Origin of the sequence: Candidatus Enterococcus moelleringii (genome assembly GCF_017377575.1) — a bacterium.
Taxonomy (GTDB): Bacteria; Bacillota; Bacilli; order Lactobacillales; family Enterococcaceae; genus Enterococcus_A; species Enterococcus_A moelleringii.
On sequence record NZ_JAFREM010000001.1, the window covers coordinates 56,621 to 104,528 of the forward strand.

The following is a 47,908-nucleotide window of genomic DNA, read 5'->3' on the forward strand; positions in this document are numbered from 1 at the left end:
CGGCCAAGGAGTTGAATAGGCCAAATCCGGCCCCCAACAAAAAGCGGCTGACTAAAATAATCGGATAATTCGTTAGCACTAATGGCGCTGCTCCACCGATACCAACTAGGATCAAACCTAGTTGGATGGTTTTTTTCACGCCAATTTTTTGGGCAATAAAGCTGGACAGAACAACGAACAAGACAACCGCCAGTGCCGGAACGGTAGCTACCAACTCGCCTTGAGTGGTGGTCATTCCCAGGCTTTGACGCATTTGCGGCAACGCCCCGTTAATCGCAGTAGCACTCGTCAGCAGCAGTGAAATGGACAAAATCGCTAAGGGGGTAAGGATCGAATTCTTTTTCATTTTAGTTAGTCTCCTTTTATTGTTTCTTCAAATGGATCAGCTTCGTTTGGAAATCGCCGTAGAAATCTGGGAAGTATACGCCTAGGTTCATAAGTTCATCGCCGGCATAGGTTTCGCCAGTTTCCATATCGGTATAAATGGTTTCCGGCTCTAATCCTGCCAAGCGAACTTCATGGAACAACGGCTGAGCTTCACCTAATACGCGGGTGATAAATACCATCGCTTCAGATTTTGCTTCATCGACAAACATCCAAGCGGCGGTATTGCCTTCAAAAGGACTTGCCAGGCGGATAAAAGTACCGAATTGTACTAATGGCCGAACCGCTTGATAGAAAGTAATTTGTTCCTTGATCTCCACTTTTTCTTCTTCACTTAACAAGGTTAAGTCCAACTCGTAGCCGAACACGCCGCACATTGCCACATCTCCCCGAGTCTTCAACGAGGTTACCCGCCCTGTTTGGTGATTTGGCACCGCTGAAACATGGGCGGTACTGTTGGAAATGGGATAGGCAATACTTGTGCCGTACTGAATTTTCAAACGTTCCACGGCATCCGTGTTATCGCTAGCCCAAGATTGCGGCATATAATGTAAGAAACCCGCGTCAAAGCGCCCGCCGCCACCTGAGCAGCCTTCCCATAAAATATTGCTGTATTTGGTAGTTAAGTTTTCCAGTAATTCGTACACACCCAACATGTAACGATGGGCTGTCTCCCCTTGATTTTCTGGTGCCAAGGCGATGGAATAAGCGTCAGACATGCTGCGATTCATATCCCATTTAATGTAGTCAATCGGCACACTGTCTAAAATGCTTTCGATTTGCTGCTGAATATTTTCCCGCACTTCTTTGCGTCCCATATCTAGTAAATGCTGATCACGAGAAGAAGATGGCGTTCGACCTGGTTCTTGCATCAAATAATCCGGATGTTCCTGGTAAAGCTTGGAATCTATCGAAATCATTTCCGGCTCAAACCACAATCCGAACTTTAAGCCTTTGCCGTGAACATAATCAGCGATGCCCTTTAAACCATTAGCCAATTTCCCTTCAAATTCAAACCAATCCCCTAAAGAGGAGTTGTCGGATGTTCGAGCGCCGAACCAGCCGTCATCTAAGACAAACATTTCGATTCCCAGGTCAGCAGCTTCATCGACAATCTGTTCGATTTTTTTACTAGTGAAGTCAAAATAAGTCGCTTCCCAGTTGTTCACTAAGATCGGACGCTCTTGATCCCGATGTTCGCCGCGAGCGACCCGTTCTCTCAACAAACAATGATACGTATCGCTCATTTTGTTCAAGCCTTGATCAGAATAAACTAGTAATACTTCTGGCGTTTGGAAAGCTTCCCCTTGCGTCAATTCCCAAGAAAAATTGTAAGGATTAATCCCGACTAACACCCGTAATTGATCAATTTGATCTTTTTCAATTTCAAAGCGATGATTGCCGGAGTAAACAAATTGCATCCCCATCACCTCGCCGCTGAATTCGTTGGCATCCTGTCCCATTAATGCGACAAAGCTGTTCATGTGATGACTTGAGGCGCCGCGGCGGCTTTCAAAGACCTTCGTGCCATTCGTTAAGGTTTCACGAGCGACATGCCTTTCTCTTACGTGGGCACCTGGTAAGGATAAAACATCCGTGAAGCGGCCTGAATTGGTTAAGTCCAGCTGCATCGAAGCAATTTTTTCGATCGAAATTTTCCCGCCGGTTTCGTTTCGCACCTTCGTTGAACGAGCAACCACCCCACGATCGCGATAGATGGTATACAGTAAATCCAAATAAATCGCTTGATCCCGATCCTTCAAGGTTACGATCAAGGTGCTGGCTTCGTCCTCAGCTTCAATGTAGGCTGCCGGAAGTCCTTCTAAGGCTGGTTTTCCTGCAACCACTTGATACGAATCATAACGAAAATCATGCAGATTTGAGCCGTTTTCCCGTTTGATGATGGAAGCTGGAATGCGGTAATCCATCGATCCATGACTGGAAAATTCCTGTGGCAAGGTATCTTTGGAATACTCTCTCAACGCTTGTCCGGGAACATTGCCAGAAAAGCCGCGATCACGGCGCAGGTATTGTTTGTGGTTGCTGTAGCGGCTGATTCGTTTTCCAAAATAAATATGGCTCAAAACATTTTCATCTTCCACTTGCAGGATGTAAGAGATTTCATTGTTGTGTAAATGGAATACTCCGGTTTCTTTTTCGACAGTAATTAATGATTTGCTCACTTTAATTTCCTCCTATAAGTCTAGTAAACACTAAACCGTTTTCTTCTACTTGTTTACGTTATAGTGTTTACTAAACATATAAGTCAAGCATTTTTGTAAAAAAAGTTTTTTATCCTGCAATTTTATTGAGTTTCACCCCATAATTCCCATTTTTATAGGCTGCTTTTAGTGTATACTTAAAGAAGCAAAGAGAAATAAAGGGGTGAGCCGATGCTATTAGAAATCAACCACATTGCCAAAATTAAACGGGCAACCGTTGAAATAAATGATATTACTGTGATTACCGGCCAAAACAACTCTGGAAAAAGTACGTTTGGCAAGCTAATCCACGCCATTTACGCGGCGATTGATTTATATCAAAATAATTACTTATTCGCTTTAAAATACACGTCGATTCTGGAAGAATTGGAGAATTTGAACCGCTGGGTGGACGGCAAACGGGCTTCAGAAGTGAAGCTGCTGTATAAAGATTTGCAGTCAGCCCTTTATCAGCAAAAGCGGAAAGAGGATTCGGCACAAGAGGAAGCTTTGCTGCAAGATGCTTATCTGACTGAAGAGATTGACGTATTGTTGAACAATATCCAGCAGGAAATGACTTTAAAACCCTACTTTCCTAATCGTAAAACAATTGCTAAAATGGTGGAAAATATTAGCGAGCTGCAGAAACAGCCGATTGCTGATCATGCTGTTTTTGCTAAGCTGCTTGAGCGTCTGTTGAACCTAGAATTTCCAGCATCGCTGATTTCTAAGTTTTCGCTGACTAAATCAGCCAGGGTTACCCTTAAGGAAGACAATGGTGATCTCGTTCAGCTGAGCTTCAAGAACAATCACTTGGACACAGCGGGCTGCACGACTGATTTGACAAAAAAATACAAAAAAGCAATTTACTTAGATGATCCTTTTTTATTGGATGCTTTGCCTGATACCAGCGAACGTCGGACATACGGCGGTGCCCCTTCAGAACAAATGAAGCAAGCCAACGAGTCAAACTATCGCCTGAGGCTGATCGAACAGATGAAAAAAGGAGAGGTCTCTCGTCAGGTTCGAGGTGAACGGATTGCAAACTTTCTATCTGAAGTGCTTGTCGGCGAACTGGTTCACAAACAAGCGGGCTATTATTACTTTAGCAAGGAATTCCCTAACGGCATCCCCTTCAGCGCGATGTCTTCTGGGATGAAGCCTTTTGCTATGCTGCAAATTTTACTGCAAAATGGTCTATTGGCCAGCTGTGAGTATTTGATTTTTGATGAACCAGAGACGCATCTGCATCCTCAATGGCAAATCAAGTTCGCAGAATTGATCGTCCTATTGGCTGAGGCGTACTCCCTAAAAATTTTGGTTACTTCCCATAGCCCCTACTTTATTGAGGCTTTGGATATTTTTTCTGCCAAATTAGACACTAAATTTTATTGTGCTGAGCCCGATAGGCATGATGCACGGTTAAGTGTGTTGCGGGAGGTTACTGGGAATTTGGAACCTATTTATAAGGAGCTTTATCAGCCGCTTTGTGAGTTAGAGGAGTTAAGAATTAAACAGAAAAAAACGCGAGGATAACTTTTTCCTTCTATTATATAGGTAAAACCGAGGGAGGTCCCTCGGTTTTTTTGTCGGCTGTTTGGACCGTTGCTTTTTATGAGAAACTTGCGGCTAAAAATGGTCTGTCAAGAAACTGGCTATCTATCCTTAAAAAATGTACTTTTCCTCAACTTATCAAAACAATTCCTTTAAATTTACAAATTCACAACGATATCTCCTCACTTTTTTCTTGATTGCTCACTAATTTGTCTTATTGAGAGCAGCTTCACTTTAAAATACTTGTCAAACGAGCATTTTATAGCTAAAATTGTTTAATAAAGGATAGCAAAAGAATTACATTATTGTTCTTAACACCGTCTTTATCATCGGAATATACTTATTTTTGTCGCAACTTTCGATTTTAGTGAATGTCCGGCTTTTTCTCATATTTTTTGCGAATTTTTGATGAAATTTAGATTAAAAAAAGGTAAAATATGAATGAGTACTCTCGCCTTTAAAGAAAGGAGAAGCCCGTGAAAGCCTTATTAAGTACAGCGATTTATCGCAAGATTACCTTATTGGAATTTTTGGACAATTTTTCCACCTGGTGTCCAACAAAAGATGTGACAAGTTTTTTGAACTGCTCGGCAAAGACCTTACTGAGCGATATTGATTACATAAATGAATTTTGGGGCGAGTATGTCTACGTTGAATATTCCAAGTTCCAAGGGGTTCGTTTAAACAATTTAGCTTCTAACAAAATGGCCAATGTCTACAGTACCATCTTTCAGGAGTGTGACGAATTTCAATTTATTGAAAAGCTGCTCCACACCCCCAACGAAGATGCCGATTATTGGATCAATGAATTGTTTATGAGTGAAGCTTCTTTTTACCGTATGGTGAATGCGGTTGAAGCTTTTCTGGAAAAACGGGGATTGGTCTTAGAGCGGGGACCTTTTCGAATCACTGCACCCGATGAACGCTGGGTTCGCTTTTTCTATCAACAATACTATACCGAAGCCTATGGGATCAATGATTGGCCTTTTGACATTGATCAGCGGGGGACCTTCTGCTACGTCATGCGAGCCTCCACAGATTTTGATGTTTCCTTGGATGATCGCGAAATTCAGAATGCCTCTTTTTTACTGATGGTCACCTTGATTCGCATGAACCAGGGATTCACTTTATCAGACCAGCTTTACCAGGAAAGTGATGACACGATTGACAAGGTGATTGAATACAGCGAAGAAATTGTAGCTGATTTGCTAGATGGCAGTCCCTATTCCCTCCCTAGAAAATGGTACAAAGAAGTTGCTCGCACGGTTTTTCACGAGTTTTACAGCTGGGACAACGAACAGCAGGTCATTCGGATCCACAAAAAGGTCAACAATTTTCTAGATAAGTTAACACGAGCGGTAGAGTTTCCGCTGCTGGAGGAAGATCGCAATAAGATCACTCAGCAAATGATGTCCTGGTATGTCCAGTATAATTTTTATCCCTTCAAGCGAATTATTCTGTACGATAAGCAGCGGAAGTTTGCCCACGAGGTTCATCATATGTACCCGGTATTTTCCACGTTGGTGACTTTGTACCTGGAAGATATAGACAAACGCAATCCTACCTTATGGATTAATGTGCGCTTGTACGACATAATGGCTCTTTTAATGAAGGAATGGACGCAGTTGCCGATCCAATTGGAGAAGATGCGCAAGCAGGTTTCAGTGATTTTAGTCAGCAATTTAGGCAAAAAGCATGCGGAAATGATGCGGGACTTCTTGTACGCTCAATATGGCGACAAGCTGAAGCTGGATGTTTTTGAATCCACGGTGCTATTTTCCGGTCCAGAGGATTTTGAAATCCTAAACGACTATGACCTGGTCATTAGCAACAATCCAATTGACAGCTATCAAAAGGATAACTGTTTGATCGTAAATAATTTCATCTCGGCCTCTGATTGCGACACGTTAGAGGACTATATTTCTCAGATCCAGCAAAAGTCGTCCTTAGACTTTATTCGCGACATCGGGTATTCCTATTTAAGACGGGCAAAACAAATTTACTCTTATCCTTACATGCCTGCCCAAAAGGTGTCGAATTAAATCAGAAAAGCTTTTTAGTTTTGAATACCTCGTGCTATCCTTAATAGGCAAAAAAGCGCGAAACCCGCTTCTTTTTTACAAAGTGGTTTTCGCGTTTTTATTATGCGGCAAAGACAATTAGATTTAGGTCATCATTAATACAAGTTTGCAAGGTAATGCGTTCGCCACCGCCTGTACCAGTAACTTGATCCCAGTAATCGGCGCCATCTAATCCGTAGGCACTATCGTCTACTGTTACAATATTTTGGACTGTGTAGGCTGTGACCTGACCGGATGCATCCGATACTTCAATCACTGAACCGATACCTAATGAGAATAATACGTTAAAGGCTCCAGGGTTGTGACCGATAATATGGCTGTTCATTCCGTCATTTCCGGATTGTACCGGTGCGCCACCCCAAGTTGCGGCCACTCCGTGATTGGCATCAATAACGGCTTGTCCTGATCCTTGTCCAGCATTGCTGTAAGGAATGAAAGAGCCGGCAATTTGCAGCATGTTCGGTTGCCACTGGGAAACCGGTGCTGGTGCGGGTGTTTCTTCTACTACTGCTGGCGCTTCGACAACCGTTTCTTCTACTACTGGTGCGGGCGCAGGTTCTTCAACAATTGGCTCAGTTACTTGGCTGTTAACTACTTCTGCACTTTCCGGTGTAGTTGCTTCGGGAGCTTCATTACTTGGCGCAGCTTCCTCAGCTGCTTCATTTTCATCAGATGATGCTGTTGCTTCTTTAGTTTCTGTAATTTCAGATGAAAGAGTTGTTTCCTCTGCTTTTTCAGACTGTTCTGTCTTGGCAGCTGTCGATGAAGTGCTTGTTTGAGCTGCAGTATCTGTAAACACTTCTGGTAACATAACCAGATTTCCGAACAAAGTCAGTGACGTGATCGCCGCGATAACGGCTATAATTTTTTGGATGGTCATTTTATACCCCTCCTATTAGTTTGCAAGGTCTTCTTCCTTGTGCTTTAATCATAAGGGGTATTGCTGTTTTTGTGAAAATTGCTGTTCCATCAATAACGCTTAAAACGACCGAATAAGTTAATTATGATTGATTTAACAACATTTTTAATTCTCTTGCATAATTTTAGTTAGAACAGAAAAAAGTGATCGAGCATTTATTATTTTTAATCAATTTCCAGATACTTGTTTTTTTATAAAAATCTTTCGATCCAAGTCGAATCTCTTGTGTTTTTTTAAATCAGTGAATTTAAAGCAGCTATTCTGATCCGCTTGCGAAAAATAACGTTTGTTCTTTTAAAGATCAAAACCGGCCATGTAAGCTTTATTTGGCTTACATGGCCGGCTTGATTAAGCATTGATGACTCGCAGCATTTTGGCTATTTCCTCTGCTGACATCGTACTTTTCGATTTTTCGATCTTTAAGTTTTTGCCCGTTAGAATGTAGGCTGGCAAAATACGAATTCCCTGATAATACCATTCTTGATGTCGGAGCTTGTAAGTCGAACCGCTGGGCAGTGCATTCCTTTTAGTAGCTTCCTTAGCAATCTTATTGAATGCCTTACGAGCAACATCACCCATCAGCATGATCACTTCTACATTGGGAAACAAGTCCAGTTCAGCTTTTAACAATGGCAGGAAATGTTCGATGGTTTCATTAGGAATCGTGCTGGTTGTTTTAGGCAGCTTCACAGCATTGGTAATATAGATTCCTAAGTCTAATATGTCATCAACGGTTTGTACCTTAGCTCCAGCTTGCTGAAAAATTGCCAAAGTCGATTGTAAATACTCCGGTTTATCCGCTAAACTGTAAAAATCCTCCAGCGGATGATCCGCTACTACCTCACTGATCATGACTGCTTTGATTTTCTGTGGATCAATTACTTGGGTAGGAAAATAGTCGAAAAGTTGGGCAGCTTCCTCCGGGTAGTGTTCTTCGACAAAGTTTTTCAGTTGATCCATCATTTTTGATTCCTCCTTAATTGTTGGTAAGCTTGCTGATGAGCGGCGGCAACCTGATCCTGCAACTTCGCAGGCTTCACTTTTTTTAACGCCGGACCTAATGATAAACAAAATGAAATTAACCAGTCATCGATGGGCAGCTGCACACTTACTCGAACCAGCTCTCCTATTTGTTTGACGACTTCGGCTCCAAAAATATCAACTAATCGATGTTTAACTGTTTGATCAGCTGTCAGTTCCACGGTAACTTTTTGGCTATAGCTTTCACTAGCCTGAGAAAAGTACTCTTCTATAGAAGAAACACGTTCGAAGTTCTCGTCCACTGCCTGGAATTGCAGGATACGAGACAGCCGAAACAGCCGCAGATCGGACTTATTGCGGCAAAAGCCAAATAAATACCACTGATTTTGCTGGAAAACCAATTTCATCGGTTCGATGCTGCGCCAACCTTCTTCTCCCCTGCCATTAATATAGTAGATTTTCAACACTTACTTGTTTAGGATCGCTTGTTTAAACTGCTTGAAAACGTTATTGGCTTGCGTTTGATCCGCTCCCCAGCGAGTGAAATTCACCCACAAAGGATCAGCCGATTCATCTTTCCGCAAGCTAGCCAGCTTTGCCTGAACTGACTTGGTTTCCGCAAATCCTGTGGCTGCTAAGCTGGTCAGTGCCATCATCAATTCTGTTTGTTCTTGTTGGGTAATAAATGTCCGGTCCAGCAGAAAATCTTCCATTAAAGAAACGCCGCCATTTCGTCCTATGGTAGTATATATTGGCATCCCCGCTTGACTTAACTGATCCAAGTCGCGATAAATCGTCCGCAAAGAAACCCCAAACTCTTCAGCTAAATGAACAGCGGTGGTTTTGCGATGTCTTAGTAGATAAAATAGTAATTGGATGGTTCGATTTGTTTTCATGAATGATCACCTACATTTATTGTATCAAAAAACCCTGACAGATTCCGTCAGGGTTTGTGCTTTTTAGGCGTTTAATTCAAAATGATGATGCCGTAGTTCAATGCCATAGCGAAGGTTACCCATAAAAAGTAAGGTCCCATCAGCCACATGGCTACTGGTTTGTGACGCAGATAGTACAATTGCTGGATGACTAGTAAAATCCAAAGGGCCGTAATATCAATCACTGAAAGCAGGTTGCTTTGCAGTCCGAAAAATAGCGGCGACCAGATAAAGTTCAAAATAAATTGTACTACGAACAATGGAATCATGGTACGGCGTTCTTCTCTGACTGGATGTGTCCAAATTAGATAGAAAGTAATCCCCATCAAGATGTATAAAATAGTCCAGACCGGGCCAAACAACCAACCTGGAGGAGCAAATGATGGCAATTCCAATTGTTGGTAATAGCTTTGGGCATTTCCCGCGGAAAGTCCTGAAAGCATACCTAATAGCGTGACACCGATTGTACACAGCCAAAAACGAAAGTCTTTCAAAATGTTCATCATAATCTCTTCCCTCCTTCCATGAATTTACTCTACCACGATTTATTTTATCAGGCGATAAATACGCTCAAAGCTTGATTTTCCTAAGTTTTGAGAGGTCTGAGGCAGCCTTTTAGATAACCTGTGTTATAATTATAGGTATATCAAAGAAAGCGGGTGTCTGCATGTTTTACTTAGACGAAACCGAAGAAAACGAAAAGAAAACCAATGAAATTCCTGATATTTACCGTAAAAAACTGTTGGATCAACGGACGGTTCTTATTTATGGAGAAATTACCCAAGAATTAGCTAAAGACATTACGTCACAATTATTGCTGCTGTCAGCTTTAAGCGACGATCCGATTACCATTTATGTCAACAGCCCTGGCGGCCACGTAGAATCTGGTGACACCATTCATGATGTGATCAAATTTATCAAACCAACGGTTAACATGATCGGAACTGGCTGGGTAGCAAGTGCTGGGATTACCATTTTCTTAGCAGCTGAAAAAGAACATCGCTACAGTCTGCCAAATACTCGCTACATGATTCACCAACCAGCTGGCGGCGTCAGCGGACAAACCACGGAAATTCAAATCGAGGCCAAAGAAATCATCCGCATGAGAAAACGCATCAATCAATTGATTGCAGATGCAACTGGTCAAACCGTGGAAAAAGTCGAACAAGATACCGATCGCAACTTCTGGATGTCGGTAGATGAAGCCAAAGATTACGGGATTGTCGGCAAAATCATCGCTACTTCAGATGAAATCGGCAAATAATGACTTGTTTCGCTAAACTTTTTAGTATATTCTTTAATTAAGCTGCACTTTGTGTCGCTTTGACGATGAATTGAATATTTTTTGCGGGGGGACGCGTAGCGTTGAGAAGGTAAAACCTGACCCTTAGAACCTGTTGGTTAACACCGTCGGAGGGAAGCAAGTCTAGCATAAAATGGATGGGCGTCCTCTAATTTTGAGGACGTCCTTTTTGCGTATAAAAAAGGAGGAGTTTTTAATGATGAAAAAAGCATTAACGATCGCCGGCTCTGATTGCAGCGGCGGCGCAGGGATTCAAGCCGATTTGAAAACCTTTTCGGCCCATGGCGTTTTTGGTATGTCGGTAGTTACTTCAGTGGTGGCTGAAAATACCGTGCGAGTGCTTTCTTATCAGGATATGACCCCGCAAATTATTCAGGAGCAAGTTGACGCCGTGTTCGAGGACATCAAACCCGATGCGGTGAAAATTGGGATGCTTTCTACGGTGGAAACGATGCGGGCGGTTGCCGAAAGCTTGAAAAAATGGCAGCCGGAAAAAGTCGTGCTAGATCCGGTGATGTATGCCAAAAACGGCTGCGCCTTGATGGACCCCACCTCCATCGATACTTTGATTGAAGAAGTTCTGCCGCTGGCCAGCTTGATTACCCCGAACGTACCTGAAGCCGAAAAAATCAGCGGGCTGACGATTCAGTCATTAGAGGATATGAAAGCTGCTGCGGTAAAAATTTACGAACTTTGCGGAGCTGCGACTTTAGTTAAGGGTGGACATAAAGTTGGGAAAGCGACTGATGTGTTGTATGATGGCAAGGATTTTTCTGAATACAGCAGCGAACGAATCGATACTAAAAATACTCACGGTACCGGTTGTACCTTCTCTTCGGCTATTGCTTCCCAGCTGGCCTTGGGCAAAGATATGGATCAAGCCGTAGCCGAAGCGAAAGATTATGTGACCACTGCCATTCGTCATTCGCTGCCATTAGGGAATGGACACGGCCCGACAAATCATTTTTATGACTTGTATCAATCTGGTTTAAAAGAATAGTCACTCCACAGCACGAGAGGAAACTTTCGTGCTGTTTTGGGTTCATTATAATAGAAGAAAAAGTTGCGGGATGAATGGAACGTTCGCTGTGAAGTTATTCGAAGCTTTGTTGAAGCGACCAACCAACAAAATGTAGCTGGAATTATCGAAATGATGGCGGAAATTTGCGAATTTCGTAGCTGATAAAACCAGCATCCGAATTCGTGCTCTCGATTACGAGATTCGCTTCTGCCAAGAATTGATCGAAATTGGCTTGTTCAGTTAAATCTGGCAAATAAATTTTCAGCTTACTCATTTCACAAGCCAGCAGCAATTTGCCCTCCGGTTTGAGAATTCTTTCGATTTCGACGAAGGATTCTTTCAACTTTTGCCAGTGGAAGTGAGTTTGAAAAGCACAAACAAGATCAAAATTCTCGTTAGAAAAATCGGTGTTTTCGATATTTTGGACTTGAAAGCTGGCGGATTCATCCACGAATCTTTTACGTGATTGCTTGATCGCCTCTTCAGAAATATCAATACCCTGCAATTTCGCAGCTGGAAAACGATTGAGTAAATATTGCGAAGACAGCCCGTTGCCTATCCCAATGTCTAAAATGTCTAGATTCGCTTTGACTGGAATGCCGTTAAGCGCCCATTTGACCATAGGAAAGTAAGCATTATTCCAGGTTTTCATCATCAGCTTACCGATTATGCCTTGAGGATTTTTCGATTGGCTGATTAAATGCTTAAATATGAAGTACAGAACACCGATGGTTATAACCGCGATTATCAGTATGGTCATTGCTCACCTTTTTCTAGTTCATTTTTGACTTGAGCGGTCAACAATTTTAGAACGTCCTCTCCAGTTAACTCTTGAAGAGTGTTTTTTTCTTTACCAAAAATACCGTATAAAAACAACTGGACGAGATCCTGACTCAAGTTGTGATGAGCTAAGTCGGAATCAATGGCTAATCCACTAGAATTTAGCGCCCTCAGCAAAAATAAGACCGAACGTTTATCAATACTTTTAGGTAATTCTCCTAATTGATAACCTAAATCGATAAATTCTTCATATATTTTTTCCTTATAATCATTCATCGCCTGGTTAATTAAACCTGCTAGTTTTGGATCTGCCAACGACTCAGAACTGAAATATTTATCGATAGATTTCAGTTTATCTTTATTACATGCTCTAAATATTTCAGTTAGCTTTTCCTTATAAGATAGATTCGACGAATAAATCTCCTCAGCCGCTTTGGAAACATCTTCCATTAATACCGCAATCACTTCTTTTACTAACTCTTCTTTATTGGCAAAATTATTATAGATCGTCACCTGGGAAACTTCGGCCAGTTTAGCAATTTCCTTGATACTCACCTTAGAAAAACCTTTTTCGCCAAAAAGTTCCAATGCAGCTAGAATAATTACTGTCTTATTTTCCTTCATAAAGCATCGCTCCTTCTCCTCACTAATACTATACTATCTATATGCCTATTTCAACTATAAATGAAATATCACCTGTAATATTTCATTTTTTGAAACATGATATACTAATAGAAAAACATGGAGGTTTGCTATGGAGAATATCAAAGGGACTTGTTTATGTGGAAAAAATCAGGTAATTATCAAACGTTACGGGAATTTTGTTTACAGCTGTCACTGCGATATGTGCCGCAAAATGACTGCCGGCCCCGTCATGGCAGTCGATCCGGAAAAAAGTGACAACGTAGAACTGCAGCTAGACACTGAATCCGTTACTTATTATCAATCTAGCGAAGCAGTCGAACGGGCATTCTGCTCAACTTGTGGGACCTATCTATTCTGGCATCATTTAGAACGGGATCATTATTGTTTCAATGCCCAGCTGTTTCCAGACATCATTGCCGATGCCCAATTTGGACTTCAGGTCTTTTATGATCGAAAACCAGCCTATTATGACTTCGCCAACGAAACCAAGAAATTAGATAGCCAGTGGCAGGAAGTGGAATAAATTTCCACATCGAAAAACAGAGTCATCCGCGTAATATGCAGATGACTCTGTTTTTATCTGTTATTGGTACCTTTAACTCTTATTCCTTACTATACAACTCACGAAATTGCTGCACATGTTCTCTGATTTCATTGAAAGCTTCCTCTTTAGTGATACTTCCCCGCTCATAGCTTGTCAGCAGCAACATCATTGGCGCGTAAAAGTGCAGGGCTGCTGTTTTAGCATTTCCTTCTTTAATCAGCCCCGAGTCCATCATCGTCTGAAAAAGTTTTGTTTGAAAAGCAATCGGTTCCGCATAATAGCGCTGATAAAGCAGCTGGGCGATCTGTGGATTTTGAAATTGTTCGATGATTAGCAAGTGACGAAACCTGACCTCAATCTCATCTTCCAGATAAAAAAGGAACAGTTCTTCACTAATGAGGTCTAGATGGGAAAGGTTGATATGGCGAAAAAAATCGTCCACTTGCTCAGGATTTTTGGGAATCTTCAAGTAGTGCTCCCGCTCTAAATAGCGTTCCTTCATCATCACAAAAATCGCATCCAAAATACTTTGTTTATTATCATAATGGTTATAAATGGAACCTGCATTGATCCCAACCGCGTTGGCAATCATCTCCACCGAAACCCCTTGAAATCCATGAATAGAAAATAAGGTTAATGATTCTTCTAAAATCTTATCAGATGTATGCAGAAAAATTCTCCTTTCCGGTAAAAATGAATTTTAGCTACATTATGTCTAAGCTTGATCTTCTTGTCAATAAATATGAAAACGATTCTCAAATTATTTCGTTGCTTCAAATTTTTTATTCCTTTAGACTGAAGTTAAGGACGTCGACATCCTAATAAAAATTAGGAGGCACAACTTATGCAACATCTGCACTTTCGCGGCGATCACTATTCGATCGGCTACACCTGGGGCAGCACGCTAAAGAAAAATAATATCCGATTGTTGGACTTAATCCCTTTTGCGAGTTCCCAAGAACGAAATCAATTTGCGGCAAAATGTCTGCCAATTTACCAGCAGTACTTTCCTGAGATTCTAACTGAAATTAAGGGAATCGCTGACGGGCAAGGGATTTTTGAACGGCCTTTGCAAGCTGTTTTATTTGGCATGTACTGCTTAATGCCAGGTGCACATTGCTCCAGCTTTATTGTTAGAAATAAAAAGGGCAGTATCCTCGGCCGCAATAGCGACTTTTTGACGGCCACGGAGGACCTTTGCCTGAATACCTATTACCAACTTGAAGCTGATGATCACTATAATTTCCTCGGCAATACCACCGCGTTTGTCGAAATGGAAGATGGGATTAATGAACATGGCCTGGCGTTAGCCCTCACTTCAGTGGCACCATGCAGAGTTCAACCTGGTCTGAATGTTGGCATGCTGCTGCGGCTGATTTTAGAACGCTGCAAAACAATAGGCGAGGCGGTCCAACTAATTCAAGAAATACCGATTGCAGGATCTGGAACTTTAGTCGTTGGCGATGCCAAAAAACAAGGGATTTTGGTTGAATTAAGTCCTGATAAAACAATCGTAAAGTATTTAAGTCAATCAACTGACTATTTGATCGCTACTAATATGTTTCATACACCGGAAATGTTGGAGTTGAATCGCTTGCCGGAGGATACTTGGCATGCTGAAGAAAGGTATGACACGATCCAGATTTGTTTAAGTAAGCATGCCCCGGAAATGAATGTCGAGCTAGCACAAAATTTACTCTCGCAAGTAAGTAATTATAATCGCAACTTAGGAAGAGATACTGTTTGGTCCTGTGTTTACGATTTAGGCTCCTCCGATGTTTATCGAGCAGCAGGTAATCCAGCTCGAAATAAATTCCAGAAAGAACCGGATTACTTTTAAAATAAAACTGCCTCTTCACGTTTATCTTGTGAAGAGGCAGTTTTTGATTGATCAAAGAATTAGTCGTTTAAGTTGTAGCGCAGTTTCATATGATTAGAACCAAAAGTCACCATATTTCCCAGTAATTTGGTGGCTTTCTCCAGCGAAACCTTCGCCAGTTCTTCGTTGACTTCTTCTAAATAAGCCTGCAGATTTTCCTGGTTCATTGCCGCAAAATCAGCCTTGGCTTGGATTCCGCGAAACGCAGACATTACTTCCAGTTCAAAGGAATTACGAAAATCAGCATACATATTGTAGTTGCTGTCACCAATCAAAGCCGTGGTACAGCTTAACCAGTACATTTTCGTCATATCAAAGGTACCGTCTGCATCCCGGTAGCTGGCAGGCGTATCATTGACATTCGCATAAAACGGCACCACCGCGTTAAAGGTATTGGCCCCGTAAGCCAGCCAGTGAACACCGGCTACCTCATCAGGAACATGATTGCGTAATTCTAGAATATGAACGTTGTGATTGCGGTTAATTCCGATTGGCCGGAATAATTTTTTTTGATCCTCTGTGCCATTGCCGTAAGGATCATAAACCGTGTTCTCAAAATGAGAACTCAGCACCCATTTGACATCTTCGACAGAAATTTTACGATTTGCGTAACAAATAAACGGCAACTCTTGGTCCATCGGATCTTTTTCCACATCCGGTGTGAAATACTTTTGACCATACCAAGCCCTTGGATTATTGTAAACAGTATCTTTGATCGTTGCGCTGCCAAAGATATGACGCAAGTTAAACCCATTAAAATCTGGATTCAATTGATGCTCCTCGATCATGTCTGGCAGATCTGCAGAACACAAGGTATCGTCAGAATTAAAATTGTAGTCATCGATATTCATGCGGTTCGGCGCTACTACATAGGCATCATCCGGAATGCGAATCGCTGCCCAGTGATGTCCGCCGATAGTTTCCAGCCACCACACTTCCTTTTTATCGGAAAAAGCAATTCCATTTGATTCATAAGTTCCAAATTCCTCAAGCAAAGCCCCTAGCCGTTCTACCCCTTCACGAGCGCTATAAATATAAGGCAAGACCAAAGTTACAAAATCTTCTTCGCCAATACCGCCCTCAACATAAGGATCAATCCCAAGAATCCGCGCGTTAGTAGTAATTGTTTCAGTAGCTGACATAGCGACATTTTCACTGTTGATTCCTGCGGCAGGCCAAATTCCATCCGTCAAAATTGCATTGGGCATCGAGGTGTAACGCAGCGGATTGTCAGGTAAATCGATCTTAACTTTACTGATAACCGATTGGTAGTTTCGCGGCTGTTTATCCGGCGTAACTACCACAAACCGTTGCGGATCTAGTGCTTCATGACCATCGTCATTGCGGGCGATAATCGTGGAGCCGTCAATCGAAGCATCCTTTCCAACTAAAATAGTCGTACAAGAACCTGTTCTTCTTTGCATGTGAAACACTCTCCCCTTATTCATCTACCTCTACTATAGCACCAAGAAACTAAAGTTCAACCTGATATTTAGTGATATATTACCTGTTTGTAAAATAATTATTTTGATAAAAATTTTTTTCTTCGATAAAATGAAGTTGCATTCCTATCTAAGACGCTTAATTCAAAAAACAGCAAACGATTCTTGATGCGTTACCATCCATTTTTGACGTAACTCCGGCGTATTCGTTTGCGATACTAGGATTTACAATAATAAAAAAACGCTTGAAGCCTCTGACCGAAGTCAAAGATTCCAAACGTTCATTTTGTCAGCTGGCGTTGGCCTTTTCTAAAGGCTGTGTTAACGAACCAACTAACTGGCTGGTTTCTTCCAGACCTTTTTCTTTTAGCGTTTGAACAATTTTCGAACCAACTACTACTCCATCGCAGCACTCATTAAAACGTTCAACATGTGCTCGTTCCGAAACACCAAAGCCGGCTAAAACGGGAATTTTGCTTTCTTTCGTAATAGCTGCTAAATGCTCATCCAAATTGTCGCGATAATCCTTACCGGTTCCTGTTGTTCCGTTAATCGTTACCGCGTACACAAATCCTTCTGCTGCTTCTAACAACGTTTTGATCCGTTCCTGTGGACTAGTTAAAGAAATCAACTGCAGCAAAGCCAAATCTGACGCATCAAAGGTTGGCAAAACCAAATCGCGATGTTCATAAGGTAAATCCGGGATGATAAAGCCCTTTACATCGGTATTCTCTAAATCTTTAGCCAGCTTTTCCAACCCATAATGGAAAAAGGAATTGCTGTAGCCCATAAAAATCAACGGAACAGGTGAATCAAATTTTTGCAGCAGCTCAATTAATTTTTTCAAAGTGACTTTGTTAGCTAATGCTCGCAAACCGGCTTCTTGAATAATCGGACCGTCAGCAACTGGATCAGAAAATGGAACACCAATTTCAATCGCTGTGGCACCATTTTTCGCCAGCATAATAATTTCTTCCGGCAAAGCTTCTAAACCTTGAGCACCCGCCATAATATAGGGAACAAACAATTTTTGCTTTTCGGCTTTTTTCTTTAAATAGGTAGTTAAAGTTTTCATTTTGCTGCCTCCATCCGATCCTTGATTTGCTGAACATCTTTGTCGCCTCGTCCTGACAAGCAGAGAACGATGATTTGATCTTTTTCCATTTGCGGCGCCAGCTTCATCACATGAGCAATCGCGTGAGAGCTTTCCAAAGCTGGAATAATTCCCTCTGCTCGTGACAATAAATGGAAGGCTTCCACCGCTTCATCGTCATCGATGGTGACATATTCTGCCCGCTCGATGCTGTATAAGTACGAATGCTCCGGTCCAACGCCTGGATAATCCAAGCCAGCTGAAATCGAGTACGCTTCAATCACCTGTCCATCATCATCCAGCAACAAATGCATCCGCGCGCCATGCAATACACCAATGTCGCCCTGAGTAATCGGTGCCGCGTGTTCATCGGTGTGCAACCCTTTCCCAGCAGCCTCCACTCCGATCAAGCGAACCCCTTCATCTTCTACAAAAGGATAAAATAATCCCATCGAATTACTGCCGCCGCCGACACAGGCTAAAGCCACATCTGGCAAGCGTCCTTCGGCTTCCAAAATTTGACGGCGCGCTTCACTGCCGATCACACTTTGATAGTCCCGCACAATTTCTGGAAACGGATGCGGACCTAAAACAGAACCCATCACATAATGGGTATCTTCAACGTTAGCAACCCAGTATCTCAGCGCCTCATTCACGGCATCCTTCAAGGTTTTACTTCCAGAAACGACACTTTCCACCTTCGCGCCTAAAAGCTCCATCCGGAAAACGTTCAATTCTTGACGTTTTACATCAACTTCTCCCATGAAGACGATACATTCCATGCCGAACAATGCCGCCGCTGTAGCAGTTGCCACACCATGTTGACCCGCACCAGTTTCGGCAACAATTTTATTTTTGCCCATACGTTTCGCCAGCAGTACTTGGCCGATAGCGTTGTTTATTTTATGAGCACCGGTATGGTTCAAGTCTTCCCGTTTCAGATAAATTTTAGCGCCGCCTAGTTTTTCGGTTAAACGTTCGGCGAAAAACAACGGATTTTCCCGGCCTACATATTGGGTTAAATAATAAGCCAATTCTTTCTGGAATTCTGGGTCCTGTTTTGAGCTTTTGTAGGTTTCGGTTAATTCTTGAACGGCGTACATCAAAGTTTCCGGGACAAATTGTCCACCGAATTCGCCGTAAAAGCCTTTAGTTGTTGGTTGCTGATACATGTGTTTCCTCCTTGGCTGCCTGGCAAAAGGCAGTAATTTTTTTCAAATCTTTTTGACCGTCAGTTTCCACCCCACTGGAGACATCCACAGCCAGTGGTTGGAAATAACGGATGGCACTTGCGACATTTTCCGGGGTAAGTCCACCGGCGATAAATAATTTTTCTTGCGGTAGTTTAGCGGGATCGACTGCCTCCCAGTCAAAAACTGTTCCGTTGCCGCCCATATATTTAGCAGGGGGCGCGTCCAGTAACAAATATTCCTCTACTCCCGCTTCAGGTACTCCCGCTTCAGGTAAGGCTGTTGATTTGCGAATACTGACTGCTCGGATGATCGGTACGCTGACCGTTTCTGTTAACGGTTCTCCGTGTACTTGGACAAAATCCAGATCGGCTGCTTTTATAATAGCTTCAACTTCTTGCGACATTGGTGAAACGAACACGCCGACTTTTTTAACCGCATCCGGCACGTTTTCCGTGATGGCCCTCACCTGTTCTGGTGTCACCTGCCGCGGACTTTCCGCAAAGACAAAGCCTAAATAATCGGCGCCGCTCTTCACTGCGGTTTCCACTGCTTCAATAGTAGACAAACCGCAAATTTTAATCTTGCTCATTACCGTTTCACCCGCAGTTCCTTAATGGTTTCTGCTAAATTATCTGCCCGCATTAAGGTTTCTCCCACTAACACTGCTTGATAATCTTTGGCGATCCGTTGAACATCTTCGACCGTTTTAAATCCTGATTCACTGATGTACACACGATCATTGGCTGGCTGAGCCAACGCTTCGCTAGTAGCGATCGTAACCTCAAATGTTGTTAAGTCTCGATTATTCACGCCAATAATTTTTGCTCCAATGCGGTGAGCCACGTCCAACTCCTGTTGGTTGTGGGTTTCTACTAAAACTTCCAAGCCGATTTTTTTAGCCGCTTGATACAGCTCAGCTAAACGCTCCTCCGTCAAAGCCGCCACAATCAACAAAACTATACTGGCGCCGGCATTTTTCGCTCGAACCAGCTGGCGTTCATCAATGATAAAATCCTTGCATAAGACGGGCAGCTTGACCACCTGACACACGGCCTGCAAATCATCGATCGTTCCTTTGAAGAACACTTCGTCGGTTAGAACTGAAATTGCCGTGACTCCGCTGGCTTCATAAGTTTTTGCTTGGGCTAATATATCTACGTCGGTGCGAATATCGCCTTTTGATGGAGAAGCCCGCTTGATTTCACCGATTAAATGGATGTTTTCCGGTGCATTCTTAACTGTTTGATAAAAGGAAGGTCGACTAGTCTCGTTTTCCACTTCGACTTCTGGCAGCTGTGCTACCTCTTCGGCTTTTTTCTCTAAAATCGTTGCTAGAAAATCCACTATGCCACCGCCCTTTGTTCACGAATTAATTTTTGCAGGCAATCCATGGCTGCCCCTGATTTTAATGATTGTTTTGCTTCCATAATTCCTGCTTCTAAGGATGCAGCCTTGCCGCTGGCCAAAAATCCTAAACCGGCATTCAATAAAACTGTGTCGTAATAAACGGATGCTTCATTTTGCAGAACTGATAATAAAATATCCCGGTTCTGTTGCGCTTCGCCGCCGACGATTGCTGATAAAGGCGCACGCTCAAAGCCATATTCTTCTGGCGTGAAGGAGAAATTCGAAACTTTGCCATCTTGATAAACCGCACAATTAGTAGTACCTGCCAAGTTGGCTTCGTCCATCCCGTGGGCTCCGTGAACCACAATCGCTTTTTTCCGTCCCATTTTGCCTAACGTTTCAGCGGTTTCGCTGATAGAATCGCCAGCAAAGGTGCCCATCAATTGATTGTCTAAACGGTAAGGATTAATGATTGGCCCGATCAGGTTGAAAATTGTTGGTGTTGCCAAGTCGCGGCGGATGCCCATCACGTATTTCATCGCCGGATGCATCGCTGGTGAGAATAAGAAGGCAATCCCCACTTCCCGCAGTAAGTAATCAATTTTTTCCGGTGAAACCGTTAAGCTGATACCTAAGCTTTCTAAAACATCAGCACTGCCGGAACGACTGGAAACACTGCGATTGCCATGTTTCGCCATCGGTATCCCGCCACCGGCTAAAACGAAAGCAGCTGTGGTACTAATGTTGAAGCTGTTAGAATGATCTCCGCCAGTTCCGCAATTATCCATTACACCTTTTGGCGGCGTCAGCATCTTTTCCGCTTTCCCCTGCATAATCGTCGCTAAGCCGGTTAATTCTTCAGAAGTTACTCCTTTTAATTTCAGAGCGATTAGTAACGCACTAATTTGCGTATCGCTTAATTTACCTTCAAATATATTGCTGGAAATTTGGATCATTTCATTGGTCGTTAAATTTTGACCTTGATAGACTTTTTCAAATAATGGTTGCATGTGTATTCCCTACTTCCTTAATAAATTGATCGATCAATTGCTGGCCCTTTTCGGTGCCGATTGATTCGGGGTGGAACTGCAATCCGTAGACCGGATACTTTTTATGTTGAACAGCCATGATACAGCCGTCGCATTCAGCGACAATTTCCAATGCTTCTGGAAAACTTTCTTTTTCAATCATCAATGAGTGATAACGCATCACCTGCAGCGGCGTCTGAATTTCTTTGAAGCATCCTTTTGCTTTAAAGAAAATCGTGGACTGTTTACCGTGCATAATCGTTGGAGCCAAAACCACTTTGCCGCCGAAAACTTCGCCGATGGCTTGGTGCCCTAAGCAAATGCCTAAAATCGGTTTGTCGCGATAAAAGCGGCGAATGACTTCTTCCATCAAACCCGCATCGGCTGGTTTGCCTGGTCCCGGCGAAAGGACAATTCCGTCAGCCTCTTCAGCTAGCTGGAATAATTCTGGCGCGTCATTGCGTACAACGACTAAATCATCCTCACTGCCGAATTGGTGAACCAGGTTATACGTAAAGGAATCATAATTATCAATTAATAAGATCATTTTCCTACCTCCAATAATGCTTTGGCTTTCTGCATGGTTTCTAAGTATTCGCTGGTGGGATCAGAATCATAAACCACTCCGCCACCGGCTTGTACGTGGGCTTTTTTGTCCTTGACCACCATGGTACGGATGGCAATGGCGAAATCCGCTTGGTTGTCACAGGATAGATAGCCAACTGCTCCGGCATAGATGGAACGCTTGACCGGCTCCCATTCGTAAATCCGGGTCATCGCCCGAATCTTCGGTGCTCCGCTGACGGTTCCCGCCGGTAATGTTGCTTTCAGGGCATCCATCGCGGTTTGATCCTTCCGCAGCTTGCCTTCTACTAAGGAAACAATATGCATTACGAACCGATAACGCTCAATTGTCATGAACAATGGAACATGCACACTGCCGATTTCTGAAACCTTGCCGATATCATTTCGACCAAGGTCGATTAACATCTGATGCTCTGCGATTTCTTTTTCATCGGTTAACAGCTCTTCAGCCAAACCGTCATCTTCAATTTCATTTAAGCCCCGGCGTCGTGTGCCGGCAATTGGATTAGTTGTCACCGTGTCACCCTTCACCCGCACCAGACTTTCCGGCGAGCTGCCGATCACTGTTACCTCAGGAAAAGGCAGGTAGTACAAGTAAGCCGATGGATTCGTCACTCGCAAATGGCGATAGTAATGAAACGGCTCAACTGGAAAATCAGCACTCAATCGTTGGGAAGGAACGACTTGGAATAAATCTCCTTCGCGAATGTATTGCTTGGCTTGTTCCACCACTGCTTCATATTCCGCTTGCGTAAAGTTGCTGGTGAAGCTCAGCTTGATCGGCTCCAGCGGCTGATTTTCTTCCTTCTGCAACGTGAAGATTTCCGCTTCGATTTTTGCCACCCGCTCTTTTAAAACTTCTTCGCCGCACTGACTGTAAAGATCGCTGGCCACAATATTTAAGGTTTGCTGCTGATGATCATAAATCACGAAAGTTTCAAATAAGTAAAACTGCATATCCGGCAACCCTAGTGCATCCTCAGGAATCGTTCCAAGGTCTTCATATAAAGCCGCAATGTCATAACCGACATAGCCAATCGCTCCACCTTCAAATGGAAGTCCCTCCATTGGTTCATCCTTCAACACATACCGCTCTAACTCCTTCAATGGATCGGCACAAGCATAATGGGTATCGTCAAAATAAAACTCATTGTCCAAAAACTGAATATGATGAACCGGATTAAAAGCGATTAACGAGTAACGATTCGTCTCTGAATCCCGCGGAATACTTTCCAATAAGCATTTCGACTCGCCAGTTAAGCGAAAATACAACGAAACCGGTGTGACACAATCAGCGCTCAATTTTTTTAAAATTTTCATTATGTTCATCCTTTCCAAAGAAAAAAGCCCCCAAGCCAGACTCGTGTCCAGCTTGAGGGCGCATTATGCACGGTACCACCTCAATGTATGCTTTATAAAAAGCATCTCTCCATCGATTGTCTATCAACAATCTTCCTCTATAACGGGAGTGCCCGTCATCCCCTACTATGATTCAAGGATGCTCCAACAAGTCCATTCATCAGGTGAAAAATGCTTCATTCTCATCACTAGAAGCTTTCTGTAATTTTTTCTTGCCCTGACTACTTCTCTTGTTTCTGATTTCATTCAATAAAAAAAGCCCCCAAGTCGGACTGGTGTCCAACTTGAGGGCGGTTATTCCACGGTGCCACCTCAATATATGCTTAAAAAGCATGTCTCTATCAGCTGTCTATCAACAGCCTTTCTCTATAACGGGAGTGCCCGGAAGCTCCTACTTAGGTTCAAAGCCTCAGTCCAAAAGTCCATTCGCATCATTTCCCTTACTGATTCACAGCCCCATCAGCTCTCTGAAAAGAAAAAATCATGTTACTACTCTTTTGTATGACATCTATTTTTTAATAGAATACGCCTGTTTATGAGAAGAGTCAAGTGTTTTATGATAAAATATTCAGCTTTTTTTAATACAAACGCTCAGGCATCATACTTTCCAAGAAACCCCAGACACCATTGCTGATTCGCAGCTCCTCACAATCAAAACGAGAAAGCTCTTGGCGAATCAAATTCTCTTGACCATTCAATACTTTTGGCAGCCAGTTAGGGTCCAGCAGCAAGGCTTTACCCAACGCTACTGCATCTGCTTGAGCCAAGATAGCTTCCGCATCTTTTCCTACCCGAACGTCCCCGACACCGATCAACGGCAAACGCCCATTAATCTTTTCGTAGACATAAGCCATCATGGATTTTTCCTGGTAGTCTTCGCTCACCGATACTTTATCGGCTTGATTCAAGGAAATGTGCAAATAATCCAGCCCCATTTCGGCCAACTGACCCACTAAATACAGCGTATCCGCAAAACGAATCCCTGGATTTTCGTATTCTTCTGGTGAAAAACGATAGCCGACAATAAAATTCTCCACGCCTGATTCATCCACCGCCGAAGTCACCGCTTGAACCACTTCTTTAATGAAGCGAAAACGTTTCTCCAAACTGCCGCCCCACTCATCTTCCCGGCGATTGGAATGAGGAGAGAAAAACTGCTGAAGCAAATACGTATTAGCGCCATGCAATTCCACGCCATCAAAACCAGCAGCAATCGCTCGTTTGGTTGCCGCTTTGAAATTGCTGATTAAGGCAACAATTTCTTCACTTTCCAACGCTCGCGGAGTTTCCGCATCTGGCCGTTCCGCTGCCACTGCACTAGCCGATACCGGCTGAGTACCCCGCAGCACCTGACTGTTAGTCATCCGGCCGCCATGGAAAATCTGTAAAATCGCCTTGGTACCGTTTTTCTTAATCCCGGCTGCTAATTTGGCTAAACCAGGAATGAATTTGTCGTCGTAAACACCTAATTCCCCTTCCCAGCCTTTGCCGTCTGGTTGAACATTGGCTGCTCCAGTAATCACTGCGCCAATTTCTCCAGCTCGCATGCTGTAATAGTCAATCTCATCTTGAGTGACTACTCCATCATAAAAGCTCATTTTGGTAGTCATCGGTGCCATCATGATTCGGTTCTTTAATGTTAACCCGCGTTTGAAGGTTAGTTTTTCATTGATCGTTGACATTGAATCAGCTCCTTTTTGATTAGAATAACACGCTAGCTCGGGCTAAGGAATTGATTTTTCTAAAAACCGAGAAAAATCATTCCTATTCTCGTACGCACACCATCTTGCTAAACTGCTCAAGTGTTTTATTTGTTGTAGTCTATTCATTTCTTTCTGCATTTATATAACTGCGAAAAGCAAGACTGGCAAAAAAGCAACCCTGAATTCAGGATTGCTTCAACTAGCTATTTCTTTAATAAAATATTTGGATCTAACGTGCCGCTTTCATTCTTCAAGGAGAATGTGCTCAGGCGTTCGTTGAAGTCGATAACGACCTCGTTGCCTAAGAAAACTTTTTCTTCATCAGAAATGTAGACGTTAAACTGATCGTTTTCTAATTTTTCTTGGAATTGTCCGGTTGGTTCGTCGGCTGGAATAATTTGGAACTTATCCCCTACCGCACAAGAACCGCCCACAGTTGAAAATTGGTTAGAGCCATCGTTTAAAGCCAGGATAAACCCGCTATTAGAATCGAGTTTGTTGGTTAATGCATCCACTGCTTGATCACGAATTGTAAGTTTCATAGTTATCTCCTCCTCTTCTTCTGAATTATAACGCGAGAAAAAAGGAGACCAAAACAATCTGCTCACAAAATTATTGCATTACCCAACGTTCCAATGCTTCTTTTACGCCGTCTTCTGCGTTGGAAGCAACTTCGTATTTAGCCACTGCTTTGACTTCAGGTGTGCCATTGCCCATTGCTACCGATACACCGGCGTATTTTAACATAGACAAATCATTTTCTGCATCGCCAATAGCCATTACTTCTTCTTGCTTGATACCTAAATGATCTGCCAATTCTTTTACCGCTGAACCTTTGCTGGCATCTTTGTTTAAAATTTCCAAATAATACGGAGAGCTGGTTACCAAGGTATACTCTTCAAATAAATGCTTCGGAATTTTTTCGATAGCAGCTTTTAAAATTTCCGGCTCATCAATCATCATTAATTTTACTGCTGACACTTCATCAGCGATTTCTTCTGGTGTCCGATATTTCAATGGCAGATTTACCATGTGTGCTTCATTGACTGAGTAACGGCTGATATCACGATTCGAGGTATAAATTGCATCACGATCGACAGTATGAATGTGCACACCGATTTTACGTGCCAGCATGTCAAAATACAAATAATCGTCTCGGGTTAACCCATGTTGAGATACGACATCCCAAGTGTTGGTGTTTAACACTAAACTACCATTATAAGAAATGACATAGTCATCTGCAGATAATAAATCCAAGGTATCTAATTGTTCCAACGCCCCTGATAAAGGCCGACCAGTACAAATGACAATGTACGCGCCAGTTTTCCGGGCTTTTTTAACACTTTCTACAACGGCTGGCGAAAGCTCGCCCCGTTCATTTAATAAGGTTCCGTCCATATCAATGGCAACTAATTTTACTGACATATTTTCCTCCTAATGCATCTGCATCTTAAAAGTTTCTTCCATTTACCAGTTAAACACAACACCGAACCTACTGCAAGAATTTCTTAATCCAGCAACGAATCTTTACCCAATGTTCCAAAAAAAGGCAAAGAAAAAACACCGCGTAAGCAGTGTTTAGTCGACATATGAAGTGTCTGTTTTATTTAGCCAAGCGTAACCTAGACCCATCACTAATCCGCCGCCGACAAAGTTGCCGATCAACGTGAAGAACAGGTTGTGTAAAACACTGGCTGCATTCATGCCTTCAATGGTTCCATGAGAAGCAAAGTAAGCAAGTGAAAATGCTGGGAAGTTAGCAATAACGTGCTCAAATCCTAAGAAAGCAAAGATGAAAATGATGAAAATAATTGCCATAATTTTAGCTGCATCATCCTTCATACGCATGCTGGCTAAAACGGCAATGTTAACAACGATATTGGCGAACATACCTTCAACCAAAATTTGAAGCGTTGATTTACTTAATTTATCAGCAATCCCGGTAAACATATAGTTGCCTGGTTCTAAGTGACCAAAAGGTGCAGTTAGTGACAACAAGTAGCCGCAAAGAACGCCGCCGATTAAGTTGAAAAAGATACACGTGAATAATAATTTTGCTGCAAAGCTTAATGAAACCTTTTTGCGGTAAACACCGACAGTCATATACAGCATGTTAGAAGTGCCAAGCTCCGCGTTCATAAAGATGATCATTACCAATGACCAGCTGAACATAAAGGCATAGCTCATTTTTTCCAAACCTGGGATGGCTTGCTGCGTACGAATCGCAATGTAAAAGGCAATCGCTGTTCCTAAAGCTAAGAACAAGCAAGCCAACATTGAACGGACGGCATAACGAGGCAGGCTGCCCTCAAATAATTCTTTTTTCTTCTTGATTGACTTGTCTAATTGACTCATTAATGGGAAATATTTCACAGCTGGTTGAGTTGTTGCATTATTTTTTGAATTTTCCATCGTATCCTCATCTATTTCCATTGTTAGATTTGTTTTCATTTGTTTCCTTCCTTCTCCTATACTAGGGCCATAACTGAACATATAATACATGATTTGCATCATGTTTTCAACATGTTTTTCATTAATCTTTTATCATGTAGGTCTTTTAACAAATTAATAAAAGGGTTATCATTAAGAAAACGAGTCAGGAGGAAATGGTATGGTCAAACAAATCTTAAAAGCAGAGGTAGAATCTTTAGGCGGATTACAGCTGAAATGCTCAGCACGAGGGTTTGAATTTTTAATCGACGAACCGGAAAATGTTGGCGGTACCAATCAGGCGATGAATCCACTGGAAGCCTTGCTTTGTTCTTTAGGCGCCTGCAAGATGATGGTGGCCCGCTTCTTCTATCAGCCCCATAAAATCCAGCTGAAATCGATGAAGGTAGAAATTCTAGGGGAAATCGACTCCGATCGTCTGAAAGGCCAGCCCGATATAAAGGTGGGATTCTCAAAAATCACTACGAACTATACGATTGTCGCTGAAAACACGCAAGAAGAAATTGATGACTTTATTGCCTTCATTGAGCGCACCTGCCCGGTTAAGGACACTATCGTCAACACCCCGGATATGGAAACTAATCTTTCCTTTGAAAAATATACCGTTAACTAATTGTCCATCGCCTCATTCCCATAGCATTGAAAGGTGATTCTTATGTTCGAATTTTTTGGTACTACTAGGATGATTTTTGTTTTTTCATTGATTGCTTTAGCAGCAGCAGGATTTTTCATAATGAAGGGAGCAGTTAAATCCTTCGCAGGAAGACGAGTAATACAACTGTCTTTCCTTCTAGTAGGCATCGTAGTAGAATTAGTGATCCTATACCTAATTTTGTTCATTTTACTTTTTGGTTACAACTGCTAAATCTTCTCAGCAAATAGAACCTCAACACCTTTATTAGCGTGTTGAGGTTCTTTGCATTTTATTGAATTGGCGGCAAGACTGCCACTATACTTTTACTTAACGCAATATGAAGCGGTGAAGCTTCTTGATTAGTCTGCTTGACTTGATCCTTTGTACGAACTGAGGTGGCTGCTAGAGCAATCAAGCTGTCTCCTCTGAACAAATCAACGAAGTATTTAGTTGAAATCGCGTCAGGAACCTCTGAATTGAAGCTTAGAGATGTAATCAGCTTGGTTCTTAATGTATCACCAATCGTAAAGCCAGTTTTCAAATCAGTTAATTCTGGCCGATCGTTTTCCTTGGCTTGGTCGTATTCCGTCAGATCATAGGCTTCGATAATCGCATTTAATTTTTCAGCGTAGCGTTTATCGGTCGCATAACGGCCTTGCAAATGTTCCGTCGCATCTTTATAAGATTCTGTTTCAGATTTCCAAGTTGGCTTGTAGAAATCCTCATTACCCGAAATCCCTTCTTTGATTAATTTCGCGTAATCCTCTAATGATTCTTTGTAAGACGGATATTTACGGAATTCAGCGGTAATTTGGAAACTGCTGCCGACTGCATCCTGTTCCAAGGTACGGAAGGATACACTGGTATCCTGATATTTACCCTTAATGCCGAAAAGGTTGAAGTTTGGTTCAGAAGCCAAGGCACTGTTGCCTGAGCCGCTTTCCAAAATCGCCTGTGCCAGCATAACAGAAGAGTAAATGCCGTTCTTTTGACCGACTTCTCTGGACATTTCGCCAATTTTTTCGATAAATTGGTCAGTGGTTTGGTTTTTGTTGAAAACAAACGGCTGATCACTGCTGTATTCCCCAAAAGCATTCGCTAAAGAAGAGGTCGCTTGTGGCAAGCCGGCAATGTTCACTCGTACCGCAAAGGTTGGCATAAAGCCGCTAAGACTGCCGATTTTAACTACATCACCTGGCTGCGGCGCATGAATATATTGGCCGTTGCCGATATAAATCGCTACGTGAGTGGTCACACTAGTTGGTGCTCCCCAGAATAATAAATCCCCTGGTTGCGCATCACTAACAGGAATTTGGGTACCAGAATATTGCTGATCGCCAGTCCATCCACCAATGTAATGACCAGTAGCGGCTGCGTACACTGCATAAGCTAATCCGGAACAGTCAAACGCGTTCGGACCTTTGGCACCCCAAACATAAGGCTTGCCTAGATGGCGATACGCCTCTTGAACAATTGCATTTTGCACATCGTTACCAATAATTGGTGCAGTTTCGTTGGAAGGTATCCGCACATCACTGCTCTCAGGATCAGGCTGTCTTGGCTGCTCAGGTGTTGCAGGTGCTGGAGCAGGTGTCGACTCTGACGTATTATCACTATCGTTTGATGGCGTTTTATCATCAGTTTGCTGCCCACTGCCTTGGTCTTCCGTCGGTTTTTCCGGAGCAGGTTTTGCTTCAACTATCAGTTGAACCTCAACATCAGCTTCCGGCATATTAAATGAATCGGTTGCTAGGTTGCTGCTTTTGATAACCTCACCGGTAGCACGATTCACAATTTTTACTTCTTTAATTCTTGTTTTATTGTTGTCCTTCAAGCTGACTGTGTATTTTACCAAGCCATCTTTTTCAATCTCAGAAATACGATCAAAATGAAGCTGGTTGCCAGCACTATCAGTATAGACGGCTTGCGTTAACGGATTTCCCGCAACAAACAAGCTGTATGTTTTAATTTCAGGTTCCGGTTCCGGCTCCGGCTCCGGTGTTGGTTCAGGCGTCGGTTCTGGTTCTGGTATTGGTTCTGGCGTTGGCTCCGGTTGCGGTGCTGGTTCCGGTGCTGGCACAGTGGAAGAATCCGTAGTCTGCTCAGATGACTGAACGGTAGATTCCTGTGTTTCTGCTGCCATAACTTGTTGGGTTGACAGAACGGTAGGCGCAATAAGTACCCCTAAAGTCAATAAAGTTGTTAGCTTTTTATACTGCAATATCTATCCCTCGCTTCTATTAGTCATCAAAAATAATTTTTATCTTTATTATAACATGAACTATTTTAGATGTCTAAAGGATACCTCACCAAACTTTCACCTTATTCTCAATTAACTCCTCATTATTGTTGTTAATTCCTTCTAGAAATAATTCCCTTCATCAGCTCAGCACTGGAACGCTCGTAATAATGGGCCATTCTCACCCGTTGGCCATTTGACAGCGTCCAAATTTTATTTTCGTAAAAATCAACGTTTTCCCGCTGACCGTCCATTAGTTCTTTGGCATAGCCTAAAACTAGACGGATGGCTTCTTTAGTAGCATCATCGCTCTTAAAGTAGATGGTATAGCTGCGCAAGTATTCCTTTAAATCGCTGTTTTGCGATGCTTTCCAGTCTTCGATAAAATCCTCCAATGCGGTAATTACATCCCCGTTTTCAATGTCCCATAATAAAATATCTGTGTCTTCTGCTTGATGATCCATACTTTTCTTCCTCCCGCTAATTTTAATGTGATTTTTCCTGTAGAAAAATTAATTCGCTTTCTCCACACATACCATCTGGCTAACTTACAAAGACATATTTTAGATGGATTTTTGACTCTTGCTTTGTTGCCCAAAGTTGGACTTGCGTCCTAAACATTTGTATTCCCTTACACCTATTATAAAGAAACTCAGCTGAGATGTCCTGCTACAATGCAAAAAAGTGTAAATTCTCATAATATAGACCACCTTAAAGGTAAACCTCAATTGTTTAAAGTATACCTTAAATCGATTTTTTATCATTTAGGCTCGCCTTAATGCTTTTTTCTGACTTTTATTTGCGCTATACTAGCAACTAATGCCAAATAAAGGATGTACAATCTATGACACATTTAATTAATAAAATACAGAAACTTTTTAGAAGCAGTGAACGGACAGCAGTGGGAATTCTAGCGGGGATCATGGGGCTTTTGTCTAACTTTCTGCTCTTTGCTGCTAAGCTGTTTATCGGAACACTTTCCGGAAGTGTCTCCATCACCGCAGACGCCATGAACAATCTATCAGACACCGCCTCTTCGTTTATTACCTTAGCCGGTTTCAAAATCGCCGGAAAACCGGCCGATAAGGATCATCCCTACGGACACGAACGTTTCGAATATGTCAGCGGCTTTGTGATTTCAATCTTGGTCACCTATGTAGGGATTCGCTTTTTAGACAGCTCACTTATCAAAATTTTCAATCCTGCCAGCGTGCAGCTTTCTTCTATTGTATATATCGTTTTGGTTCTCTCTATTTTGATGAAGGTCGTTCAGGGCGGTATTTACCGCAGCTTAGGTAAAAAAATCCAATCAAATACGCTCCAGGCTACCGCCCAAGACAGCTTCAACGATGTCTACACCACCATTGCCGTTTTGTTTTCAGCGATTATTGAATGGTTAACCGGCTGGCGAATTGACGGCTACATTGGTTTTCTAATTGCTTTATACATTATTTATACCGGAGTGAAGATGATCAAAGAATTTATCGACGAGTTGATGGGTGTACGGGCACCCGAGGATGAAATTGGTGAAATTCGAGCCCATTTGGATAAGTTTCCGGATATTATCGGTTATCATGACTTGTTGATTCACAGCTACGGGCCCAATAGCGTATTTGCCTCCGTTCATATTGAAGTAGATCAGGATTGGAGCCTGATTCATGCCCATGATGTGATTGATACGATCGAACAGGAAGTGAAAACAAATACTGGTGTGGACTTGGTTTGCCACGTGGATCCTTATCCGTTGGATGATCCAGATTTTCAGCGAGTCGCACCAAAACTGAAGCAAATCCTGCGGGATATCCACCCTCAGCTGCGTTTTCACGATTTGCGGATTGATTCTACCATCGAGCCAGAAGTGATTTACTTTGATCTAGTCGTTCCAGAAGGATTGAAATTGTCCAATGATGAATTAGGCGAATTAATTACTCATAATTATATTCAAGAAAATACGCCAGCAACCATGTCAATCATTTTTGACCGAACTTATCTGCTATAAAAAAAGACGCCGAGATTGGCGTCTTTTTTGCTTAAAATGACCGGTAAACATACTGGTTCTTCGGTGTTTCAATCGGTTGGATCTTTTCAACCGCTAGTGCTGGCAGCTGTCGTTTGAAGGGTTCGAAGTAATCCAATTCAATCGTTCCTTCTACATGCAGCCATTGATTGTTAGTCACCTGTGCATTTTCCGGCAGCCGCATCATCAAGCCGAACACACCTGAGTCGGCAACACAGTGGATAATGCCAAAGCGGAACAGAAAATTATAGGTTTGGTCCTTTGTGGTCTGGTAATCAAACCCATCATAAGAAAGCTTTTTACCTACAAAAGTATTGGGGTAGTTGTAAATCAGCTCCATCACTTCCAGATAGTTCTCATCGATGACCTGCAGTACATCATTTTCCTGGTATTTAGCCAGTAATTCATCCATCTGCTTATCGTAATCATCTTTATTGTAATAAATGCTGGTGTCCGGCTTCAAATATTGGGTATTCATCTCAGGATCCCCTACCGATTCTTTACTTACCGGAAAACTGAAACCTTTTGCCTCAACAATCGTCGTGTCTAAGCTAATCGTCGGAAAGAGTGTGCCGGCGATCAACGGCAGACTTAGCAGCAGATATGCCGCCAGTTTCTGGGAACGTTTCGTCAACCCGTGTTCGTGACCATGATGATGGTGATCGTTTTCTTTTCCTTCACTTTTTTCCACCCAAAGCTTTAATTGGACCAAGGACAGCAGCAAAGACAAGGCCATCGTCAAATAAACTAGATAAATGTAGTGGACATTGATATATTGGTTCAGCTTGCCTGATACCTGCAAATACATCATCCATTCGAAATAGCCGGATAAAATTAAAAAGCGGAACATATGCTACCTCCTAAATCAAATATGCGTAACAGGCGACAACCACTGTGATAATCGCCATCAGCTGCAAAATGAATTTGCCGTGAAAGACTCGTTTCATCATCATCAAATTTTTGATATCCACCATCGGACCGAAAACTAAAAAGGCCACTACTGAATTGACGCCAAACAACGACAGCAACGAAGAACCCACAAAGGCATCTGCCTCTGAACACAGCGACATAGTGAATGCCAATACCAGCATCACTAAAATGGATACCAATCGTGATGAAGTCAGCTGCAGCAGTACCTGAGTTGGTAAATAAACCTGCATGCTGGCTGCAATCAGGCCGCCAATAATCAAATAGCGCCCGGTATCAAAGAATTCATCGATGGCATGGGCTAATACTTCAAAAACACGTCCACCTTTTTTTGGATGCGAAGAATGTTCATGATGGTGATGACCTGCTTCCACCAGCTCTTCCTTTAAAATCGGCAGCTTGTTAAAGTAAGCAATCCACGAACCGATGACTAAAGCTACCAGTAGGCTCCCTCCCACCCGCAGCAACGCAAAGCGAGCACTGTTACCCAGGGCAACAAAGGTCGCAAACAGTACAATCGGATTTATAATCGGAGCCGTCACCATAAAAGCAAAGGCGGTATACTCCGGTACCCCCTTTTTCATAAACTGGGTAACAATTGGTACAATCCCACATTCACAGGAGGGAAAGAAAAACCCCAAGCCTGAACCAACTAAAATGGCGAGAAATTTGTTTTTCGGCAGGATGCGCTGGACACGCTCCGCTGTTAAGTAAACCTGCAGGGCTCCTGAAATAATGCAGCCCAGTAAAACAAACGGAACCGCCTCTACAATTATTGAAAGAAAGATCGTACTCATTTGTAAGATCGAATGGGGAATAAACGTCAGCATCCCTTAACCTCCTGTACTAATATCGATCATTACTATACTCCTGCGCAAAAAAAGACACAAGCTCTTTTAAAAAACAAGCGAGTGTCTTAAGATTTTTTTATTTGACCGCCTAATAAATAACGTTTGGTATTTATTTAGACTTTTTTTACGCTGTACATTACAGCAGAGATAAATTTTTCTAAACAAAGAAAAAAGCTGCCCATTACGGACAGCTTAGCATGCTTATTTGACTGCGTCTTTTAACTGTTTGCCGGCTTTGAAAGCTGGTGATTTGCTTGCAGCGATAGTAATTTCTTCACCAGTTTGAGGGTTGCGGCCTTTACGGGCAGCGCGTTCACGTACTTCAAAGTTACCGAAGCCGATGATTTGAACCTTTTCGCCGTCTTTCAATGCATCTTGAATGCTGTCGAATAAAGTGTCAACTGCTGCAGTTGCGTCCTTTTTCGTCAATCCAGTTTTTTCTGCTACTTTTTCTACTAAGCTTTGCTTGTTCATCATAGGTATAGCCTCCATCATTCTTTTAGTTATTCCAATCATAATTCTATTCGTTATTGACCAGAAAGGCAACTGTTATCTCTCGTTTTCCCGAATTTTTTTTGGCGCTTTTCTTTTTTTTTTAATCTGAAAACAAAAATAAAATAATTATTCCTAAGATTTTTTTAAGCCTGTCGTTTTTTGAATTCTATTACAACTTTTTCTTTATAATGATTATCATCTGCCTATTGGTAAATGATTAAAGGTGAAGATTTTCATAGTATATATATTGCTTTTGTTGTTTTAGACAAATCATACATGAATGCAAATTAGAGGGTGGGGACATGGACTTAAGACAATTAACAAAACAAGAAACACTTCGCAGGCTTCGTCTAGTAGAAGCCCTATACTATTCTGAAAATGCATTGACGAATGAGCAATTAATGGATGTAGGAAACTGCTCTTTGCCCGTCTTGCTTAAAGATATCAAAGAATTGAATGAAAAAAAATTACCCATTACTATTTTGAAGTTTAAAAGCTTGTACTTTTTAAAATTTGAATCTTCCACTACCATTGATTCAGTCTATTCTTACATTCTTTCTACTTCAATAGAATATCGGCTGATTGAGCAATTGTTTTTTCAACGGCAAGAAAAAATCGCCAAACTCGCTGATCATTTTGGTTGCAGTCTCGCAAATGTCCAGCGGAACTTGAAGTTTATTGAAAACACACTTCCTGTTTGGAATATTCACTTGAGGTATCGGCCGCTTCGTATCGAAGGCGATGAGGTAATGATTCGCTATTTTTATTATCTTTTTTTCAAAGAGCGGCGATTTCCATTGCAAGACTATGGTTTTTCCGAAAAGCTGGTGGAGCTAATCGATCGATACATTCGGGCTTTTTTATCGGAAAATCAGGTGGGCAACAGTATGCATACTCATTTTTATTTGATGCACAGCTTTCTGATCTGCCTGCACCGCAGAAAATTGAATTATTGTTTAGACGAGCCGCTTCCCCATGATCACTTTTTCAGGCTGCCTGAAAAAGCTGAACATTCAGATCTGGTGAACCAACTGCTGCTTGAATGCCGTTTGAACTATAGCCCAGATTTGATCATGGAGGCATTATGGCCACTTTTTTCTGATAACTTAGTCTTAACTTGTAAACAACAATTTCATCAGCGAACAACCAATTACAAACTGGCTGACTTTTACGACCTACATACACAACTGATGAAATCGATTAACTTAGCTTTAGGCAACACCTTAACGGATACTGAAATCCAAGAGGGCTTGCGACATTTGGGTAATGATGTTTTAGTTTATTACCCAAATGAAGAAGGAATAACGATCTTGGCAAAGCCTCAAAAATATGCATTGAAGCTGCTTAAAAAGAGCTATTCACGGGCAATAAACCGTTTAAGCAGGATCATCCATACTTTTCTTAAAACAAATTATTTGCTCTATTCAGAAGAACAGATCGAGCTGTATCTTTCCAGCTTAATTATCTCGATTGACGGCTTATTGGAAAGACTGACTGAAATGGAGCAGCCGATACGTGTTTTATTGATATCAGATGCTTCGGCAAACCAAGAACGCTTCTGGCGTTCGATGTTGACGTCTTTGGTTCACGCCCCGTTACACTTCAGCTTTTTTAGTTTCCCTTACATTAATCAACGGGATTTGAATCAAACAACTAAAAAATACGACTTGATTATTACCGATGTTACTATGCTTGAGCTTGATAGTTCTTGTCCTGTGATTGCTGTAAATTCCTATCCGACACCCCAGGATGTCGCTGCGATTCAAATATTTTTTGACGAATTTGATGCCCTGCCAACTGAGAGAAAGGAAATGAACCATGAACCTGCGTTGTCTTCTTAAACGTGATAATCAGCGTAAGCTTTTGTTAATTGAAACGTTATACTATGCCAAGTACCCCATGACCGGCGATCAGTTGAGACAAATTGTAGACTGTACAGTTCCGATATTAATATCAGATATTCGATCCATCAACAGTACCATGGAGTATTATGAAATATCCCGGGAAAACGGCTTGTACTCCTTGGAAGTGGCGGATAATGCGACGATTGATGCTTTGTTCTCAACCATGATACGCGACTCCCTGCCCTTTAAAATATTAGAACTGATCTTTTTTGAAGAGTATGAGACGTTACAGGAAATTTCTGCTGACCTGTATTGCAGCCTCTCATCTGTCCAAAAGCATATGACAATTTTGATGGACGTTTTAAAAAAGTGGCAACTAACGATCCATCGCCGGCCCTTTCGAATTGCTGGTAATGAAAAAAATATACGCCAGCTCTTCTTTTTGCTTTTCTCCGAAAAAAAGGTCCAAAAGAACGAACTGCGTTATTCGACAGAATTTTTTGACCGGGGGGAAGCTGTGATCCGTTCGATGATCAAAAATAACCAGCTGGAATGCTCATATACTCAGTACAATCGCTTGTGCATGATGTTTTTTATCAGTTTAGAACGAGTGAAGCATGGACATTTCTTCTCTAAACGATTTTTAGGCTCAAAGCACCTTTTACCGCCTGATTGGATTACCAGTTATCAGTTCGCGGAATCCTTACTGGAAGAAGTAGGAATGGAATACACTGATGATGTAATGAGGGAATCCTTCTGGTTGCTGTACGCCGATTTATTCTTGTTGGGAGAAGCCCAGAAAAAAAAGGCCTTGGAAAGTAATTACGCCCTCGCCTACAGTTACAGCAAGCACCAGGAGTTAGTAGAGGAATTCAATGATTTGCTAGTTGTACCGTTAAGGGATGAACAAAAGAATCGCTTGACCTCTATTTTGATCAACCAGCATCTGTTTTTGGCTGAAACACCTGAATATATCAGTGTCCTGCGAGACGGGAAACGGGATTATATTAACTTGCTGGAAAACTTCCATGCTCATTGTGTACACGACATCCGGTCACTTGTTCAGAATTTTACTCAAAAGCATCGCATCTTTGAGTCAGATGAATTTATCAATAATTATGTGTACCAAATTATTGCCGCAGTCCCCGAATGTTTAACTGGAATGAAGCAGTTAACTGAGCCAGTGAACATCTTAATTGTAGCCTCTGATTCTACCACGCAGGAACAGCTGTTGACTCAGCTGATTTATTCTTCGGTTCGCGGTGATTATTTTATTTCACATATCACCATGAGTCAATTAGATTCGGTCGATATCGCAACAGTCTTCAGCCGCTATGATTTAGTAATTTGCACATTAACTCTTGACCTGCCCCACTGCCCTACCCCCATACTGGCAGTAGAATTATGTCCAAGTATTTACACCCTCAACAAGCTGCAGCGTTGGGTGGAAGACATTTATCAGAAGAAAAAGAGAGCAAGAAAAGCTTCGCAAGTCAGCTAAGCGTTAAAGCAAAAAGAAGGTAGAATGTTTGCGAGACATTCTACCTTCTTTTTGTGATCACTTCACATGCATGAGTTACTTTCATCGTTCTTAGGGCTTTTTAATATTACTATTAGCAGCCAATAAACGCTGCAATTCCTTTTCCATCGAGGCTTTTTCCTGTGTGAGACTGTAAACCATTCGGTCGAACTTTTCAGGATTATTCTTCTTGCGGATCAAATTTAATTGCAGCAGGCAATAGCCTAACAGCAAGATCGACAGCACTGCAACTAACAAAATCTCTGCCCCAGCTGTATAATGAAACATCGCATAAAAAAGCATACCTAAACCAATCACCAAGCCAAGAAAACCAAGCTTTGATTGCCGACCGCCGCCAAAGAGAATCCGGCGCAGCATTGATCCGTCCCGCAGCTCTTCATAACGGGTAATTCGTGCTTCGATAAAACTAATTTGTTCTTTTATTATATCCGTTGGACTTTTTTTTGACATACAAAAACTCCTTTGCTCTATTTTATTATCACTAGTTTAACCAGATTTCGCAACGGAAAACTTTTCATTAAAAGAGAATCTTATCTTTTTTAATGCTGTGACTGATTGTAAGTTATTGACCAGTCCTTCACAAAGATAGCAAAATAACAAAACCTTTTTACTTTCTTAACACATTTTAATTGATTTTCGGCGGATCTACTTATACAATAGACTAGTAAACGCTTACAAACTATAACGAGGAGTGATTGCTATGAAAATTGGAATCCCAAAGGAAATTAAAAACAACGAGAACCGGGTAGCCCTGCCGCCATCTGGGGTCTTTGACCTGACCAGTCGCGGACATCAAGTATTGGTAGAAACCAATGCTGGACTAGGCTCGGCGATTGTTGATGAAGAATATGAAGAAGCTGGTGCTGTTATTGTTCAAACAGCCGAAGAAGCCTGGGCTGCTGACATGGTGATGAAAGTTAAAGAACCGTTGAAAGAAGAATACAAATACTTCAGAGAGGACCTGCTTTTGTTCACCTATTTACATTTAGCAGCCAATAAGGAATTAGCTGAAGCCTTAGTCGAAAGCGGTGTTACCGCGATCGCTTATGAAAATGTTCAGCCTGCCAACAACACTCTGCCGTTATTAGCACCGATGAGTGAAATCGCTGGCCGAATGGCTGCCCAAATCGGCGCCAATTATTTGGAACGGGTAAACGGCGGTAAAGGTATTCTCCTAGCAGGAGTTCCAGGCGTACGACGCGGAAATGTGGTAGTCATTGGTGGTGGAACTGTTGGGGCGAATGCGGCGAAAATTGCATTAGGCCTTGGAGCGAATGTCACTATTCTGGATGTAAGTGTGCCGCGTTTGAAGGAATTAGATACCGTTTTTGATAATAAAGTCCAAACTATGCTATCCAACCGCTACAATATTCAAGAAGCGCTGAAAACCGCTGACTTAGTGATTGGCGCCGTGCTGATCCCGGGCCACAAAGCACCAACATTGGTTTCAACAGAAATGGTAGCTGGTATGCCGGATCTTTCGGTGATTGTCGATGTGGCGATTGACCAAGGTGGTATTTTTGAAACTGTCGATCATGTAACCACTCATGATGATCCAACTTATGTCAAAGAAGGCGTGGTTCACTATGCCGTGGCCAACATGCCAGGCGCTGTTCCGCAAACGGCGACTTATGCCTTGAGCAACAGCACCTTAGCCTATGCAAATCTATTAGCTAATCATCCGCTGGAAGATCTGCTGAAATCAAACTTAGCTTTGCATCGTGGAGTAAATACTTACAAAGGGAAAATGACTTTAGAGGCCGTTGCCAATGATTTGTCTATGGATTATACGCCGCTGGATGATGTATTAAGCTAAATTCTATTTTTATGAGTCGGACATTTTTGTCTGGCTCTTTTTTTCTTTCCCCCTCCCCTTGCCTAAGTGAGTTATAATAAAAGAAAGGGGTGGGAAATATGACTATGAAATTTAAAGAATTTGCTTATGAGCGGCCGGATTTTGCGACCTATAGCCGATCATTTAAAGAACAACTGAACCATTTTATCGAAGCCGAAGCTTTCGAAAATGCGAAAGCGGCTCTTAATAAACTAAATTCATTACGCACGGACATTGATACGATGGCAAAATTAGCCTATATTCGTCATTCCGTTGACACGAGAGACAGCTTTTATGCTGAGGAGAATGCGTATTGGGATGAGCATCAACCTTTGTTTGATCAAGTCCATCATGAATTTTATCAAGCATTGCTGACTTCGCCTTTTCAAGAAGAGTTGAAGCAGCGGTTTCCCGAAACTTTGTTTTTACTAGCAAGAGATCAGATACAGCTATTGGATGATCAAGTGGTTCAGCTGAAACAGCAGGAAAACGAATGGATTAGCAAATATACCCAATTGATTGCTTCGGCTCAGCTGCTTTTTGAAGGAAGAAAATATACACTATCTGAGATTTCGGCATGCTTCACTGTCAAAGATCGCTTTACCCGTCGCAAAGCGCAAAAAATTTATCAAAGTTTTTTTGCCAAAAATGAAGCACGCTTTGATGACATCTTTGATCATTTGGTTAAGCTGAGAACCGCTATTGCCCAGCAGCTAGGTTTTGATAATTATGTGGCTTATGGGGATATCGCCATGAACCGCTGGAGCTATGACCGCGAGCAAATTCAGGCGTTTCGTCAATTTATTATAGATGAAGTCGTACCTAAAAACCAAGAATTGTACAAACGCCAAGCCGAACGGTTGAACTTGTCTGAGTTAGCCTATTATGACTTGCCTCTGGTATTTCCTGACGGCAATGCCAAACCACAAGGCAAAGAATGCGAATTGGTAGAAAAGGCTCGGAAGATGTATCATCAGCTTTCTGAAGAAACTGGTACTTTTTTTGACATGCTGACAGAGCAGCAGCTGATGGACTTAACTAGTCGGGCCGGCAAACAAAGCGGCGGCTATTGTGAATTTATCGATGGCTATCATATGCCGTTTATTTTCGCCAATTTTAATGGGACTTCTGATGATGTGGATGTGTTGACCCACGAGACGGGGCACGCTTTTCAGACCTATCTTTCTCGTTGGGTGGAGGAACCGGAATTAGTCTTTCCGACGTCGGATACTGCGGAAATTCATTCCATGAGTATGGAATTTTTGACTTGGCCGTGGATGGATCAGTTTTTCGGTAGCGCCAGTGATAAATATCGTTTTGCTCATTTGAGCAGTGCCCTGCAATTTTTGCCATATGGGGCTTTGGTGGATCACTTTCAAGAAGAAGTTTACTCGCATCCTGAATGGACGCCGGCCCAGCGCAAAGCCTGTTGGCGAAAATTGGAAAAACAATACTGTCCTGAACGAGATTATCGTCAATCCTCGGATTTGGATCGGGGCACTTATTGGTATCGGCAAGGACATATTTTTGAAGTTCCCTTCTATTATATAGACTACACTTTGGCTCAAGTTTGTGCCTTCCAATTTTGGCAGCGGGCAATTGTGGAAAAAGATCCTCACGTTTGGGAGGATTATCTGGCGATTTGTAAAGTTGGCGGAACGAAGAATTTCCTGGAGACTGTCGAGTTAGGCAATTTGGCCTCGCCTTTTGATACTGAGGCAATGAAAAAGGTGATTCAGTCAGTTGCGGATTATTTAGCTGAGGTGCCAGAAGAGAGTTTGCATAATTAAGACTTAGTGGACAGCAGGAGTGACAATTTCCTGCTGTTTTTTGTTTGCTATTAGTGGAGTGTTGGGATTTGCACAGCTATTCCTTTTGCGATATTAATATCTAATTCATTATCTTAAATGATTTTCTTGGAGAAACAGTTAATCTTTGTGAAGAGAATTTTTGATTAAGAGGTGTTTGATATGAGGAAAAAATGGTGTCTACTGTTAAAAAGCATCCTAGAAGATCATCCTTTGTTGGGACTAGTCGTCGTTTCACTGTTCTTGCTGGTGCCGCAAATGATATCGCGAAATATGATTGTCGGCTCGGACTCCATTTTCCATTTTAATCGTTTTTATGATACGGCGATGCAGTTGGAAGAAGGAAACTTTCAATATTTCAGCAGTATGTACGGCTTCCAACAATCTGGTAGGATCGTGAACGCTCTTTATAGTCCTTACCTCGCTTACCTTCAAGGCGGTTTGCTGCTGATAGCTAAGACATGGTTCAATTATCAGCTATTATCGAACTTCCTACTATATATATTATCCGGTTGCTCTATGTACCTTTTGCTGAAAAAGCTGAAAGTAAAAACGAAGATTGCATTTGCGATGGCAGTGATTTATTTGAGTACTTTTGCGGTGCAATATTGGATTACCCGCCAAGGCTTCAGCAGCTGGGGCGCTGCCCTTTTGCCGATCTGTTTGACGCCGATTATTTCTATGACTGAAAAAAATGATGTAAAACTAGATTTGGGATTTTATACTGCTTTGATGTTTCAAACTCATTTTCTGTCAGCTCTCTTTTTAGTCATGATCTATCTTCCCTTTTATCTACGAGCTTTTGTTAGATCTGCCCAAAAAGTGCAGTTTGTCCTGAAAACCGGATTGGCGATTGGTTGCTTTGCCCTGCTCACTTTAAATATATGGCACGCTCTTTTTCAAGTCTATTCCGGCAATGAGATTCTTGCTCCCTTCATTAACCAAAGCATGGCCGAGAGTACTTTGACTTATTCCAGCTTCTATTGCCTTTTTACCCCGTTTTTCTTGTTCATCATTATCGTAAAAGTTTTAATAGTTGCCTGCAAAGTGAAAAATTTGTCGCCGTTTTTGAAGATGACAATTTGGACTAGCGTGTTTTTTTTGATTTTGGGATCAAATCTGATTCCTTGGACTTTTTTATTGGAAAGAAAAATCAAAATCGTCCAGCTGATACAGTTTCCGTTTCGTTTTGTTATTCCAGCGACAGTTTTGATTTTGGTTGCCTTGGCTCTTCTCTTGAACGATTATCATTTTGATAAACTAAAAATTTTTAAGCTGAAGCCAATGGTGGTATTGGCGATTACTCAAACGGTGATTTTGCAGATAGTTTTGCTGGGAAATTGGGCAAAATCGGATGAGTATATTTTTTCGTTGATTAATACGACAATCGCTGATGTTCCTGCCCATCAAGTAAAGGACGCCTTTTATTCCCACGATTTAAATTTGGCCTTACATTATATTCAAAAATCAACTCCCGACTATTTGCCGGTGCATAGTGAGTTTGACGGCAGTCGGTATAAGCTCTACCAAAAACAAATTATCGCTAAAGAACTTTCGTTTGAGAAAAGTGTGGAGGGTGATTGTTTAGTCGTTACTTGGGATGGCGGAAAACGGGAAAAAATTCAGGTGCCGGTTTTCGGTTACGAGGACACTGTCCTGAGATTGAATGGAAACGTACTGGATAAAAAAGATGTTGGCTATAGTGAAATTGGAGTAGTCACTATTCCGCAGAAATTGGACAATAATCGTTTAGAGCTTAGGTATCTTCCTCCTAAATTCTTTAATTGGTCGTTAGGTATTTCTTTGCTGAGTTGTGCCTTTTCTCTAGTGATAGTTGTTTTAGGCAGAATAAAGGACGCGATTAGTCAAAATGTGGGCGATCTAACTGGACATGTGTATCCTTTGAAGCGATGAGCGCGCAAAAACCGGAAGGAAGTTTGTTTTCTTTCCGGTTTCGGGCTATTTAATTAAAAGCAATAATTCCCATGTAGTTCAGGATCGTCATGACGAAGCAGCAGATGGTGATGAGCAGCGAAATGGTTAAAAAGGATTGGATAACTCTGTGGATTGTTTTGATTAACCGATTTTCAGCAGGGACATAGAAATTTCGAGTGTAAATGAAAATCATCCACATAACCGCAATAATCATCGTCAGTTGCAACAAGACATCAACTGATAAAACTGTTAAGCCGTTTTCAATTACTAACCCTGTGCGCGGCAAAGACAAAACCGCCCATGCGGAAGCGGCTAGGCAAACAATAAATAGAAATATTGCTTGCTGAATCAGTGGATTCAAGGTAGCATCGTCTTTGATTTTCTTCATAAGCTTCTCATCTCCTTTGATCATATAATCCAGTGACAGGTCAAAAAGAAGACTCAGCTCAATCAACATAAAAATGTCAGGGAAGCTTTTCTCGTTTTCCCAGTTGGAAATAGTCTGCCGAGAAATGTGAAGTTTGTCGGCCACTTGCTGCTGGGTCAAATTCAATTCTTTTCTACGTGCTTTTAGAATATCTCCTATCATGGCTCTTCCCTCCCTACACTTAAAGTATAAGTGATCGGGCGATTATTGCTAGCAATTTTTCTTTGCATTGTTGGTGTGGCGGGGATGAAGAAGTTTGGAGAGATATGTTGGAGGTGGTTGAATTCCATTCTTTTAGATTAAAACCAAAAAGGATTTGTAAGAATAGGGAAGATTCCAACTTCATTTACATTCCACTCTTTTAGATTAAGACAAGGAACAACTTTCAAACTCGCAAGCAGAATTAAATATTTACATTCCATTCTTTTAGATTAAGACCATCAGCTGATTGTGATAGTCTTCATTGGATGCCTATTTACATTCCATTCTTTTAGATTAAGACCCAAAGTGAGCTATTCGGGAAGTCACAGAGGTGGATTTACATTCCATTCTTTTAGATTAAGACTGTTGATGCAAAATCAGCACAAGGAGGAAATTACAAATTTACATTCCATTCTTTTAGATTAAGACAGAATACATGAGTTTTTCATAAAAGGATTCATTTTGATTTACATTCCACTGTTTTAGATTAAGACAGTATCTTTAAAATCAATAGGCAACGAGTATTTGACATTTACATTCCACTGTTTTAGATTAAGACGAATTAGTGACAGCACAGGCCGGCAAGTCGTACCAGATTTACATTCCACTGTTTTAGATTAAGACGTTATTGATACGAATACTAAGACAATCAAGATCAATATTTACATTCCACTGTTTTAGATTAAGACAAAAGTCGTTCTTTCAGCTTACGAACAAATAAAAGCATTTACATTCCACTGTTTTAGATTAAGACTATGTTCGTCACAATACTGACCCCGATCAATCAAGATTTACATTCCACTGTTTTAGATTAAGACACACCTTGATTATTTGATACTCCGATATTCTTGATCATTTACATTCCACTGTTTTAGATTAAGACGACTTCTGCCTGTTGCAAGTCCAGTGTGCTAACTGTATTTACATTCCACTGTTTTAGATTAAGACTCTAATCAATCCTTTCTCTTGCGAGATCCTTTAAGATTTACATTCCACTGTTTTAGATTAAGACCCTGATCATCACTATCTGCCTTGCTTGCTACTGCAATTTACATTCCACTGTTTTAGATTAAGACCAGTGGGAGTCTTTGAGAATGCAGCGAAGCTAGGAAATTTACATTCCACTGTTTTAGATTAAGACTGTAGCCGGGCATGAGGGAGCCTCACTGGGATCAGCATTTACATTCCACTGTTTTAGATTAAGACCTGCTGCGAACCCTTCTTTGTTTGAATCAATCAATATTTACATTCCACTGTTTTAGATTAAGACCTATTTTCAAAAGAAAAAGAAGCTTATTCAAAAACGCATTTACATTCCACTGTTTTAGATTAAGACTGTGATATTGCCTCCTCTGAGACGTTAACAATTCGCATTTACATTCCACTGTTTTAGATTAAGACGAGTCGTTGAATAAGATGCCTCAGTCGTTTCAGATATTTACATTCCACTGTTTTAGATTAAGACTTGTTCACTACTTCAGATAAAACACGCCTTGCATCGAATTTACATTCCACTGTTTTAGATTAAGACCGTGATGACTTCTTTTCTTATTGCCAGCTGATGATTCATTTACATTCCACTGTTTTAGATTAAGACGTGTTATGATCCCAGTTTGGGAACGACTGTTGGATGTATTTACATTCCACTGTTTTAGATTAAGACAAATGCTGGATGTCTCGACAAGAAAAGCAAGAGCAATTTACATTCCACTGTTTTAGATTAAGACGTAGCGTCCCTTTTTGCGCATAATTCGTCAGCGTTATTTACATTCCACTGTTTTAGATTAAGACAGTACTATCACAGAAAGTAATATCGATGATTTTCTAATTTACATTCCACTGTTTTAGATTAAGACTTAATCCTATAATTGTTTATCGTCCGATTAATCGCCATTTACATTCCACTGTTTTAGATTAAGACAACAATTCTTCAAGGGTTACGGTCACATCAAGCGAATTTACATTCCACTGTTTTAGATTAAGACGAGTACGTTGCGCTACTACCGATATAATATAAATAATTTACATTCCACTGTTTTAGATTAAGACCTCATTGTCTAATGTAAGTACTTCTTTTTCTACCTGATTTACATTCCACTGTTTTAGATTAAGACTTAAAAATATCACGTTATACGCCACCTCTAAGGAGGATTTACATTCCACTGTTTTAGATTAAGACACTAGTTCTACCTGTTACGGTAAGCATCTTGAACTGATTTACATTCCACTGTTTTAGATTAAGACAACACTAAGGATAGGTCTATTAGATGTACCTCTTTAATTTACATTCCACTCTTTTAGATTAAGACCGAGATAGCCGCTTTTATATTGATGAGATAGTAAGGAATTTACATTCCACTCTTTTAGATTAAGACCGTGGCGCGGATGGGTAACACGAGAGTCCGTAAGGTATTTACATTCCACTCTTTTAGATTAAGACCGATAAGCCGCTCTCTACGCTGATCTAATGTATCTGTATTTACATTCCACTCTTTTAGATTAAGACCAAGAAACAACGTAAGACTGCAAAAGGTGTGAACTTATTTACATTCCACTTTTTTAGATTAAGACGAAGCCTTTTGCTACAGTTGATGACTTAGCCGAATTGATTTACATTCCACTTTTTTAGATTAAGACAATTTTATGTGCTGTATCAAGGAGTTGAGTTTAAAAATTTACATTCCACTTTTTTAGATTAAGACTGACAATCCGGAAACGTTAGCAGCTGCTATCAAGCATTTACATTCCACTTTTTTAGATTAAGACATTGGCCATCATGACCCAAACCAAGCAGCTTCGCCCATTTACATTCCACTTTTTTAGATTAAGACGAGAGCGTCAATTACACAACGAAAAGGAATCTTGAAATTTACATTCCACTCTTTTAGATTAAGACGGCGGCTTGACCTTGCAGCCGTACCGTCCAGCAGAAATTTACATTCCACTCTTTTAGATTAAGACATCGGCTCATAAATGACTTTGAGATTCGCAACGCGCATTTACATTCCACTCTTTTAGATTAAGACCGTGAGCGACTTGAACAGTATCGAGGCGCGTGTACATTTACATTCCACTCTTTTAGATTAAGACTGGTCTCACTAGATATTAGCAGCGACGCAGTAAGAGTATTTACATTCCACTCTTTTAGATTAAGACGCGGCGGCCTTGCTTGCCCTCCACCAGCTTGTAGCGATTTACATTCCACTCTTTTAGATTAAGACCGCGTCATATCAACGTTCTGTCGGCGTGTCATGTACATTTACATTCCACTCTTTTAGATTAAGACATTGTATTATCTACATCTAAATTAATCTTGTCTTGATTTACATTCCACTCTTTTAGATTAAGACCGACACTAGCCAGAATAGCGCATTGCTTGCTTTTTAATTTACATTCCACTCTTTTAGATTAAGACAGTTGAAAACGAGATGGACGCACAAAAAGCGCAATATTTACATTCCACTCTTTTAGATTAAGACTGAAATCGTGCACTTCATCAAAACAACCAAAATGAATTTACATTCCACTCTTTTAGATTAAGACGTTTACGATAATGAAACAGGTAAATATCTTTTTGAAAATTTACATTCCACTCTTTTAGATTAAGACAGCACCCTCTAATGATCAATTCTCAGACGTTATGTAATTTACATTCCACTCTTTTAGATTAAGACGTCGAAAAAGGCCGCTGGCTGATAGACGTCGAGCTGATTTACATTCCACTCTTT

The 47,908-nt window shown here is 41.5% G+C and carries 42 protein-coding genes, 1 CRISPR repeat array, 1 riboswitch and 2 other annotated features (1 of these 46 only partly in view); of the genes, 13 read left to right on the forward strand and 29 right to left on the reverse strand.

Features of this window, described 5'->3' with window-relative positions:
• On the reverse strand, nucleotides 1-346 hold the start of the coding sequence (locus JZO70_RS00305; protein ID WP_207671530.1) for an MFS transporter. Its footprint begins 860 nt before the window's first position; 346 of the gene's 1,206 nt are visible here — the first part of the coding sequence; the start codon lies at nucleotides 344-346; the stop codon falls past the left edge of the window.
• Nucleotides 347-362: 16 nt separating this feature from the next.
• The gene (locus JZO70_RS00310) at nucleotides 363-2,567 is read right to left on the reverse strand and encodes an alpha-galactosidase (RefSeq protein WP_207671531.1); all 2,205 of its coding nucleotides are present in this window, start codon (nucleotides 2,565-2,567) and stop codon (nucleotides 363-365) included.
• 210 nt (nucleotides 2,568-2,777) lie between these two features.
• Between JZO70_RS00310 and JZO70_RS00315 the strand changes: the two genes are divergently transcribed.
• Together JZO70_RS00315 and JZO70_RS00320 are read left to right on the forward strand one after the other, a co-directional pair.
• Entirely contained in the window at nucleotides 2,778-4,121 is a 1,344-nt protein-coding gene (locus JZO70_RS00315; protein WP_207671532.1) for an ATP-binding protein, read from the forward strand.
• Between the two features lie 494 nt (nucleotides 4,122-4,615).
• Nucleotides 4,616-6,181, forward strand: coding sequence for an AcpB/EbpR/MafR family transcriptional regulator (locus tag JZO70_RS00320; RefSeq protein ID WP_207671533.1), 1,566 nt, complete (start codon nucleotides 4,616-4,618; stop codon nucleotides 6,179-6,181).
• A gap of 100 nt (nucleotides 6,182-6,281) precedes the next feature.
• Here the strand turns inward: JZO70_RS00320 and JZO70_RS00325 are convergent, their stop codons facing one another.
• From JZO70_RS00325 to JZO70_RS00345, 5 genes are all read right to left on the reverse strand, one after another.
• Nucleotides 6,282-7,100 carry a class F sortase gene (locus JZO70_RS00325; protein ID WP_207671534.1) on the reverse strand — a complete coding sequence of 273 codons (819 nt, stop codon included), beginning with the start codon at nucleotides 7,098-7,100 and terminating at the stop codon, nucleotides 6,282-6,284.
• Between the two features lie 387 nt (nucleotides 7,101-7,487).
• On the reverse strand, nucleotides 7,488-8,102 hold the full coding sequence (locus JZO70_RS00330; protein WP_242703689.1) for a uracil-DNA glycosylase family protein: 615 nt from the start codon (nucleotides 8,100-8,102) through the stop codon (nucleotides 7,488-7,490).
• Nucleotides 8,099-8,584: a helix-turn-helix transcriptional regulator gene (locus tag JZO70_RS00335; protein WP_207671535.1), complete on the reverse strand. Its 486-nt coding sequence runs from the start codon at nucleotides 8,582-8,584 to the stop codon at nucleotides 8,099-8,101. Before JZO70_RS00335 ends, JZO70_RS00330 begins: the two co-directional genes overlap by 4 nt.
• Nucleotides 8,585-8,587: 3 nt before the next feature.
• Nucleotides 8,588-9,016, reverse strand: coding sequence for a helix-turn-helix transcriptional regulator (locus JZO70_RS00340; protein WP_207671536.1), 429 nt, complete (start codon nucleotides 9,014-9,016; stop codon nucleotides 8,588-8,590).
• A 71-nt stretch (nucleotides 9,017-9,087) separates the two neighbouring features.
• Complete coding sequence (locus tag JZO70_RS00345) at nucleotides 9,088-9,558, reverse strand: TspO/MBR family protein (RefSeq protein WP_207671568.1); 471 nt, start codon at nucleotides 9,556-9,558, stop codon at nucleotides 9,088-9,090.
• 164 nt (nucleotides 9,559-9,722) lie between these two features.
• Here JZO70_RS00345 and JZO70_RS00350 point away from each other — a divergent pair, with 164 nt between their 5' ends.
• Together JZO70_RS00350 and thiD are read left to right on the forward strand one after the other, a co-directional pair.
• The gene (locus JZO70_RS00350) at nucleotides 9,723-10,319 is read left to right on the forward strand and encodes an ATP-dependent Clp protease proteolytic subunit (RefSeq protein WP_207671537.1); all 597 of its coding nucleotides are present in this window, start codon (nucleotides 9,723-9,725) and stop codon (nucleotides 10,317-10,319) included.
• Between the two features lie 75 nt (nucleotides 10,320-10,394).
• A riboswitch (TPP riboswitch) is annotated at nucleotides 10,395-10,492 on the forward strand.
• Between the two features lie 65 nt (nucleotides 10,493-10,557).
• A complete protein-coding gene (thiD, locus tag JZO70_RS00355; RefSeq protein WP_207671569.1) occupies nucleotides 10,558-11,358 on the forward strand; it encodes a bifunctional hydroxymethylpyrimidine kinase/phosphomethylpyrimidine kinase in 801 nt (266 codons plus the stop codon).
• 142 nt (nucleotides 11,359-11,500) lie between these two features.
• On the opposite strand, the gene JZO70_RS00360 is transcribed toward thiD, so the two are convergent.
• Both JZO70_RS00360 and JZO70_RS00365 read right to left on the reverse strand, forming a co-directional pair.
• The gene (locus JZO70_RS00360; RefSeq protein WP_207671538.1) at nucleotides 11,501-12,139 is read right to left on the reverse strand and encodes a class I SAM-dependent methyltransferase; all 639 of its coding nucleotides are present in this window, start codon (nucleotides 12,137-12,139) and stop codon (nucleotides 11,501-11,503) included.
• On the reverse strand, nucleotides 12,136-12,783 hold the full coding sequence (locus tag JZO70_RS00365) for a TetR/AcrR family transcriptional regulator (protein WP_207671539.1): 648 nt from the start codon (nucleotides 12,781-12,783) through the stop codon (nucleotides 12,136-12,138). Before JZO70_RS00365 ends, JZO70_RS00360 begins: the two co-directional genes overlap by 4 nt.
• Before the next feature lie 130 nt (nucleotides 12,784-12,913).
• Here JZO70_RS00365 and JZO70_RS00370 point away from each other — a divergent pair, with 130 nt between their 5' ends.
• Complete coding sequence (locus tag JZO70_RS00370; protein ID WP_207671540.1) at nucleotides 12,914-13,327, forward strand: GFA family protein; 414 nt, start codon at nucleotides 12,914-12,916, stop codon at nucleotides 13,325-13,327.
• 79 nt (nucleotides 13,328-13,406) lie between these two features.
• On the opposite strand, the gene JZO70_RS00375 is transcribed toward JZO70_RS00370, so the two are convergent.
• Complete coding sequence (locus JZO70_RS00375; protein ID WP_207671570.1) at nucleotides 13,407-14,024, reverse strand: TetR family transcriptional regulator; 618 nt, start codon at nucleotides 14,022-14,024, stop codon at nucleotides 13,407-13,409.
• A gap of 168 nt (nucleotides 14,025-14,192) precedes the next feature.
• Between JZO70_RS00375 and JZO70_RS00380 the strand changes: the two genes are divergently transcribed.
• Nucleotides 14,193-15,188, forward strand: a complete 996-nt coding sequence (locus JZO70_RS00380) for a C45 family autoproteolytic acyltransferase/hydrolase (protein ID WP_207671541.1) — start codon at nucleotides 14,193-14,195, stop codon at nucleotides 15,186-15,188.
• Between the two features lie 59 nt (nucleotides 15,189-15,247).
• Here JZO70_RS00380 and JZO70_RS00385 read toward each other — a convergent pair whose 3' ends face one another.
• From JZO70_RS00385 to JZO70_RS00440, 12 genes are all read right to left on the reverse strand, one after another.
• On the reverse strand, nucleotides 15,248-16,651 hold the full coding sequence (locus tag JZO70_RS00385; RefSeq protein ID WP_207671542.1) for a C69 family dipeptidase: 1,404 nt from the start codon (nucleotides 16,649-16,651) through the stop codon (nucleotides 15,248-15,250).
• Nucleotides 16,652-16,958: 307 nt separating this feature from the next.
• A complete protein-coding gene (gene trpA, locus JZO70_RS00390; protein WP_207671543.1) occupies nucleotides 16,959-17,744 on the reverse strand; it encodes a tryptophan synthase subunit alpha in 786 nt (261 codons plus the stop codon).
• Nucleotides 17,741-18,934 carry a tryptophan synthase subunit beta gene (trpB, locus tag JZO70_RS00395; RefSeq protein ID WP_207671544.1) on the reverse strand — a complete coding sequence of 398 codons (1,194 nt, stop codon included), beginning with the start codon at nucleotides 18,932-18,934 and terminating at the stop codon, nucleotides 17,741-17,743. The genes trpA and trpB overlap by 4 nt, the downstream gene beginning before the upstream one ends.
• Nucleotides 18,912-19,544 carry a phosphoribosylanthranilate isomerase gene (locus JZO70_RS00400; protein WP_207671545.1) on the reverse strand — a complete coding sequence of 211 codons (633 nt, stop codon included), beginning with the start codon at nucleotides 19,542-19,544 and terminating at the stop codon, nucleotides 18,912-18,914. The genes trpB and JZO70_RS00400 overlap by 23 nt, the downstream gene beginning before the upstream one ends.
• On the reverse strand, nucleotides 19,544-20,299 hold the full coding sequence (trpC, locus tag JZO70_RS00405) for an indole-3-glycerol phosphate synthase TrpC (RefSeq protein ID WP_207671546.1): 756 nt from the start codon (nucleotides 20,297-20,299) through the stop codon (nucleotides 19,544-19,546). Before trpC ends, JZO70_RS00400 begins: the two co-directional genes overlap by 1 nt.
• Entirely contained in the window at nucleotides 20,299-21,312 is a 1,014-nt protein-coding gene (trpD, locus tag JZO70_RS00410) for an anthranilate phosphoribosyltransferase (protein ID WP_207671547.1), read from the reverse strand. Before trpD ends, trpC begins: the two co-directional genes overlap by 1 nt.
• The gene (locus tag JZO70_RS00415; RefSeq protein WP_207671548.1) at nucleotides 21,296-21,877 is read right to left on the reverse strand and encodes an anthranilate synthase component II; all 582 of its coding nucleotides are present in this window, start codon (nucleotides 21,875-21,877) and stop codon (nucleotides 21,296-21,298) included. Before JZO70_RS00415 ends, trpD begins: the two co-directional genes overlap by 17 nt.
• Nucleotides 21,874-23,235 (reverse strand): anthranilate synthase component I, encoded by a 1,362-nt coding sequence (trpE, locus tag JZO70_RS00420; protein ID WP_207671549.1) that lies wholly within the window; start codon nucleotides 23,233-23,235, stop codon nucleotides 21,874-21,876. Before trpE ends, JZO70_RS00415 begins: the two co-directional genes overlap by 4 nt.
• A gap of 51 nt (nucleotides 23,236-23,286) precedes the next feature.
• Nucleotides 23,287-23,520, reverse strand: a binding site (T-box leader).
• A 37-nt stretch (nucleotides 23,521-23,557) separates the two neighbouring features.
• Nucleotides 23,558-23,786: a binding site (T-box leader), on the reverse strand.
• Nucleotides 23,787-23,852: 66 nt separating this feature from the next.
• Nucleotides 23,853-24,956 carry an NADH-dependent flavin oxidoreductase gene (locus tag JZO70_RS00425; RefSeq protein WP_207671550.1) on the reverse strand — a complete coding sequence of 368 codons (1,104 nt, stop codon included), beginning with the start codon at nucleotides 24,954-24,956 and terminating at the stop codon, nucleotides 23,853-23,855.
• 224 nt (nucleotides 24,957-25,180) lie between these two features.
• Nucleotides 25,181-25,519: an iron-sulfur cluster biosynthesis family protein gene (locus JZO70_RS00430; protein ID WP_207671551.1), complete on the reverse strand. Its 339-nt coding sequence runs from the start codon at nucleotides 25,517-25,519 to the stop codon at nucleotides 25,181-25,183.
• 70 nt (nucleotides 25,520-25,589) lie between these two features.
• Complete coding sequence (gene yidA / locus JZO70_RS00435) at nucleotides 25,590-26,402, reverse strand: sugar-phosphatase (RefSeq protein ID WP_207671552.1); 813 nt, start codon at nucleotides 26,400-26,402, stop codon at nucleotides 25,590-25,592.
• 153 nt (nucleotides 26,403-26,555) lie between these two features.
• A complete protein-coding gene (locus JZO70_RS00440) occupies nucleotides 26,556-27,389 on the reverse strand; it encodes a formate/nitrite transporter family protein (protein ID WP_242703698.1) in 834 nt (277 codons plus the stop codon).
• Between the two features lie 199 nt (nucleotides 27,390-27,588).
• Between JZO70_RS00440 and JZO70_RS00445 the strand changes: the two genes are divergently transcribed.
• The gene (locus tag JZO70_RS00445) at nucleotides 27,589-28,041 is read left to right on the forward strand and encodes an OsmC family protein (protein ID WP_207671554.1); all 453 of its coding nucleotides are present in this window, start codon (nucleotides 27,589-27,591) and stop codon (nucleotides 28,039-28,041) included.
• A 310-nt stretch (nucleotides 28,042-28,351) separates the two neighbouring features.
• On the opposite strand, the gene JZO70_RS00450 is transcribed toward JZO70_RS00445, so the two are convergent.
• Both JZO70_RS00450 and JZO70_RS00455 read right to left on the reverse strand, forming a co-directional pair.
• Nucleotides 28,352-30,283 (reverse strand): glucosaminidase domain-containing protein, encoded by a 1,932-nt coding sequence (locus JZO70_RS00450; protein ID WP_207671555.1) that lies wholly within the window; start codon nucleotides 30,281-30,283, stop codon nucleotides 28,352-28,354.
• Nucleotides 30,284-30,414: 131 nt separating this feature from the next.
• Complete coding sequence (locus tag JZO70_RS00455; RefSeq protein WP_207671556.1) at nucleotides 30,415-30,765, reverse strand: hypothetical protein; 351 nt, start codon at nucleotides 30,763-30,765, stop codon at nucleotides 30,415-30,417.
• 380 nt (nucleotides 30,766-31,145) lie between these two features.
• Between JZO70_RS00455 and JZO70_RS00460 the strand changes: the two genes are divergently transcribed.
• Nucleotides 31,146-32,300, forward strand: coding sequence for a cation diffusion facilitator family transporter (locus tag JZO70_RS00460; RefSeq protein WP_207671557.1), 1,155 nt, complete (start codon nucleotides 31,146-31,148; stop codon nucleotides 32,298-32,300).
• Between the two features lie 31 nt (nucleotides 32,301-32,331).
• Here the strand turns inward: JZO70_RS00460 and JZO70_RS00465 are convergent, their stop codons facing one another.
• The 3 genes from JZO70_RS00465 to JZO70_RS00475 form a co-directional block, all read right to left on the reverse strand.
• Nucleotides 32,332-33,168 (reverse strand): TIGR03943 family putative permease subunit, encoded by an 837-nt coding sequence (locus JZO70_RS00465; RefSeq protein ID WP_207671558.1) that lies wholly within the window; start codon nucleotides 33,166-33,168, stop codon nucleotides 32,332-32,334.
• Between the two features lie 10 nt (nucleotides 33,169-33,178).
• Nucleotides 33,179-34,075: a permease gene (locus JZO70_RS00470; RefSeq protein WP_207671559.1), complete on the reverse strand. Its 897-nt coding sequence runs from the start codon at nucleotides 34,073-34,075 to the stop codon at nucleotides 33,179-33,181.
• Between the two features lie 222 nt (nucleotides 34,076-34,297).
• Nucleotides 34,298-34,573: an HU family DNA-binding protein gene (locus tag JZO70_RS00475; RefSeq protein ID WP_278252570.1), complete on the reverse strand. Its 276-nt coding sequence runs from the start codon at nucleotides 34,571-34,573 to the stop codon at nucleotides 34,298-34,300.
• A gap of 320 nt (nucleotides 34,574-34,893) precedes the next feature.
• Between JZO70_RS00475 and JZO70_RS00480 the strand changes: the two genes are divergently transcribed.
• Together JZO70_RS00480 and JZO70_RS00485 are read left to right on the forward strand one after the other, a co-directional pair.
• A complete protein-coding gene (locus tag JZO70_RS00480) occupies nucleotides 34,894-36,432 on the forward strand; it encodes an AcpB/EbpR/MafR family transcriptional regulator (protein WP_207671560.1) in 1,539 nt (512 codons plus the stop codon).
• Nucleotides 36,410-37,936, forward strand: coding sequence for an AcpB/EbpR/MafR family transcriptional regulator (locus tag JZO70_RS00485; RefSeq protein ID WP_207671561.1), 1,527 nt, complete (start codon nucleotides 36,410-36,412; stop codon nucleotides 37,934-37,936). Before JZO70_RS00480 ends, JZO70_RS00485 begins: the two co-directional genes overlap by 23 nt.
• A 90-nt stretch (nucleotides 37,937-38,026) precedes the next feature.
• On the opposite strand, the gene JZO70_RS00490 is transcribed toward JZO70_RS00485, so the two are convergent.
• The gene (locus tag JZO70_RS00490) at nucleotides 38,027-38,425 is read right to left on the reverse strand and encodes a hypothetical protein (RefSeq protein ID WP_207671562.1); all 399 of its coding nucleotides are present in this window, start codon (nucleotides 38,423-38,425) and stop codon (nucleotides 38,027-38,029) included.
• A 250-nt stretch (nucleotides 38,426-38,675) separates the two neighbouring features.
• Between JZO70_RS00490 and ald the strand changes: the two genes are divergently transcribed.
• The 3 genes from ald (at nucleotide 38,676) to JZO70_RS00505 (ending at nucleotide 43,531) form a co-directional block, all read left to right on the forward strand.
• Entirely contained in the window at nucleotides 38,676-39,791 is a 1,116-nt protein-coding gene (ald, locus tag JZO70_RS00495) for an alanine dehydrogenase (RefSeq protein ID WP_207671563.1), read from the forward strand.
• 104 nt (nucleotides 39,792-39,895) lie between these two features.
• Entirely contained in the window at nucleotides 39,896-41,599 is a 1,704-nt protein-coding gene (locus JZO70_RS00500; protein ID WP_207671572.1) for a M3 family oligoendopeptidase, read from the forward strand.
• Between the two features lie 180 nt (nucleotides 41,600-41,779).
• Nucleotides 41,780-43,531 carry a hypothetical protein gene (locus JZO70_RS00505; protein ID WP_207671564.1) on the forward strand — a complete coding sequence of 584 codons (1,752 nt, stop codon included), beginning with the start codon at nucleotides 41,780-41,782 and terminating at the stop codon, nucleotides 43,529-43,531.
• A 49-nt stretch (nucleotides 43,532-43,580) separates the two neighbouring features.
• On the opposite strand, the gene JZO70_RS00510 is transcribed toward JZO70_RS00505, so the two are convergent.
• Complete coding sequence (locus JZO70_RS00510; protein WP_207671565.1) at nucleotides 43,581-44,141, reverse strand: helix-turn-helix domain-containing protein; 561 nt, start codon at nucleotides 44,139-44,141, stop codon at nucleotides 43,581-43,583.
• Nucleotides 44,142-44,323: 182 nt separating this feature from the next.
• Nucleotides 44,324-47,854: a CRISPR direct-repeat array (repeat unit 29 nt; unit sequence ATTTACATTCCACTGTTTTAGATTAAGAC).
• Nucleotides 47,855-47,908 lie beyond the last annotated feature (54 nt).

Bases quoted from the DNA above. Each gene is read 5' to 3' on its own strand.
- JZO70_RS00440 (WP_242703698.1), bottom strand. From the start codon at position 27,389: ATGGAAAATTCAAAAAATAATGCAACAACTCAACCAGCTGTGAAATAT.
- JZO70_RS00400 (WP_207671545.1), bottom strand. From the start codon at position 19,544: ATGAGCAAGATTAAAATTTGCGGTTTGTCTACTATTGAAGCAGTGGAA.
- JZO70_RS00490 (WP_207671562.1), bottom strand. From the start codon at position 38,425: ATGTCAAAAAAAAGTCCAACGGATATAATAAAAGAACAAATTAGTTTT.
- JZO70_RS00455 (WP_207671556.1), bottom strand. From the start codon at position 30,765: ATGGATCATCAAGCAGAAGACACAGATATTTTATTATGGGACATTGAA.
- JZO70_RS00360 (WP_207671538.1), bottom strand. From the start codon at position 12,139: ATGACCATACTGATAATCGCGGTTATAACCATCGGTGTTCTGTACTTC.
- JZO70_RS00380 (WP_207671541.1), top strand. From the start codon at position 14,193: ATGCAACATCTGCACTTTCGCGGCGATCACTATTCGATCGGCTACACC.
- JZO70_RS00425 (WP_207671550.1), bottom strand. From the start codon at position 24,956: ATGTCAACGATCAATGAAAAACTAACCTTCAAACGCGGGTTAACATTA.
- JZO70_RS00345 (WP_207671568.1), bottom strand. From the start codon at position 9,558: ATGAACATTTTGAAAGACTTTCGTTTTTGGCTGTGTACAATCGGTGTC.
- JZO70_RS00370 (WP_207671540.1), top strand. From the start codon at position 12,914: ATGGAGAATATCAAAGGGACTTGTTTATGTGGAAAAAATCAGGTAATT.
- trpE (WP_207671549.1), bottom strand. From the start codon at position 23,235: ATGAAAATTTTAAAAAAATTGAGCGCTGATTGTGTCACACCGGTTTCG.
- JZO70_RS00445 (WP_207671554.1), top strand. From the start codon at position 27,589: ATGGTCAAACAAATCTTAAAAGCAGAGGTAGAATCTTTAGGCGGATTA.
- JZO70_RS00325 (WP_207671534.1), bottom strand. From the start codon at position 7,100: ATGACCATCCAAAAAATTATAGCCGTTATCGCGGCGATCACGTCACTG.
- JZO70_RS00330 (WP_242703689.1), bottom strand. From the start codon at position 8,102: ATGATGGATCAACTGAAAAACTTTGTCGAAGAACACTACCCGGAGGAA.
- JZO70_RS00350 (WP_207671537.1), top strand. From the start codon at position 9,723: ATGTTTTACTTAGACGAAACCGAAGAAAACGAAAAGAAAACCAATGAA.
- JZO70_RS00480 (WP_207671560.1), top strand. From the start codon at position 34,894: ATGGACTTAAGACAATTAACAAAACAAGAAACACTTCGCAGGCTTCGT.
- trpB (WP_207671544.1), bottom strand. From the start codon at position 18,934: ATGTATCAGCAACCAACAACTAAAGGCTTTTACGGCGAATTCGGTGGA.
- JZO70_RS00385 (WP_207671542.1), bottom strand. From the start codon at position 16,651: ATGCAAAGAAGAACAGGTTCTTGTACGACTATTTTAGTTGGAAAGGAT.
- trpD (WP_207671547.1), bottom strand. From the start codon at position 21,312: ATGCAACCATTATTTGAAAAAGTCTATCAAGGTCAAAATTTAACGACC.
- JZO70_RS00340 (WP_207671536.1), bottom strand. From the start codon at position 9,016: ATGAAAACAAATCGAACCATCCAATTACTATTTTATCTACTAAGACAT.
- JZO70_RS00510 (WP_207671565.1), bottom strand. From the start codon at position 44,141: ATGATAGGAGATATTCTAAAAGCACGTAGAAAAGAATTGAATTTGACC.
- JZO70_RS00475 (WP_278252570.1), bottom strand. From the start codon at position 34,573: ATGATGAACAAGCAAAGCTTAGTAGAAAAAGTAGCAGAAAAAACTGGA.
- JZO70_RS00315 (WP_207671532.1), top strand. From the start codon at position 2,778: ATGCTATTAGAAATCAACCACATTGCCAAAATTAAACGGGCAACCGTT.
- JZO70_RS00470 (WP_207671559.1), bottom strand. From the start codon at position 34,075: ATGCTGACGTTTATTCCCCATTCGATCTTACAAATGAGTACGATCTTT.
- JZO70_RS00485 (WP_207671561.1), top strand. From the start codon at position 36,410: ATGAACCTGCGTTGTCTTCTTAAACGTGATAATCAGCGTAAGCTTTTG.
- JZO70_RS00415 (WP_207671548.1), bottom strand. From the start codon at position 21,877: ATGATCTTATTAATTGATAATTATGATTCCTTTACGTATAACCTGGTT.
- trpA (WP_207671543.1), bottom strand. From the start codon at position 17,744: ATGAAAACTTTAACTACCTATTTAAAGAAAAAAGCCGAAAAGCAAAAA.
- ald (WP_207671563.1), top strand. From the start codon at position 38,676: ATGAAAATTGGAATCCCAAAGGAAATTAAAAACAACGAGAACCGGGTA.
- thiD (WP_207671569.1), top strand. From the start codon at position 10,558: ATGAAAAAAGCATTAACGATCGCCGGCTCTGATTGCAGCGGCGGCGCA.
- JZO70_RS00365 (WP_207671539.1), bottom strand. From the start codon at position 12,783: ATGAAGGAAAATAAGACAGTAATTATTCTAGCTGCATTGGAACTTTTT.
- JZO70_RS00430 (WP_207671551.1), bottom strand. From the start codon at position 25,519: ATGAAACTTACAATTCGTGATCAAGCAGTGGATGCATTAACCAACAAA.
- JZO70_RS00465 (WP_207671558.1), bottom strand. From the start codon at position 33,168: ATGTTCCGCTTTTTAATTTTATCCGGCTATTTCGAATGGATGATGTAT.
- yidA (WP_207671552.1), bottom strand. From the start codon at position 26,402: ATGTCAGTAAAATTAGTTGCCATTGATATGGACGGAACCTTATTAAAT.
- JZO70_RS00460 (WP_207671557.1), top strand. From the start codon at position 31,146: ATGACACATTTAATTAATAAAATACAGAAACTTTTTAGAAGCAGTGAA.
- JZO70_RS00505 (WP_207671564.1), top strand. From the start codon at position 41,780: ATGAGGAAAAAATGGTGTCTACTGTTAAAAAGCATCCTAGAAGATCAT.
- JZO70_RS00500 (WP_207671572.1), top strand. From the start codon at position 39,896: ATGAAATTTAAAGAATTTGCTTATGAGCGGCCGGATTTTGCGACCTAT.